Source organism: Pseudonocardia parietis (assembly GCF_017876315.1).
Taxonomy (GTDB): Bacteria; Actinomycetota; Actinomycetes; order Mycobacteriales; family Pseudonocardiaceae; genus Pseudonocardia; species Pseudonocardia parietis.
In genome coordinates, this window is record NZ_JAGINU010000001.1 from 2,558,032 (window position 1) to 2,614,910 (window position 56,879).

At 70.9% G+C, this 56,879-nt stretch carries 51 protein-coding genes, 1 tRNA gene, 1 pseudogene and 1 other annotated feature (2 of these 54 only partly in view); of the genes and pseudogenes, 30 read left to right on the top strand and 23 right to left on the bottom strand.

Annotated elements, in window-relative coordinates; genetic code table 11:
- The 3 genes from JOF36_RS12110 to JOF36_RS12120 all read left to right on the top strand — a co-directional run.
- A protein-coding gene (locus tag JOF36_RS12110) for an XdhC family protein (RefSeq protein ID WP_307862335.1) crosses the window boundary here: on the top strand, nucleotides 1-641 show its 3' portion. Its footprint begins 412 nt before the window's first position; the window shows 641 of its 1,053 coding nt (coding positions 413-1,053); its start codon lies beyond the left edge, outside the window; the stop codon is at nucleotides 639-641.
- An 89-nt stretch (nucleotides 642-730) separates the two neighbouring features.
- A complete protein-coding gene (locus JOF36_RS12115; RefSeq protein ID WP_210035438.1) occupies nucleotides 731-1,348 on the top strand; it encodes a YdcF family protein in 618 nt (205 codons plus the stop codon).
- Nucleotides 1,345-2,652, top strand: a complete 1,308-nt coding sequence (locus JOF36_RS12120; RefSeq protein WP_372447452.1) for a deoxyguanosinetriphosphate triphosphohydrolase — start codon at nucleotides 1,345-1,347, stop codon at nucleotides 2,650-2,652. Before JOF36_RS12115 ends, JOF36_RS12120 begins: the two co-directional genes overlap by 4 nt.
- 9 nt (nucleotides 2,653-2,661) lie before the next feature.
- Here JOF36_RS12120 and JOF36_RS12125 read toward each other — a convergent pair whose 3' ends face one another.
- Nucleotides 2,662-3,429 carry an HNH endonuclease family protein gene (locus tag JOF36_RS12125; protein ID WP_307862336.1) on the bottom strand — a complete coding sequence of 256 codons (768 nt, stop codon included), beginning with the start codon at nucleotides 3,427-3,429 and terminating at the stop codon, nucleotides 2,662-2,664.
- Between the two features lie 242 nt (nucleotides 3,430-3,671).
- Here JOF36_RS12125 and JOF36_RS12130 point away from each other — a divergent pair, with 242 nt between their 5' ends.
- From JOF36_RS12130 to JOF36_RS12155, 6 genes are all read left to right on the top strand, one after another.
- Nucleotides 3,672-4,259 carry a carboxymuconolactone decarboxylase family protein gene (locus JOF36_RS12130; RefSeq protein WP_210026839.1) on the top strand — a complete coding sequence of 196 codons (588 nt, stop codon included), beginning with the start codon at nucleotides 3,672-3,674 and terminating at the stop codon, nucleotides 4,257-4,259.
- Nucleotides 4,260-4,409: 150 nt separating this feature from the next.
- The gene (locus JOF36_RS12135) at nucleotides 4,410-4,634 is read left to right on the top strand and encodes a hypothetical protein (protein ID WP_210026840.1); all 225 of its coding nucleotides are present in this window, start codon (nucleotides 4,410-4,412) and stop codon (nucleotides 4,632-4,634) included.
- 64 nt (nucleotides 4,635-4,698) lie between these two features.
- Nucleotides 4,699-5,637, top strand: coding sequence for a DMT family transporter (locus JOF36_RS12140; protein ID WP_210026841.1), 939 nt, complete (start codon nucleotides 4,699-4,701; stop codon nucleotides 5,635-5,637).
- A 41-nt stretch (nucleotides 5,638-5,678) separates the two neighbouring features.
- Nucleotides 5,679-7,544: a DNA primase gene (gene dnaG, locus JOF36_RS12145; RefSeq protein WP_210026842.1), complete on the top strand. Its 1,866-nt coding sequence runs from the start codon at nucleotides 5,679-5,681 to the stop codon at nucleotides 7,542-7,544.
- Nucleotides 7,541-8,062, top strand: a complete 522-nt coding sequence (locus tag JOF36_RS12150) for a hypothetical protein (protein ID WP_210026843.1) — start codon at nucleotides 7,541-7,543, stop codon at nucleotides 8,060-8,062. The genes dnaG and JOF36_RS12150 overlap by 4 nt, the downstream gene beginning before the upstream one ends.
- A 21-nt stretch (nucleotides 8,063-8,083) precedes the next feature.
- Nucleotides 8,084-8,851 (top strand): trans-aconitate 2-methyltransferase, encoded by a 768-nt coding sequence (locus tag JOF36_RS12155; RefSeq protein ID WP_210035448.1) that lies wholly within the window; start codon nucleotides 8,084-8,086, stop codon nucleotides 8,849-8,851.
- A gap of 62 nt (nucleotides 8,852-8,913) precedes the next feature.
- Here the strand turns inward: JOF36_RS12155 and JOF36_RS12160 are convergent, their stop codons facing one another.
- Nucleotides 8,914-9,111, bottom strand: a complete 198-nt coding sequence (locus tag JOF36_RS12160) for a hypothetical protein (RefSeq protein WP_210026844.1) — start codon at nucleotides 9,109-9,111, stop codon at nucleotides 8,914-8,916.
- A gap of 172 nt (nucleotides 9,112-9,283) precedes the next feature.
- Between JOF36_RS12160 and JOF36_RS12165 the strand changes: the two genes are divergently transcribed.
- Nucleotides 9,284-9,355: transfer RNA gene (locus tag JOF36_RS12165), tRNA-Asn, on the top strand.
- A 253-nt stretch (nucleotides 9,356-9,608) separates the two neighbouring features.
- On the opposite strand, the gene JOF36_RS12170 is transcribed toward JOF36_RS12165, so the two are convergent.
- Complete coding sequence (locus tag JOF36_RS12170) at nucleotides 9,609-11,342, bottom strand: IS1634 family transposase (protein WP_245350801.1); 1,734 nt, start codon at nucleotides 11,340-11,342, stop codon at nucleotides 9,609-9,611.
- 190 nt (nucleotides 11,343-11,532) lie between these two features.
- Between JOF36_RS12170 and JOF36_RS12175 the strand changes: the two genes are divergently transcribed.
- From JOF36_RS12175 to JOF36_RS12195, 5 genes are all read left to right on the top strand, one after another.
- On the top strand, nucleotides 11,533-14,823 hold the full coding sequence (locus JOF36_RS12175) for an AAA family ATPase (protein WP_210026845.1): 3,291 nt from the start codon (nucleotides 11,533-11,535) through the stop codon (nucleotides 14,821-14,823).
- A 40-nt stretch (nucleotides 14,824-14,863) separates the two neighbouring features.
- A complete protein-coding gene (locus JOF36_RS12180) occupies nucleotides 14,864-15,334 on the top strand; it encodes a hypothetical protein (protein WP_210026847.1) in 471 nt (156 codons plus the stop codon).
- 123 nt (nucleotides 15,335-15,457) lie between these two features.
- Nucleotides 15,458-15,697, top strand: a complete 240-nt coding sequence (locus JOF36_RS12185; protein WP_210026849.1) for a hypothetical protein — start codon at nucleotides 15,458-15,460, stop codon at nucleotides 15,695-15,697.
- Between the two features lie 476 nt (nucleotides 15,698-16,173).
- Nucleotides 16,174-17,469, top strand: a complete 1,296-nt coding sequence (locus tag JOF36_RS12190; RefSeq protein ID WP_210026851.1) for an IS256 family transposase — start codon at nucleotides 16,174-16,176, stop codon at nucleotides 17,467-17,469.
- 159 nt (nucleotides 17,470-17,628) lie between these two features.
- Nucleotides 17,629-18,555, top strand: a complete 927-nt coding sequence (locus JOF36_RS12195) for an ABC transporter substrate-binding protein (RefSeq protein ID WP_307862337.1) — start codon at nucleotides 17,629-17,631, stop codon at nucleotides 18,553-18,555.
- A 229-nt stretch (nucleotides 18,556-18,784) separates the two neighbouring features.
- On the opposite strand, the gene JOF36_RS12200 is transcribed toward JOF36_RS12195, so the two are convergent.
- The 5 genes from JOF36_RS12200 to JOF36_RS12220 all read right to left on the bottom strand — a co-directional run bounded on the left by JOF36_RS12200 (nucleotide 18,785) and on the right by JOF36_RS12220 (nucleotide 21,908).
- Nucleotides 18,785-19,699 (bottom strand): F510_1955 family glycosylhydrolase, encoded by a 915-nt coding sequence (locus JOF36_RS12200; protein ID WP_210026855.1) that lies wholly within the window; start codon nucleotides 19,697-19,699, stop codon nucleotides 18,785-18,787.
- Nucleotides 19,699-19,839, bottom strand: a complete 141-nt coding sequence (locus tag JOF36_RS12205; RefSeq protein WP_210026857.1) for a hypothetical protein — start codon at nucleotides 19,837-19,839, stop codon at nucleotides 19,699-19,701. The genes JOF36_RS12200 and JOF36_RS12205 overlap by 1 nt, the downstream gene beginning before the upstream one ends.
- Nucleotides 19,840-20,132: 293 nt before the next feature.
- Nucleotides 20,133-20,768 carry a DUF305 domain-containing protein gene (locus JOF36_RS12210; protein ID WP_210026859.1) on the bottom strand — a complete coding sequence of 212 codons (636 nt, stop codon included), beginning with the start codon at nucleotides 20,766-20,768 and terminating at the stop codon, nucleotides 20,133-20,135.
- An 85-nt stretch (nucleotides 20,769-20,853) separates the two neighbouring features.
- Nucleotides 20,854-21,297, bottom strand: coding sequence for a DUF6153 family protein (locus JOF36_RS12215; RefSeq protein ID WP_210026861.1), 444 nt, complete (start codon nucleotides 21,295-21,297; stop codon nucleotides 20,854-20,856).
- A 53-nt stretch (nucleotides 21,298-21,350) separates the two neighbouring features.
- Nucleotides 21,351-21,908, bottom strand: coding sequence for a proton-conducting transporter transmembrane domain-containing protein (locus JOF36_RS12220; protein ID WP_245350802.1), 558 nt, complete (start codon nucleotides 21,906-21,908; stop codon nucleotides 21,351-21,353).
- 387 nt (nucleotides 21,909-22,295) lie between these two features.
- On the opposite strand from JOF36_RS12220, the gene JOF36_RS12225 reads away from it, so the two are divergent.
- Nucleotides 22,296-22,460, top strand: coding sequence for a hypothetical protein (locus tag JOF36_RS12225; protein WP_210026863.1), 165 nt, complete (start codon nucleotides 22,296-22,298; stop codon nucleotides 22,458-22,460).
- Between the two features lie 32 nt (nucleotides 22,461-22,492).
- Here JOF36_RS12225 and JOF36_RS40835 read toward each other — a convergent pair whose 3' ends face one another.
- Entirely contained in the window at nucleotides 22,493-23,845 is a 1,353-nt protein-coding gene (locus tag JOF36_RS40835; protein ID WP_307862338.1) for a LuxR C-terminal-related transcriptional regulator, read from the bottom strand.
- Nucleotides 23,846-23,947: 102 nt separating this feature from the next.
- On the opposite strand from JOF36_RS40835, the gene JOF36_RS40065 reads away from it, so the two are divergent.
- Nucleotides 23,948-24,358 (top strand): ANTAR domain-containing protein, encoded by a 411-nt coding sequence (locus tag JOF36_RS40065; protein ID WP_210026864.1) that lies wholly within the window; start codon nucleotides 23,948-23,950, stop codon nucleotides 24,356-24,358.
- An 831-nt stretch (nucleotides 24,359-25,189) separates the two neighbouring features.
- Here the strand turns inward: JOF36_RS40065 and JOF36_RS12240 are convergent.
- The 3 genes from JOF36_RS12240 to JOF36_RS12250 form a co-directional block, all read right to left on the bottom strand.
- Nucleotides 25,190-25,408 carry a hypothetical protein gene (locus JOF36_RS12240; RefSeq protein ID WP_210026866.1) on the bottom strand — a complete coding sequence of 73 codons (219 nt, stop codon included), beginning with the start codon at nucleotides 25,406-25,408 and terminating at the stop codon, nucleotides 25,190-25,192.
- Nucleotides 25,409-25,707: 299 nt separating this feature from the next.
- A complete protein-coding gene (locus JOF36_RS12245; RefSeq protein WP_210026868.1) occupies nucleotides 25,708-26,853 on the bottom strand; it encodes an MFS transporter in 1,146 nt (381 codons plus the stop codon).
- A 390-nt stretch (nucleotides 26,854-27,243) separates the two neighbouring features.
- On the bottom strand, nucleotides 27,244-28,338 hold the full coding sequence (locus JOF36_RS12250; protein ID WP_307862211.1) for an IS110 family RNA-guided transposase: 1,095 nt from the start codon (nucleotides 28,336-28,338) through the stop codon (nucleotides 27,244-27,246).
- Nucleotides 28,339-28,630: 292 nt separating this feature from the next.
- Between JOF36_RS12250 and JOF36_RS12255 the strand changes: the two genes are divergently transcribed.
- From JOF36_RS12255 to JOF36_RS12280, 6 genes and pseudogenes are all read left to right on the top strand, one after another.
- Nucleotides 28,631-29,797 carry an IS701 family transposase gene (locus JOF36_RS12255; protein ID WP_210026869.1) on the top strand — a complete coding sequence of 389 codons (1,167 nt, stop codon included), beginning with the start codon at nucleotides 28,631-28,633 and terminating at the stop codon, nucleotides 29,795-29,797.
- A 202-nt stretch (nucleotides 29,798-29,999) separates the two neighbouring features.
- Nucleotides 30,000-31,258, top strand: a protein-coding gene (locus tag JOF36_RS12260; protein WP_307862339.1) for an IS3 family transposase whose coding sequence is annotated in 2 segments (ribosomal slippage) — nucleotides 30,000-30,300 and nucleotides 30,300-31,258 — 1,260 coding nt in all. Because the reading frame shifts where the segments join, the coding sequence is not laid out codon by codon here.
- Nucleotides 30,284-30,415 (top strand) — a sequence feature (AL1L pseudoknot). Its footprint overlaps the gene before it by 132 nt.
- A 287-nt stretch (nucleotides 31,259-31,545) precedes the next feature.
- Nucleotides 31,546-31,827: an MDR/zinc-dependent alcohol dehydrogenase-like family protein gene (locus JOF36_RS38880; RefSeq protein WP_245350803.1), complete on the top strand. Its 282-nt coding sequence runs from the start codon at nucleotides 31,546-31,548 to the stop codon at nucleotides 31,825-31,827.
- Between the two features lie 57 nt (nucleotides 31,828-31,884).
- Nucleotides 31,885-32,762 (top strand): annotated as a pseudogene (locus JOF36_RS12270) (manganese catalase).
- Nucleotides 32,763-32,794: 32 nt separating this feature from the next.
- Nucleotides 32,795-33,031 (top strand): hypothetical protein, encoded by a 237-nt coding sequence (locus JOF36_RS12275; protein WP_210026871.1) that lies wholly within the window; start codon nucleotides 32,795-32,797, stop codon nucleotides 33,029-33,031.
- Between the two features lie 892 nt (nucleotides 33,032-33,923).
- Nucleotides 33,924-34,079 (top strand): STAS domain-containing protein, encoded by a 156-nt coding sequence (locus tag JOF36_RS12280; RefSeq protein WP_210026872.1) that lies wholly within the window; start codon nucleotides 33,924-33,926, stop codon nucleotides 34,077-34,079.
- A 597-nt stretch (nucleotides 34,080-34,676) separates the two neighbouring features.
- Here the strand turns inward: JOF36_RS12280 and thiC are convergent.
- Nucleotides 34,677-36,374 (bottom strand): phosphomethylpyrimidine synthase ThiC, encoded by a 1,698-nt coding sequence (gene thiC, locus JOF36_RS12285; protein ID WP_210026873.1) that lies wholly within the window; start codon nucleotides 36,372-36,374, stop codon nucleotides 34,677-34,679.
- A gap of 587 nt (nucleotides 36,375-36,961) precedes the next feature.
- Entirely contained in the window at nucleotides 36,962-37,528 is a 567-nt protein-coding gene (locus JOF36_RS12290) for a PadR family transcriptional regulator (RefSeq protein WP_210026875.1), read from the bottom strand.
- A gap of 538 nt (nucleotides 37,529-38,066) precedes the next feature.
- Here JOF36_RS12290 and JOF36_RS12295 point away from each other — a divergent pair.
- From JOF36_RS12295 to JOF36_RS12325, 7 genes are all read left to right on the top strand, one after another.
- Nucleotides 38,067-39,578, top strand: a complete 1,512-nt coding sequence (locus JOF36_RS12295; RefSeq protein WP_210026876.1) for a class I adenylate-forming enzyme family protein — start codon at nucleotides 38,067-38,069, stop codon at nucleotides 39,576-39,578.
- Nucleotides 39,571-41,982 carry a xanthine dehydrogenase family protein molybdopterin-binding subunit gene (locus JOF36_RS12300; protein ID WP_210026877.1) on the top strand — a complete coding sequence of 804 codons (2,412 nt, stop codon included), beginning with the start codon at nucleotides 39,571-39,573 and terminating at the stop codon, nucleotides 41,980-41,982. The genes JOF36_RS12295 and JOF36_RS12300 overlap by 8 nt, the downstream gene beginning before the upstream one ends.
- A 1-nt stretch (nucleotide 41,983) precedes the next feature.
- Nucleotides 41,984-42,763, top strand: coding sequence for an enoyl-CoA hydratase/isomerase family protein (locus JOF36_RS12305; protein WP_210026878.1), 780 nt, complete (start codon nucleotides 41,984-41,986; stop codon nucleotides 42,761-42,763).
- Nucleotides 42,763-43,629 carry an FAD binding domain-containing protein gene (locus tag JOF36_RS12310; RefSeq protein WP_210026879.1) on the top strand — a complete coding sequence of 289 codons (867 nt, stop codon included), beginning with the start codon at nucleotides 42,763-42,765 and terminating at the stop codon, nucleotides 43,627-43,629. Before JOF36_RS12305 ends, JOF36_RS12310 begins: the two co-directional genes overlap by 1 nt.
- Nucleotides 43,626-44,867 carry a xanthine dehydrogenase family Fe-S subunit gene (locus JOF36_RS12315; RefSeq protein WP_210026880.1) on the top strand — a complete coding sequence of 414 codons (1,242 nt, stop codon included), beginning with the start codon at nucleotides 43,626-43,628 and terminating at the stop codon, nucleotides 44,865-44,867. The genes JOF36_RS12310 and JOF36_RS12315 overlap by 4 nt, the downstream gene beginning before the upstream one ends.
- 46 nt (nucleotides 44,868-44,913) lie before the next feature.
- The gene (locus JOF36_RS12320) at nucleotides 44,914-46,224 is read left to right on the top strand and encodes a benzoate/H(+) symporter BenE family transporter (protein WP_210026881.1); all 1,311 of its coding nucleotides are present in this window, start codon (nucleotides 44,914-44,916) and stop codon (nucleotides 46,222-46,224) included.
- A gap of 630 nt (nucleotides 46,225-46,854) precedes the next feature.
- Nucleotides 46,855-47,550 carry a hypothetical protein gene (locus tag JOF36_RS12325; protein WP_210026882.1) on the top strand — a complete coding sequence of 232 codons (696 nt, stop codon included), beginning with the start codon at nucleotides 46,855-46,857 and terminating at the stop codon, nucleotides 47,548-47,550.
- A 595-nt stretch (nucleotides 47,551-48,145) separates the two neighbouring features.
- On the opposite strand, the gene JOF36_RS12330 is transcribed toward JOF36_RS12325, so the two are convergent.
- The 9 genes in view from JOF36_RS12330 to JOF36_RS12370 are tightly spaced (at most 43 nt apart) and all read right to left on the bottom strand, a layout consistent with a single transcriptional unit that may run on beyond the window.
- Nucleotides 48,146-48,958, bottom strand: a complete 813-nt coding sequence (locus JOF36_RS12330) for a maleate cis-trans isomerase family protein (RefSeq protein ID WP_210026883.1) — start codon at nucleotides 48,956-48,958, stop codon at nucleotides 48,146-48,148.
- The gene (locus JOF36_RS12335) at nucleotides 48,958-51,408 is read right to left on the bottom strand and encodes a xanthine dehydrogenase family protein molybdopterin-binding subunit (RefSeq protein ID WP_210026884.1); all 2,451 of its coding nucleotides are present in this window, start codon (nucleotides 51,406-51,408) and stop codon (nucleotides 48,958-48,960) included. The genes JOF36_RS12330 and JOF36_RS12335 overlap by 1 nt, the downstream gene beginning before the upstream one ends.
- Nucleotides 51,405-51,962 carry a (2Fe-2S)-binding protein gene (locus tag JOF36_RS12340; protein WP_307862341.1) on the bottom strand — a complete coding sequence of 186 codons (558 nt, stop codon included), beginning with the start codon at nucleotides 51,960-51,962 and terminating at the stop codon, nucleotides 51,405-51,407. Before JOF36_RS12340 ends, JOF36_RS12335 begins: the two co-directional genes overlap by 4 nt.
- Nucleotides 51,959-53,005 (bottom strand): 2,5-dihydroxypyridine 5,6-dioxygenase NicX family protein, encoded by a 1,047-nt coding sequence (locus tag JOF36_RS12345; protein ID WP_210026885.1) that lies wholly within the window; start codon nucleotides 53,003-53,005, stop codon nucleotides 51,959-51,961. Before JOF36_RS12345 ends, JOF36_RS12340 begins: the two co-directional genes overlap by 4 nt.
- A gap of 6 nt (nucleotides 53,006-53,011) precedes the next feature.
- Nucleotides 53,012-53,848 (bottom strand): alpha/beta fold hydrolase, encoded by an 837-nt coding sequence (locus tag JOF36_RS12350; protein WP_210026887.1) that lies wholly within the window; start codon nucleotides 53,846-53,848, stop codon nucleotides 53,012-53,014.
- Nucleotides 53,845-54,450 carry a hypothetical protein gene (locus JOF36_RS12355; protein ID WP_210026888.1) on the bottom strand — a complete coding sequence of 202 codons (606 nt, stop codon included), beginning with the start codon at nucleotides 54,448-54,450 and terminating at the stop codon, nucleotides 53,845-53,847. Before JOF36_RS12355 ends, JOF36_RS12350 begins: the two co-directional genes overlap by 4 nt.
- An 8-nt stretch (nucleotides 54,451-54,458) precedes the next feature.
- Nucleotides 54,459-55,094, bottom strand: coding sequence for an SRPBCC family protein (locus JOF36_RS12360; RefSeq protein WP_210026889.1), 636 nt, complete (start codon nucleotides 55,092-55,094; stop codon nucleotides 54,459-54,461).
- A 43-nt stretch (nucleotides 55,095-55,137) separates the two neighbouring features.
- On the bottom strand, nucleotides 55,138-55,998 hold the full coding sequence (locus JOF36_RS12365; protein WP_210026890.1) for an FAD binding domain-containing protein: 861 nt from the start codon (nucleotides 55,996-55,998) through the stop codon (nucleotides 55,138-55,140).
- Nucleotides 55,995-56,879: the 3' portion of a PEP/pyruvate-binding domain-containing protein gene (locus tag JOF36_RS12370; protein ID WP_210026891.1), read on the bottom strand. It continues 210 nt past the right edge of the window; the window shows 885 of its 1,095 coding nt (coding positions 211-1,095); the start codon falls outside the window, past its right edge — the gene reads right to left on this strand; the stop codon is at nucleotides 55,995-55,997. The genes JOF36_RS12365 and JOF36_RS12370 overlap by 4 nt, the downstream gene beginning before the upstream one ends.

Sequence of the window (56,879 nt, forward strand, 5' to 3'; positions counted from 1 at the left end):
CCGCGCTCCTGTCGACCGTGGACGGCGGTGCCGTGCTGGTGCTCACCGGCCCCGACCTGTCCGAGGAACACGGTGATCTCGGATCGGTCACCGCGGCCGGCGCCGCCGAGGCACGGGCCCTCCTCCGCCGCGGATCGACCACCACGGAGCGGGTCACCGCGGAGGGCGTCGACCTGCTGGTGGACGTCTGGGTGCCGGTGCCGTCGATGCTCGTCGTCGGGGAGGGCGCGCTCGGCGCGGCGCTGCACGCCCAGGCCGGGCTGCTCGGCTGGTCCGCACGCACCGTGACCACACTGGACGACGCCCGCGCGGCGGTCGCCGACTTCACCGACGCCGACGTGCTGGTCCTGCTCGACCACGCCCCGGCGTTCGACGCGCTCCTGCTCGACGGGATCGCGCACGGTCGCGGTTTCCTCGGCGCGCTCGGCTCACGCCGTACCCAGGCCGCGCGCCGGGAGCGGCTGCTCGGGGCCGGCACGACCGAGGAGCAGCTGGCCGGGATCCACGGCCCGGTCGGGCTCGACCTGGGCGCCCGGACCCCGGCCGAGACCGCGGTCTCGATCGTCGCCCAGGTGATCGCGCTGCGGGCCGGGCGCGCCGCGTCCGCGCTGGCCGGGTCCACCGGTCGGATCGGCGGATGAACGCGCCCTCGTCCCGCCGCGGGCTCGGGGGCCCCGGACCGCCCGTCGAGCCGCGCCGGGCATCGCGCCCCGGTCCGGTCCGCAGCGGCATGACCTGGGGTGCCCGGCTGCTGGTCGGCGCCCTGGTGATGCTGGTCGCCGTGGTCGGGGTGACCGCGCTCCGGGTGTGGCAGGTCGCCCGGGTCGACGACCAGCGGCCGGTGGACGCCGTCGTCGTGCTCGGGGCCGCGCAGTACAACGGTGAGCCGAGTGCGGTACTGGCGGCCCGGCTCAAGCACGCCGAGCAGCTCTGGCGCGACGGCATCGCCCCACGGATCGTCACGGTCGGCGGCGGGGCGACCGGCGACCGCTACACCGAGGCCGAGGCCAGCCGGGACTGGCTGGTCGAGCAGGGTGTGCCGAGTTCGGCGGTCGAGGCGGTTCCCGAGGGCGTCGACACCCTCGGCAGCCTGGAGGCGGTCGCCGGGACCGCGCGGGAACAGGGCTGGGAGTCGGCGCTGCTCGTCTCCGACCCCTGGCACAGCCTGCGGGCCCGCACCATGGCGCGCGACGCGGGACTGGAGGCGTGGACGTCACCGACCCGCAGCGGGCCGATCGTGCAGACCCGCGAGACGCAGCTGCGCTACATCTACCGGGAGACCGGGGCGCTGCTGTTCTACGCGCTGACCCACGCCTCGGTCGACACCGCGAGCAGTGGGCAGGGCTGAGTACCGTGTCCACCCTCGCGGCAACCGCCGACGCCGACCACCTCCCTGCCGACGCCGAGCGCCGGTACCCCGAACCGCCCAAGGGATCCGGGCTGGGGGAGCGCGGCCGGGTCGAGCGACGCAGCCCGTTCTCCCGGGACCGGGCCCGGGTGCTGCACTCCGCCGCGCTGCGCCGGCTGGCCGGGAAGACGCAGGTCGTGGGCCCCGGCGAGGGGGCGGAGGTGACCGGCATCCCGCGGACCCGGCTCACCCACTCGCTGGAGGTCGCGCAGATCGGCCGTGGGATCGCCGAGGAGCTGGGCCTGGACCCGGACGTCGTCGACGCGGCCGGGCTCGCCCACGACATCGGGCATCCGCCGTTCGGGCACAACGGTGAACGCGCGCTCGACGAGGCGGGCGCCGGGTGCGGCGGCTTCGAGGGCAACGCGCAGACGCTGCGCATCCTGACCCGGCTCGAACCGAAGTCCCGCTCCGGTGACGGCCGGGCCCCCGGCGGGCTCAACCTCACCCGGGCCACCCTGGACGCGTCCACCAAGTACCCGTGGCAGCGCCGCGGCACCGAGCGCAAGTTCGGCGCCTACGCCGACGACGCCCCCGCCCTCGAGTGGGCGCGTCTCGGCGCCCGGCCGGGACTGCGCAGCATGGAGGCGCAGGTCATGGACTGGGCCGACGACGTCGCCTACTCGGTGCACGACGTCGAGGACGCGGTGCTGGCCGGCCGGATGGATCTCGCCGTGCTCTCGTCGCGGACCGAGCGGGAGGCGCTCGCGACGGAGGCCGCGCAGCGGTTCGGCGCGGATGCCGGGGCCTGCGCCGAGGCCGCGGCCCGGCTCGGCGCGCTGCCGGTGGTCCGCGCGCTGTGGGGGTTCGACGTCCGCACCGCCGCAGGCGACGACCTGGTCGCGATGAAGCGGATGACCTCCGAGCTGGTCGGCCGGTTCGCCCTCGCCGCCACCGACGCGACCCTGGACACCTACGGCGACGCCCCGCTCGCCCGGCACCGCGCGGGCCTCGTCGTGCCGCGCCCCGCTGAGGCCGAGGTGGTGCTGCTCAAGGCGCTCGCCACCCGCTACGTGATGAGCGATCCGCAACGGCTGGCGATGCAGGCCCGCCAGCGTGAGCTGCTGCACGAGCTGGTCGCGGCCCTGGCAGACAGGGGTCCGGCCGCGCTCGACCCGTCCCGGGGCGAGGACTGGACCGCCGCCCCCGACGACCGGGCCCGGCTGCGGGTCGTGATCGACCAGGTCGCGCTGCTCACCGACCAGCAGGCGATCTCCTGGCACGCGGAGCTCGGCCGGAGCTGAGCACCCCGGTCAACGCAGGGTGATGGCGGGCTTCGCGGCGTCGGTGTCGGTCGGGACCGCCCGGTCCGGGCAGCCGCGCAGCACACGGTCGATCGCGTCCCGCTCGGCGCCGGTCACCCAGAGCCGGTACTTGGCCTTCACCGCGACCTGGCGGGCCACGTAGGCACACCGGTATCCGGAGTCCGGCGGCAGCCAGGTGGCGGCGTCGCCTGCGCCCTTGCGGCTGTTCGTCGGGCCGTCGACGGCGATCAGGTTCAGCGGGTCGTTGCCGATCTTCTCGCGGGTCGCCTCATCGAGCTGCTGCGCACCCTTCTGCCAGGCGTCGGACAGTGCGACGACGTGGTCGATCTGCACCCGCTCGCTGGTTCCCCGGCCGCGGGTGAAGGAGATCGTCGTCGCGGTGTAGGTGTCGCGCAGGCTCCCGGTGAGCACGACGCAGTCGTGCGTGCCCGCCTTGAACGTCTCGCGGTCCATGTCCCGGGCGAGGACCTGGTTGCGCTGGTCGCAGCCGTCGCGGTCGATGTCGGCCCAGCGGCGGCCGAACTCCTCACGGGCGTAGCCGGTCTTCGGGGCGCGGCCCTTGACCTGCAACCCGGCCAGCGCCGCGGAGGCGCTCCCGGCGGCACCCGTCGACGCCGGAGCGACCACCCCGGCGTCCAGCACCCCGGCGTCTATCGCCGAGTCCAGCAGGGCCGGCAACGACCCCGAGGTTCCGCACCCGGCCAGCACCAGTACCGCCGCCAGCACCGCGGCGACCTTCACACGACGAACTCGCACTCGATCATGTTCCTGGACGCGGACGCCGATCCCCGGCGGACACGCCGCGTGTTCGTCACTCAGGGTGAAGGCCCTTGCCGAACCCGGTCCCGGGTGCTCGGTGGCGCGGCACACCGGTTCGACGCACCGGTCCGCGCGCGGGAACATCGAGAGAGTGACCGACGTCACGCCGTGCGCTGTCACGGACGGCGCGCCCGAGCTGTCTTGTCCGTGACACCCGTTCACGACATCAGGAGGACACCGTGCCCCGCATCCCCGCCGTCCCCGACGCCGACGCCGGCGTCCTCGGCCGCCTCGCCTACCGCATCGCCCGTCGCCGGTTCGGCTCGGTTCCGGACCCCTTCGCCGTGGCCCGTCACCACCGGAAGGTCTTCTGGGCCGCGGCGGTGAGCGAGCTGGCCTGGGAGCGCGCCGCGACGCTGCTCCCGGCGAGCGTCCGCGAGATCGCGGTCTACCGCACCGCGACCGTCGTCGGCTGCTCGTGGTGCGTGGACTTCGGCACCATGCTGGCGCGGCACTCCGGTCTGGACGTCGACCGGCTCGCGCACATCGACGACCACGCCACCAGCCCGCACTTCACCCGGGCCGAGCGGCTCGCGATCGCCTACGCCGACGCGATGACCGCGCAGCCGATGACCGTCACCGACGACCAGGTCGCGGAACTGGAGCGCGAGTTCGGCCGGGCCGGCCTGGTCGAGCTCACCCAGATGATCGCGGTGGAGAACATGCGGGCACGCGCGAACCACGCGCTCGGCATCACCGACCAGGGGTTCGACGCGGCCTGCGCGATCCCGCAGGGGAGCGCCCCGGTCCGGCCCGGCACCGCGTGATCCGGCACCGCGTGATCCGGCACCGCATGACGTCCGGCACCGCGTGATCCGGCACCGCGTGGTCCGGCACCGCATGACGTCCGGCACCGCGCGTGGATCACCCGGTGCCGGGCGGTGTGCCGACGCGGGGATCCGGGCACCCGACGGGTGATGGAGTTTCTGCGTGTCATGTTCCGGGGTGCGTTCGTGGCCATCGCCGGGGCCGCGGCGCTGGGTGTGGTCCTCGGCGCGGCGCTGCTGGTCGACTGGATCGGCCGCACCCACGACGTCGTCTGGGTGGTCGTCGCGCTGCTCGCGCTGCCGCTGATCGGCGCGGCCATGACGCTGCGGGACCAGGTATCCCGCGGGAGGCGGGGCCGGGCGGGTAGCTGCTGACTCGACGAGGAGGTACGGGCCACGTCCGGTTGCCGGTTCCGCGGGCAGCGGGGTGAAGTGGGGTGTGCCCCTCTCGCGTTGGCTGGTGCCGGTACTGGCCGTGCTGTTCGTCCCGCTGTGGGCGTCCGGCTTCATCGCAGGCAAGATCGCCACCGGCTACCTGGACGTGCCCGCGGTGCTGGTGTGGCGGTTCGCGATCGCACTGGCCGTGATGCTGGTCGCCGCGGCCGTGCTGCGCCCGGCGCGACCCGAGGGCCGGGCGTGGCTGCATCTCGCGGTCACCGCGCTGCTGCTGCAGATCGGGCAGTTCAGCTTCGTCTACACCGGACTCGCCTCGGGTGTCCCGGCCGGGTTGTCGAGCCTGATCCTCGGGATGGCCCCGCTGCTGGTCGGGCTGCTCACACCGTTGCTGCTCGCGACCCGGCTCGGCATCGCACCCGTCGCCGGCCTGCTGATCGGGGCCGGTGGCGTCTACGTCGTGCGCGCGGGCGACCTCGGCGGCGGGCTCGGCTGGGCCGTCGTCCTGCCCGTGCTCGGCATGTTGTCGCTGACGGCCGGCACGCTCTACCAGAAGCGGTTCAACGACCGCACGCCCGTCGTGACGAGCGTGGTCGTCCAGATGGCCACCTCGCTGGTCGCCACCCTGGTGGCCTGGCCGTTCCTCGGGGCGGACTGGCTGCCGTCCGGGACGGGCGGCTGGCTCGCCGTCGGCTGGCTGGGGATCGTCAACTCGGCGGGCGCGTTCGTGCTGATGTTCCTGCTGTTGCGGTGGCGCTCGACGGTGTTCGTGTCGTCGCTGCTCAACCTGGTCCCGGCGACGACGGCGCTGTGCGCGGTCCCGGTTCTCGGCGAGCCGCTGACGCCGCAGGCGCTGCTCGGCCTGGCGATCGCGCTGGTCGGCATGTTCGTCGGGCTCGGCCGGCTGCCCGGCCGCCGTCGCCCGCTCGCCGACCCCGACGACGATGCCGCTGACGCGCCGGGCGTACCGGCCACGCCCCGCTGACCTGCGGGCAGACCGTCGGGCCCGGCACCTAGACTGGCGGCGTGGCAGGACGGATCCGGGACACCGACATCACCGAGGTCCGCAACCGCACGCGGATCGAGGAGATCGTCGAGGAGTACGTCGCGCTCCGCCGCGCCGGGGCCGGCTCGCTCAAGGGGCTGTGCCCGTTCCACGACGAGAAGACGCCGTCGTTCAACGTCCGCCCCTCGCACGGCACCTTCCACTGCTTCGGCTGCGGCGAGCACGGCAGCGTCATCGACTTCGTCATGAAGATGGACGTCCTCGGCTTCCCCGAGGCCGTCGAGCGGCTCGCCGAGCGCTGTGGTGTCCGGCTGACCTACGAGGGCGGCGGCTCCTCGGTACAGCGCGACCGCGGCACCCGCACCCGGCTCCTGGAGATCAACAAGAAGGCGGCGGAGTTCTACGCCGAGCAGCTGCGCACCCCGGCCGGGCGGGCCGCGGTCCAGTTCCTCGCCGAGCGCGGGTTCGACACCGCCGCCGCCGAGAAGTTCGGCTGCGGCTACGCGCCGGCCGGCTGGGAGACCGTCACCAAGCACCTGCTGGGGCAGGGCTTCCAGCTCGACGAGCTGATCAAGGCCGGGATCTCGAAGGAGGGCAGGCGGGGTGCGATCGACCGGTTCCACCGCCGGTTGCTGTGGCCGATCCGCGACCTGGGCGGCGACGTCGTCGGGTTCGGTGCGCGCCGCCTGTTCGACGACGACGGCATCGAGGCCAAGTACCTCAACACCTCCGACACCCCGGTCTACCGCAAGACGCACGTGCTCTTCGGCCTCGACCAGGCCAAGCGGGAGATCGCGAAGTCGCGGCAGGTCGTCGTCGTCGAGGGGTACACCGACGTGATGGCGATGCACCTGGCCGGGGTGCCGACCGCCGTCGCGTCCTGTGGGACGGCGTTCGGTTCCGAGCACATCTCGGTGATCCGCCGGCTGATCGGTGACGACTCGTTCGACCGCGGCGAGGTGATCTACACCTTCGACGGCGACGCGGCCGGTCAGAAGGCCGCCATGAAGGCCTTCGAGGGGGACCAGAGCTTCGCCGCGCAGACCTTCGTCGCCGTCGCGCCGGACGGCCAGGACCCGTGCGAGCTGCGCCACACCCACGGCGACACCGCGGTGAAGGATCTCGTCGCCCGCCGCGAGCCGCTGTTCGAGTTCGCGATCCGCACCGAGCTGCGCGAGCACGACCTGACCTCCGCCGAGGGCCGGGTCGCCGCGCTGCAGCGGACGGTGCCGCTGGTCGCCCGGATCAAGCGTGAGGACCTGCGCGACGAGTACGCCCGCCGGCTCGCCGGCTGGGTCGGCTGGGACGACATCGCCGTCGTCGTGCGGCGGGTGCGGGAGACCGCGGGCGGGCCGGTCGAGGGCAAGTCCCGGCGACGCGCGGCGCTGCCTGCACCGAAGCCCGGGGACACGCAGCTGCACCTGCAGCGGGAGGCGCTGAAGGCGGCCCTGCAGATCCCGGGCGTCGTGGGGCCGGGGTTCGACGAGCTCCCCGAGGCCGGGTTCACACACCCGCAGTTCGCCGCCGTGCAGCGGGCGATCATGGGGGCCGGCGGGGTCTGCGGCGGGCTGGAGGGCCCGGAGTGGCTCGACGCCGTCGTCGCCGAGGTGGCGACCGACGACGTGAAACGCCTGGTCAGCGAGCTGGCGGTGGAGGGACTGGAGCTCCCGAAGCGGAACACCGACGAGCTGCGCTACGTCAACGGCGTCCTCGCCGGGGTGCGGCTCGGCCTGGTCGAGCGCGAGATCGCCGATCTCAAGTCGCAGCTGCAGCGCACCAACATGGTCACCGACCCCGAGGAGTACAACGACCTCTTCGGCGTCCTCGTCCCGCTGGAGCAGTACAAGATCCAGCTGCGCGAGCAGGCCTCCGGGGTCGCCTCGTGACCGGGCTGTGGGCGCGGCTGTTCGGCCGTGACCCGGTGCCCGACCACGTCGCCGAGAACCTGGAGCCGTCCGAGGCCGTCGTCGCGACCGCCACCGTGTCCGGCGGCGGGACGCTGGTCGTCACGTCGTGGGGGGTGTGGCCGCCCTCGGGAGCAAGGATCGGCTGGCACGAGATCGGCAAGGCGACCTGGGACGGGACCTCGCTGGCGGTCACACCCACGGTCGCCGAGCAGATCGCACCCGGTATCGAACTGCTCACCGACGTCCGGCCGCACCGCTTCCGGCCGGCCGACCCCCGCACGCTCCCGCAGGCCGTGCAGGACCGGGTGACCCAGTCGATCAGGACGCGGAACCGGCGCGAGCTTCCCGGGGGAGGAGCCTGGGTACTCCAGCGCAAGGTGCCGGGCCGCGACGGGCTCGTCGTCCAGGTCCGCCCCGATCCCGGCACCGACCCGGCCGCCGTACGACGGCTGGCCGAGGGCATCGCCGACCGGCTTCCCGGAGGCGGCACCGACTGAGGGAGCGTGGGCGTGGCGAGCGTGACCAGCTGGGACCCGGAGCTGTACCGGGAGTTCGACGACCACCGTTCCCGCCCGTTCCTCGACCTGGTGGCGCGCATCGGCGCGCCGGATCCCGCGCTGCCACGCGTGGTGGACGCCGGGTGCGGCCCGGGCCACCTCACCGGCCTGCTGGCGCGGCGCTGGCCGGCGGCGACGATCGAGGCGTTCGACTCGTCACCGGAGATGGTCGGAGCGGCACGCGATGCGGGGGTGCCCGCCGACCGGATCGACGTCCGGGACTGGACGCCGCCGCGCGACACCGGCGTGATCGTCACGAATGCGGTGCTGCACTGGGTGCCCGAGCATCCGGACGTGCTCCGCCGCTGGATGGCCTCGCTCGCTCCCGGTGCGTGGCTCGCGATGCAGGTGCCTGCGAACTTCGCGGCGCCCTCGCACGTCCTGACCCGCGAGGTGGCCACGCAGCCGCGGTGGCGGGACCGCATCCTGCTGCGCGGTGCGGAGACCGTGCTGGACCCGCTCGGCTACGCGGACCTGCTGGCCACCGGCGGTGCCGAGGTGGAGGCCTGGGAGACGACCTACCTGCAGCGGCTCGACGGCGACGACCCGGTGCTGCGCTGGATCTCCGGTACCGCCCTGCGCCCGGTCCGCGACGCCCTTGACGACGACGCCTACGCCGCCTTCCTCGAGGAGCTGGCCCCGCGGCTGCGCGCGGCCTACCCGCCGAATGCCGACGGCAGCACCTGGTTCCCGTTCCGCCGGGTCTTCGCGGTGGCCCGGAAACCCTGAGCCGCACGTCACCCGTCGGGCCGGAACCGTGTGCGAGGTCCGGAGCCGTGTGCGAGGTGGTGTCAGGCGCCGTTGCCGCGCTCGCCACGCACCTTGCCGATGACGTTCTCCACGCCGGCCTGCGCGACGCCCGCCGCACCCTGTACGGCGGGATGGTCCGCGGTCCGGTGGTAGGCGCGCACCAGCTGCTCGTACCGCTCGTGCCCGGCCCGGGTGCCGAGGACGTACCCAACGGCGACGCCCACGAGGAACCTGACCATTTCCTCACCTCCTGCTGCGACCGTACCCGGGTGGCCCGGACGTCGTTCCGGCACCCGGCACGCGGTGCGACCTGCAGGAACAGCGTCCGAACGGGGGGTGTGAGGGCGCCGTGGGAGGTGTTGTAGAGTTTCTCGTGTCGCCGGGACGAGCGGTTCGGGCGGTGAGAAGCGGTCCTCCGTAGCTCAATGGCAGAGCACCCGACTGTTAATCGGGCGGTTACTGGTTCGAGTCCAGTCGGAGGAGCACATCACCCAGGTCAGAGGCTCAGATCGTAGCTTCGACCAAGATCGGCCCCCAGGAAACCCCCACTAATGGGTTCCGGAGGTCGACGTGTTTCCGAAGATTTCCAGTACGTCTTTGGCGCCGGTCGAGGCGACCTTGCCCTGCGTTCCGCAGCCGAGGTGAGCGTCTAGTACGCGGATTGCGGTCTTGACCTGCGGAAATGAGAGCGAGGACGCGCAGCGCGTGTGTTACTAGGCGGCGGCGTTGTGCCTGGTCAGCGACCTGCGGGGGTGATCTCGATGATCTTCTTGGGGAGGGAGAGGTCGAGTCGGGCGTAGAGGTCGGTCTGGGGCTTGGTGGGGTCGGTGCGCTGGCGGAATGTCCCGGTGGGGCCGGTGAAGGTGACGGCGTGGAGTCGGTCGAGGTCGCGGCGGATGTGGTGCCAGGTCTGGCCGGTGGTGGTCTCGGCGATGCGGATGAGCAGTAGCGCGAGCCAGCAGAGCATGACGTGGGCGCGGATGCGTTCTTCGAGGCGGTGATAGACCGGGCGCAGGTCGAGGATCTGTTTCATGTCACGCCAGCCGCGTTCGACTTCGAGGAGTTGCTTGTAGCCCAGCGCGATATCGGTGGCGCTCAGGTGTGGGTCCGAGCAGCGCAGCAGGTACTTGCCGTCCAGGTTGGCCTCGGTCTTGATCTTCGCCTTGTCGATGCGCAGCAGCCCGCCGGGGGTGAGGCGCAGGTAGCGGTTCAGGCCGGGCTTGGTCGAGATCTTCCCGCGCAGCTCGCCGCGTTTCATCGTCGGGAGCTTGTCGGATCCGGCGATGAGCTCGTCGAGTTGGGCGACGAGCTGATCGCGGATGTGGGCGTCGCGCTCGGCGGCCTCGGGGTTGTGGCAGATCACGAACCGCTCGGTGTCGGAGACCTTCACCTCCTTGACCCGCATGTTCTCGCCGATGGTGGTGTAGCGGCCCTGCCGCGACAGGGCGGTCTTGATCTCCGGGCTGTCCGAGCGGAGCTTCTCGCCGATGATGTAGGTGTGCTCGCCGCGACGTAGGTAGCGGCGGTTGGCTTGTGAGGAGAAGCCGCGGTCGGCGACCCACACGATCTTGGACAGGGTCCAGTCCCGCATGTCGTCGCGGACCTGGCGGATCAGCTTCGAGTCGGCGGTGTTGCCCGGCCAGCACCACACCCGCACCGGGATCCCCTCGCGGGTCACCGCCATCCCGATCACGATCTGGGGCAGGTCGTCGCGGGAGTCCTTCGACTTGCCGTAAGTCCGGAACCCGGCCGCGCTCTGCTCGTCGTCGGTGCCGTCCTGACCGTCCTGACCGTCCTTGCCGTCCCGGCCGGCCACGACCTGCCCGTGTTCGTCGCGGTCCACCGGTGTGTCGGGATCCTCCAGCTCGAAGTAGGTGGAGGTGGTATCGAAGAACAGCAGGTCGACCTCGAGGTTGAGCAGGTTCGCGACCTGGGCAAACACCTCGCGCTCCAGGTGTTCGCGCACGTCGTGGAGCCAGTCCATCGCCCGGTAGCAGACATCGTCGGAGGTCTCGGGCAGGCCGTCGATGTGCACATCGTTCGAGATCCAGTCCGCGGCGGCCAGCTTCGACGACGGCGCCAGGGCCCGATTGGCGACCAGCCCGAACAGCACCCGCTCGAACGGCGCGCTGCCCCGCCGCTTGGCCAGCAACCTGTTGAGCACCGTGTCGATGCCCAGCCGGCGCCACAGCCCGTCGAGGACATCGGTGCCGCCCAGCGGGCGCGAGCCGAGCAAGCTCAGATCTGAGCCGGCGGTGGCCTTGAGCGCCGCTGCCGGGTCGAGCAGCCGTGACAGCGACACGATCAGCCGCTCGATCGCCGCGGTGTCGACCTGATCGGTCCGCCCGAAGCTGTAGAGGATCTTGGTGCGAGAGGTGCGGGCAGCAGGGTCCCAGTCGTTGTGGACCAGCTGCAGGTAGGACACCCGGGTCCCGTTGCGGTTCTGCCGCTTCACCTCCCGCAAGAACATGTCCCAGACACTATCGACATCCACCCACGTCAATCAACCTAAACTGGGCGATTCGTGTACTAGGCGTTCTCGCGGTCGAACGCTAGGCGCGAACCGCTGACCTGCCCACACCGCCCAGACGTGTCCCAGAATCCACCATCAGCTGCGGAACGCAGGGATCTGGGCCGGCAACAATGCTGCCCTCGCGTACTTGCAGGACAAGGCTGGCTACGTCCGCGTCGGGCACCACGGCGGTAGCGCCGGACGGTGGGCGGATGCGCACGCGTTCACGGTGGGGTCGTTCTTCCAGCACGATTCCCGCGACCGGGACCCGCAGCTACACATCCACAACGCGATCCTCAACCGGATCCAAGGCCCCGACGGGCTCTGGCGCACCCTGGACTCGCGGGCGATCCACCGCTGGCGCGCCGGCGCCGGCGCGGTCGGCGAGCGCACCACCGAGGAGCGGCTCGCACACACGATCGGCACGCTGGTCGCGACGCGGCCGGACGGCAAATCGCGCGAGGTCGTCGGGGTCTCGGCCGAGGCGATGTCGCTGATTTCCACCCGTCGCCACGCGGTGACCGCGAAGCAGGCCGAGTTGATCGAGGCGTTCGAGACCCGCTACGGCCGCGCCCCGAACGGGGTCGAGCGCGACCGGCTCGCCCAGCAGGCCACCCTCGCCACCCGGGCGGCGAAGTCGCACGACGGGGAAACCCGCGAGCAGATGCTCGACCGGGTCAACTCCCGGTTGCGCGCCGACATCGCCGGCGGCCTCGGACAGATCGCCGACACCGCGCTGGCCGCCCGCCGTGACGGGGTGGAGCCGATGGCGTTCAACCCCCAAGTCGTGATCGAGATAGCGCTGGAGGACGTGAAAGCCCGCAAGTCCGGCTGGACCCGATCGGACCTGACCCGGGCGATCAACGCCGCGCTGCCGGACTACCTCGGCGCCCCGGACGGTGACCAGATCACCGAGCTGCTGGATCAGCTCACCGACCGGGCCTTGAAGCATGCCGTCGCGATCGAGTCCGAGCGCCCCGCGACCGAGCTGCTGCCGGCCGGGCTGCGGCTGGCCAACGGCGAGTCCGCCTACATCGCCCCGGGCGGCCGGGTCTACTCCACCCCGGACCAGGTCCGCTCCGAGCGGATCCTGCTCGCCGCCACCACCGCCCGCGACGGCGCCGCGCTGAGCCCTCAAGCTGCCGACCGGTTCCTCGACCGCCTGCGTGCTGGCGGGATCGAGCTGGGGGCGGACCAGGCCGCCGCCGTGCGCGGGATCCTGGCCTCCGGTGCCCGGGTCGAGACGCTCGTCGGCCCGGCCGGGACCGGTAAGTCCTATGTCGTCGGCACCCTCGCCCAAGCCTGGACCGATCCCGCGCTACGCCACAACCCTGGGCCGGGTCGGGTGTTCGGGCTCGCGACCAGTCAGGCCGCCACCGACGTCCTGAGCGCCGAGGGTCTGACTGCCCGCAATGTCGCCGCCTGGCTCGGTACCCAGCAACGCCTGCACACCGCCGCCGCCGAACAACCACGCCGACCCGAGGACGAGGCCTGGCGGCTGCGCGAGGGCGACCTGGTCGTGGTCGATGAGTCCGCGATGACCGACACCGCCGCCTTGTCGGCGGTCCACCAGCACGCCGAGCGGGCCGGGGCGAAGCTGCTGTTGGTGGGCGATCACCGCCAGCTCGCCGCTGTCGGCGCCGGCGGCGGGATGGAACTGCTCGCCGCGGCAGGGTCGAGCTACGAGCTCACCGACGCCCGCCGCTTCACCCAGCCCTGGGAACGCGACGCCTCCCTGCGGCTGCGCGCCGGCGACGAGTCCGTGCTGCGCGACTACCACCGGCAGGGCCGGATCCTCGACGCCGGCACCCGCGACACCGCGCAGGACTCCGCCGCCCGGGCGTGGGTCGCCGACACCCTCGCCGGTTGTCGCTCGCTGTTGTTGGTCGACACGAACGAGCAGGCTGCCCAGGTTTGCGCGCAGATCCGCACCGAGCTCGTTCGCCTCGGCCGGGTCGAGGAGCGCGGCGTGCTGCTCGGGTTGCAGGGCACCTACGCCGGGGTCGGGGATCTGGTCCAGGCCCGGCACAACGCTTGGCACCTCAACGGTTATGAGGGCAACCGGCGCGCGGTCCGCAACCGCGACGACTTCCGCGTCACCGCGCTACGCCCCGACGGCGCGCTCGAGGTGACCACCGACCTCACCGGCCTCGGTGGAGACACCGGCGTGGGGGAGCGGTTCGTGTTGCCCGGGTCCTACGTTGCCGAGCATGTCGCGCTTGGTTACGCCGGGACCGTCCACACTGCGCAGGGCGCGACCGTGGACACCACCCATTCGGTGGTCACGCAGACGACGAACCCGAACGCGCTGTATGTCGGTATGTCGCGTGGTCGCGCCGCGAACACCGCCCACGTTGCTACCCGCAGCGCGCCCGAGGACCCGGCCGACGGCAGCACTCGGCGCCACGAGCTGCACCGCGATCCTGTCGCCGTGCTCGCCGGCATCCTCGACACCCACGACCACGCCACCCCGAAGTCCGCGCTGGCGATCGCGACCGAGTCCGCTGACCAGGCCGGCAGCGCCCGCACCGCGGCCGAGCTGTTCGCCGACGCCGCCCAGCTCGCCGCCACCGAACGCACCGCCCGCTGCCTCGACCGCCTCGTCGCCGACGGCGCCCTCACGGACCAGCAGCGCGCCCGCATCGCCGCCGAAGACGGCACCGGCTCGCTGACCCGCGTCCTGCGCCGCGCCGAGATCGCCGGACAAGATCCGGACCGCGTTCTCGCTGACGCCGTCGAGCGGGGACGGCTGACCGGGTCGCGGAACCTGAGCAACGTCGTCTATTCCCGGATCCGCGACACGCACCGGTTCGACCCGGGCGGTGACACCTGGGCCGACTGGACACCGCGCACCGACAACCCGGAATGGAACGACTACCTGGCAGGCCTCGCCCGCGCCGCCGAACAGAGCACCCGGGAACTCGGCGATGCCGCCGCAGCCGACCCGGCGACGTGGGCGACGAACGCGTTCGGCCTCGTCCCTGCCGACGCCGTCGACCGCGCCGTGTGGTCGCTCAAGGTCGGCAGAGTCGCCGCGGTCCGGGAACTGACCGGCCACGAAACCTCCGACGACGCCCTCGGCGCCGCGCCGAGCCCGGGTCAGGTCGAAGCCTTCGCCGCCTACCGTGCCGCGTGGCGAGAACTGGGGCGCCCCGACATCGATCGCGAGCACCTGGAACTGTCTAACGGCCAGCTCCGGATGCGCGTGCGTGCCTACGACCGCGAACTCGCCGCAGCACCCCGCTACGTCGCCAACGAACTCGCCGGCACCCGGCAGGCAGCCGCCGCGCAAACACACGACGCCGTCCTCCGACGGGCCGAAGCCGACGCCGCCACCGACCCCGGACGGCAGGCACAGCTCGCCACCGAAGCCGACCAGCTCGACGACCTGGCGACCGCCTTTGCGAACACGGGCAGAGCAACTCCAGGAGGTCGATGACGCCCGAGCGAGCTGGCTCGCCCACACGGCCGGCACCCGCGTGCAGGCCGAACTGTCCAAGGCCGAACTACGCGCCCGCGACGCCGACGACGACCCGGATGACCGGGTCACCGCCGACGAGTGGCGCGCTGCCCACGAGGAAGCGGTCGCCGACGACGACCAGCACCGCGAGATCACCGAGGACGACATTCACTACGATGTCGCCGAGACCGATACCGTCGACCCCACCGGGGACGCGGCGTGGGCCGACATCCGCGAGCAGGCCGAAGCTCAACCGCGTCAGACTCGAGAGGACATCGTCGCCGTGCCCTCCGCCGAGGACACCGCCGACCACGTCCGGTATGCGGGCCGAGTGCTCGACGAGATCAACTACCGCCAGGCCGGTGATGCCCAGCACGAAGCGGAAGAGCGGGCCGCCGAGCTTGCCAGGTGGTACGGCGACGACGTCGCGGAGCAATCCACCGGCGACGTCCACGAGGACGACGACTACGAGCGGGTCGACCGGCTGTGACCATCAGCGGCGCCAGCGACATGCAGGGGAGCAGGGCCCTGGCGCCGCCATGCCCATCGCAATGTCGCCTGAATACCCTCGCACCACCCTGGCCGATCAGCAGCCAACCGAGGATCACGAGTCTTGAGTAGCTCGGCCGCCTGGAACTCGCGCTCGATCAGCTCCTCGTTGGCCGCCGCAGCCGACAACGTGATCGGTGAGGGTGCCGCCTCCGCCACTCCCCGGGGAGAGACGTACGCGGCACCGGCCAGCCACCGAGAGGTCAGCGCGACGGCACCGGCATACCAGTCGGTGCTGTCCTTCTCGGCGTGCTTCCTGCTCTGCCGTTCGGCGGACGCCCAGACCGCCGCGAACTCCGCGTGAGAAACCCGCAGGTTCCCGACCGGAATCCTGGCGATCTGTTCCTCCGTCACCACATGAACAGAGTGACAGCTGCCGCCGACAGACCCACGATGCGCTGTTCGGCCCGACAGGTCCAGTCGCTGCCGCCGCCGTGCTCCACGGGACAGGTGCTGGGAACGGCCACCCGGCCGGTCGGTTATCACATGGTCGGCCGAGTCCTCCCCGAGGCCAACAGGCTACTCAGCGTAGCGCCGAGGTCTTCCCTCGCCGGCCGTGCCGAAGCCCGCGACCGAGCCGAGAGGGCCATCGTCGCGGCCGCGCGCCAACACCAGGCCCCGGCCGCCCGGTCGGCCGAAGGAGGTGCTCTGGCAACAGATGAGCGCAGGCAGAGCAATGCTTGAAATCTGTGGATCACGTGGAGGGGTCGTACCCTCCCGGTGATCTCTCAGCCCTCAAGCAAGATCGGCGCGGCAACGCCGGTCGGGAAGGTACGACCCGTGCTCAGCGTAGTCCCCGAGGAGCCCAACCACGGCGATGACCACACCACCGGCGCCGCGACGGCGCCGACGTCAGTGATCGACCAGATCGTGCGCGACGGCGCCCGCCGGATGCTGGCCGAGGCCCTGCAGGCCGAGGTAGATGCCTACTGCGCCCAGTTCGTCGACGAGCGCGACGAGCGCGGCCACCGGCTGGTGGTGCGCAACGGCCATCACCAGCCTCGGGAGGTCTTGACCAGCGCCGGGGCGGTCGAGGTGACCGCGCCGCGGGTCAACGACCGCCGCGTCGACCCCGACATCGGCGAGCGGGCGCGGTTCTCCTCGGCGATCCTGCCGCCCTGGTGCCGCAAGACCCCGAAGATCAACGAGGTGCTGCCGCTGCTGTACCTGCACGGCCTCTCGAGCGGGGACTTCGGGCCTGCCCTGGAGCAGTTCCTGGGCTCGGGGGCGGGGCTGTCCGCGTCGGTGATCACCAAGACCACCGAGGCCTGGCGGGCCGAGCAACGGGCCTTCGCCGATCGGGACCTGTCCGGAGTGGACTACGTCTACCCGTGGGCCGACGGGATCCACGTCAACATCCGCCTCGCCGAGCACAAGCTGTGCCTGCTGGTCATGATCGGCGTGCGCGCTGATGGCCGCAAGGAACTCATCGCCCTTACCGATGGCTACCGGGAATCGACCGAGTCTTGGGCGGACCTGCTGCGCGACTGCGCCCGACGCGGCATGCGCGCCCCCGTGCTCGCGGTTGGCGACGGCGCGCTCGGGTTCTGGGGCGCGCTGCGCGAGGTATTTCCGCAGGCCAGAGCGCAGCGCTGCTGGTTTCACAAGATCGCCAACATCCTCGGTGCGCTCCCGAAGTCCGCCCATCCCGGGGCCAAGAAGGCCCTGGCCGAGATCTGGAACGCCGAGGACCGCCACCACGCTCTCGAGGCCGCTCGCGCGTTCGAGGCCACCTACGGTGCGAAGTTCGGTAAGGCGGTCGCGAAGCTCACCGACGATCTCGACGAGCTACTCGCGTTCTACGACTACCCGGCCGAACACTGGATTCACCTGCGCACGACCAACCCGATCGAGTCGACCTTCGCCACCGTCAGACACCGGACCAAGATCACCCGCGGACCCGGCTCACGCGCGGCCGGGCTGGCGATGGCGTTCAAGCTCATCGAGGCCGCCCAGCACCGGTGGCGCGCCGTGAACGCCCCACACCTGGTCGCCCTCGTCCGCGCCGGCGCGACGTTCGAGGCCGGCAAACTCGTCGAACGACCCAACGACCACCCTCAACCCGAAGCAGCCTAAAAGATCTTCATCCACAGGTCTTGACTATTGCTCCGCAGGCATGGATGCGCGCCCTCCGGGTCGCAACGTCCTGTCAAGGTTCTTTCGGGTATGGCGGCCCCTTCTTTGGTCCTGTATTGGTTAGCCTTCGCTTATCCGGGTCTCGTCAAGGAGTCAGCAGTGTCCAACGCCGGGCGGCAACTGGCCGCGATCATCGCCCTCGTGGGGCTGCTCGTTGCGGGCTGTGGGGGAGCCGGCGGCGACGCCGAGGGCCCTACGCGAAGCGTGCAGCACGCCATGGGTGTCTCCGAGGTTCCGATGAACCCGGAGCGCGTTGTCGTCCTCGACACCGGTGAGCTCGACTCGGTCCTCGCACTGGGGATCAAGCCGGTCGGGGCCGTGCGTGCGGACGAAGTGGCGGGGCCCCAGGCCTATCTCGGGCAGCAGGCTCAGGGGATCGAGCCGGTGGGCACCATCGAGTCGCCGAACCTCGAGGCGATCGTCGCGCTGAAACCCGACGTCATCCTGTCCAACAGCGTGCGGCATGAGGACATCTACGCGCAGCTGAACGAGATCGCCCCCACGGTCTTCGCCGGCTCGGTCGGCGAGTCGTGGAAGGAGAACCTCCGGCTGGCCGGCACGGCGCTGGGGAGGTCGGACCAGGCCGAGCGCATCCTCGCCGACTACGAGAACAAGGCGAAGCAGGTCGGCACGGCGTTCGGCGACCCGGCGCAGGTCGAGGTGAGCATGGTGCGGTTCATGGCGAACGGCATCCGCCTCTACGGTGAGGGCTCCTTCATCGGGACGATTCTGAGCGACGTCGGCTTCGCCCGACCGCCGATCGCGCGCACCGACGAGACGTTCGTCCAGATCGGACCGGAGCAGGTCTCGTCCGCCGACGGCGACCTGCTGTTCTACGCCGGTTACGGCAATGACGGCCTCGATGAGCAGGCGAAGCTGGCCGCCGGCCCGTTGTGGCAACGGCTCGGTGCGGTCTCGCGCGGCGACGCCCACCCGGTCAGCGATGACCTGTGGTATCTCGGGATCGGGCCGATCGCAGCGAACCAGGTCCTCGACGAGCTCCCGCGCTACGTGCCGCAGCCCTGATTCCCGGTCGACGCCGGGCCCGGGCGTCCGTCAACTGACGACGGCGAACCCGGGCCCGGCCAACGCCTCGGGGAGATGACGCTGTCGCACCACCGCCACGGTCGTCCGTCTAATCCCGGCGATCCGAGCGAGGGCCGAGCTGCCTGCCGCCGTCCGGCGACGGTGACCACCTCCGAGGAGGCGGTAAACGACCACATCCCGTGGCGTCTCGCCGATCGGTGACCGCCGCTCAGGCGAGTCGCTGCAGCGTGGCGCCACCGTCGGTGGAGTGCTCGACGCCACCGTTGGTCACGATCGTCAGTCGGCCTCCGGGCTCGGCGGTGATCGCTTGCGGTGGGCTCTCGGTGCCGCCGCGGCGCTGCCAGGTTGCGCCCTGGTCGGTGCTGGCGTGCAGAGTTCCGTCCGGTCCGATCCCGTACAGGGTGCCGTCGTCGGCCCATGCCAGGTAGGTCAGCAGCGGGCTGTCGGCGACGATGGTGAAGGTGGCACCACCGTCACGGCTGGCGATGACTCCGTTCTCGGTGGTGGCCAGGAGCCGGGTGCCGTCCCCGGGGGCCAAAGCGACGTCGAGGGCGGCCAGCGGGGCGCGTTCCTGCCAGGTTCGTCCGCTGTCGCTGCTGGTCATCAGCAGTCCGCGGGTGGCGTCGAGGCCGACGACGCTCGTGCCGTCGACGTCGAGAGCGTGGAAGTCGACCTGGCCGTGCAGGCTGACCGGCTTCCACGTCGCACCGCCGTCGGTGCTGCGGACCAGGCCGAGCGGGTTCGGCGTGCTGGTGTCCTGGGGGGCGGGGTGGCCGCTGGCCAGATACGCCGCCGGCCCGGCGACGGTGAAGCCCATCAGATCCGGCCCGCCGGTCTGTGGCGAGTCCTGGCGCGGGGCGAGTGTCCCCTCGGGGGTGAGGCCGAACAGACCGTGGTGGCCTGCGATGACGATGCCGCCGTCGGCGGGGTCGACCCCGACCCCGTGGATGTGACCGACCTGGCCGAACAGGCCGGCAGCGGTGGGGGAAGTGGCCGGCTGAGCTGGTCCGCCGCAGCCCGCCAGCAGTACGGCGATGCCTGCGGCGAGCAGGGCGTAGGCGGGGCGGGATCGAGTTCCGCAGCGGTGGGGGTTCGTGCGGCGTGTGGGACGTCTGTCGATCATCAGCAGTGGTGGCTCTTCTCTTCAGCCGGGTCGTGCTCCGGCAGCGCGGTGAGCTCGGCGGGCCGAGCCTTGAGCAGGATGTGGGGACCGTCGTGGCTGCGCGGTGGTTGGTGAGTCCGGTCCGGCGGCTCGGCGGTCATCGACCGTCGTCACATGCCGTCGGCGGTCGTAGGGGGGTGTGCGGGCAGGCAGCGCTCGCATCGCGCATCCGAGCAGGCAGCGCAGAACCGCCCGGCCGGGCTCGGATGTGGCGGCCGCGATCACGGCGGACAGCGGACCTCGGGCCACAGGTCGACTCGCGTTCTTCGCCATCGGACAGCCTCATTCGTCGATACGGGAGGGGGGTATGCTGGACACCGTATATACCCCCCGCCCGTATCGGCCCGAGGTGAGGGCGACCTGCTGGCGCCGGCTCACCCCGGCCGGGGGACTGTCAGCCGAGGAGCTCGCGCATCTCGGTGATCTCGGTTTCCTGGGTGTCGACGATCTGTCGGGCCAGTGCCTTCGCCTCCGGGTTGGTCCCGTTGGCGAGTTCGGTCTGGGCCATCTGCACCGCACCGTCGTGGTGGGCGATCATCATGTCGAGGAACATGCGGTCGAAGTCGGCGCCGTTGGCCTGCTCGATCCGGTTCATCTGGTCGGGCGTCACCATTCCGGCCATGCCGCCGTGGTCCATGCCGCGCATCGACCCGTGGTCCATCCCGGGCATGGCGCCCGGTGCGGGTGCGCCCCAGGCGGTGAGGAAGGCCTGCATCTTGGCGATCTCGGGGCCTTGGGCCTGCTCGATCTCGGTGGCGAGCCGGCGGATGTCGTCACTGCCGGCGCGGTCGGTGGCCGGCTTCGACATCTCCACGGCCTGCTGGTGGTGCGGGATCATGCCCTGGGCGAAGGCGATGTCGGCCTGGTTGTGCTCGGCCGAGATCGTCGGGCCGGGTGCGGCGGCGCTGGTCGGGGCGGGCACCGGGTTTGCGGGCGCGGCGCTGCCGACAGGTTCCCCACCGCCGCAGGCGGTCAGGACGAGGGCAGCAGTCAGTGCTGTGGCCGCGGCGGCCACGTTGATGATCTTCATGTGTGGTTCTGGCTCTCCGTGTCGGAACGGGTGATCGGGCCGGGTGATCGGGCCGGGTCCGACGCTCTGTCGCGCCGGGGGCCGATCAGGTCCGCATCACGCAGAGCTGAGCGAGTCTTCGAGGGACCGGCGGTGGTCGCTGGGCCGGCATGTCGCGGGCCCGCTGCCGGGCCGGGGTGACCGAGACCGGGAGCATCAGGCGCCCGAGGAGCAGCCACGCCGCGACCAGCGCGAGCCCGACGGCGGCCAGCACCGCCAGGCACAGGTGCAGCAGGTGGGTGTCGTGCTCGCCGTGGTCGGCCGACATCGGGTGATGGGTGGCCGCGGCCGGCACCGGTGCAGATGGCGCGGTCGCGGCGTCGGCTCGGTGGTCGGTGGGTCCGGCCACGGATGCCGCGATCGCAACCTGATGTCCGGTATCCGTGGCGGGGGCGGTAGCCGGGACGACGAGCGCGTGCATCCCGACGAGTCCGAACAGGACAGACCCGATCAGCAGCACCAGCTGCAGTCCGTGTCGCCTGTTGCCCATGTCGACCATGATACCGGCGTGGCTGCGCCGCCCGTGCAGGCCGTGCGCGCCGTTCATGTCGATGTATCGACCACGGCCAGGACCACACCTGCACCCACGCCGAGCAGCAACGACACCGCAACGGTGCCGGACGGGGCCCACCGCGCCCACGGTGCGCGACCGGGTCCCCGATCGCTCGTGGCCGACGGGGCCGGCGGTGCCGTGGTCGTCGTCGGGGGGAAGGCGGGTGCGATGACGCGCCGGTAGTAGAACAGCGAGGCGACGGTGTTGAGCACGGCGAGCGCGACCAGCCAGGCCAGGCCACCGTCGACGGCCGCGGTGAACACGGCGAGCTTGCCGAACAACACCGCGGTCGGGGGGCCGACCAGCCGGAGCAGCGCGACGACGAGGGCGATCGCGAGCAACGGGCCGCGGCGCGCCAGTCCGCGGTGCCCGTCGATGCTGCGCTGGGCGGTGGCGGCGACCACGGCGAAGGCGGCCACGTTGGTGACGGCGTAGCCGGCGAAGTAGAACCCCACCGACGCCTGCGCGTAGTACTGGTGCAGCTGCCCGGTCTGCGGGTGCCGGGCGACCCGGCCGAGCGCGCGAGCGCCGTCGGCGATCCCAGTCAAGGCGCGGGCGCCGCCGCGTTCGCCGTGCGCGGTGACCAGTGTGGCCAGCTTGGCGGTGGCGCGGGCCGCGCCGGCGGGGATGCGATGGTGGTGACCACGGCGAACCCCATCGCCATCGCGGTCACCACCGCCACCACGATCACCTGACCGTCGGAGGCCCGTGCGAGACCCTGCACCGGCGGCCGGCCCAAAGCGTCGGCGCCGGTGCCGGACCGTTGCTGCACTGGTCCCGGGCCGGGGGCGGCCCGATAGTGCCGCGGTTCTGCCGGGACCGGTGGTCTGCGGGGCGCCGCGTGCCGGCTGCCGGTCGTCGGCGCCGCGGTCACCGTCGGGGCGCCCGCGTTGGCCGGGCTACCACCGTTCGGGTTGTGGGTCGGGAAGGACGCCGTGCAGGCCGCGACAACGTCGATCTCGCCGGTGTTGTATGTGGCCGGACTGGTCGCGGGGTGGACCGCGGCGTTCTACGCCGGACGGGCGCTGTGGTTGGTCTGGCGCCCCGCCGCCGGTCCGGTCACCGGCGCCCGGCCGAGCCGCCTGGCAGCCCGGCCGTGACGAGTGTGCCGGCCGGTGAGGTCGACGACATGTCACGGTGCTTCAGCTGGCGAGCCGCCGGTGTGGAGGGGGCTGTAGTCAGGTTCGGGGCGGTGGTGTCGGGAGTAGAGGGCGACGGCTTCGAGCTGGGAGTGGACGCCGAGTTTGGTGAGTACGCCGCGGATCTGGGTGCGCACGGTGGCCACGGACACGGTGTAGTGCGTGGCGATGGCCTGGGCTCGCCGTCCGGCAGCCAGTAGGTCGAGGATCTCGTGTTCGCGGTCGGTGAGGGCGGAAAAAGCGGCGTGCAGGTGGTGGTGCTCGTGCTGGTGGCGGTGGTGGTGGTCGATCAGGTCGCGGCGCTGGGCCTCGGGGTGGACCGGGCGGCCGGTGAGGGCGTCGCGGAGAGCAGCCAGCAGGGTAGTCAGCGGCGCGGTCTTGGGGATGGCGCCGGCGGCGCCGGCGGCCAGGGCGGCGCCGACCCGCTCGGTGGGGGTGTTGTCGGCCAGCGCCAGCACCTGCCAGCCGGATGCCCGCAGCGGCTGCACCAGCGCGACTGCGTCGATCCGGTGGCCGGCGGGGTCGCGGCCGAGTTCGAGGTCGAGCAGCACCAAGCCGCTTGTGATCAGTCGGGTGGCGGCGAGAAGTTCCTTGGTCGAGCGGATCGGGTGAGTGCGCGCGTCGTGGCCGGCGACGCGCAGGCTGCCGGCCAGCGAGGAGGCCACCAGCTGGTGGTCGTCGATGACCCAGATCGTCGCGGCTGGTGCTGGGGCGCGGGGTGTCCCGGTTCGGCCGGGCCCCGACGGGTGGTCGACGACGCGACTCAGGTCGGCTGCCTGGGCGTGGGCGGGACCTGGGTGTCGGGTCGGAGGCGAGGCTGGAGCAATGGCGGGGAGGTTGGGGCCCGAGGTCGCGGTCATGAGGCCGGCTTGGCTGCTGCCGGCACGCTGGCGGCGCGGCGCCCGTTCTCCGGTGCCACCGCACGCGTCGTCGCCGGGCGCGCGCTGAGAGCCCGCTGCCCACGGGTGGCGTTCGGGGTTGGTGACCGGGTGGCCGCCGTCGTCAGGGGCGGTTCCGGGGCCAGGGCTGGGGATGGGGATGAGGGCGTGGGTGGCTGCCTCAAGGGTGGGGAAGGTGTCGAACTCGGCGAGGAGCTGGCGGGCGTGCAGGGGAAGCAGGTGCAGGCGGGCACCGTAGCCGGACAGGGACACGGTGATCGAGCGCCGAGCCGCGGTGTAGGGGGCGTGGCGCAGCGATGCCAGCCCACCGCGCTCGAAACTGGTCACCGCATCAAGGTCGATCACCATCTGGGCGGTGTCGGCGTAGCCGGCGGCGACCAGCTCGAGCTGGGCATCGAGCAAACGCAGCACCCGCGCCGCAGCTGTCGGGTCGAGTCGCCCGGCCACGCGGAACCCGCAGCCGCGGGTGCGGCGCCTCCACAATGACGTGCACGGTATCGACGGTGTTCGTGACGCCGCCGGTGGTTCGGGTGGTCTCGGTGACGGTTGATGCTTGTGGTGGTGTCGGCGTCATTGCCGGGGTCCGGGACACGGACGGCCCCCTTCTGCGCCGGGGCCGCCCGCTCAGCGAGCCCGGGGCATCGAGATGACAGGAGTCGATGCCCGCCGGGGTCTGGAGCGGTCCTTTGTAGGTACACAACCGGCTGCGGCCCGTCGACCGCCATTCGGCCCCAGACCGGCTCCGTATTGCGCCACCCCCACCCGTCCGACCAGGCCACCCTGATCGATCAGTTGCACACCGCGGTGAGCAGCCGAGTGATCATCGAACAGGCCAACGGGATGCTCTCCGAACGGTTCGGCCTCGCCCCGGACCTTGCGTTCCGGCTGCTGCGCCACTACGCCCGCGACCACAACCGCCGGCTCACCGAGCTGGCCGGTGCCGTGGTAGCGGCCGCATAGACCTGCCCCGGCCCGAGCCCCACACCTGCTGCTCCGGGGGGTCTTCATCGGCTCCACAGGATTGTCGATTTGCGGGGTGGCCGGGACCATCGGCGTGGGACGGTGAAGGTCACGCCGCCGTCGCCGGGGGGAGCAACGGTCGGCCACAAGGTCGGGGGCCGTCTCAGGTGACGGCTCCCGGCCGTGGTCTGCGTCGGGTGAGGGTGCCGTCCCTCGGCCGTCAACCCCCCGAGCACGGGAGGGCGCATGGACGCACAGGCGGGGTGGCTGCAGGTGCGGACCGGTGAGCTGCCGAGGCGTTCGGCGGGTGCGCCGACACGTTGGTGGCCGGGTTCGATTTCGTGGAGTTCCTGCTGCGGCTGCGTGATCGCTGTGTGCGGCCTGCGGGGTCGTCAGCAGCGCGACGATGGAGACGGCTTCGCCACAGTGCGGGCAGGCTCTGGTGGCGACCGCCACTCGACTCCGTGAACCCCGGGGCAGCCCACCCAGCCGCGGGTCAGCCCGCCGAGCCTGCGGGTCACGCGGTCGAGGGCCTCGACCAGGTGCGGGAAGTCCTCGGACTCCGGCCAGTACCGCCCGCCAGCAGCCCGAGTGCGCCAGCGACCCGACCAGCAGGTGCGCGCGCCCCGAGACTCCACGACGCCGGCGGATCAGGGAGCTTGACCCTAGTCCCACTGGGTCTCCTCACCCGGCGGATGCATGATCACCGTGTTGGCCGCCGCTGAGCGTGCAGACGACGGCGTCATTGAGGGTGCAGACGTCGGGGACGTGATCAGGCCCCGTCGGCGGGGTGCCGGACGGGGCCTGGTCGTCGAGGTGGCGCGGTGGTCGTCAGGGCGCCGCCTCGGCGACCGCGGCTCGGGTGGAGGACTCGTCGACGATGGCCTTGTCCGCGGCGAACGCGGCGACGAGGGCCTGGAGCGCGAGGTTGTTCACCGCGCGGGGATAACCGCGGCTGGTCTGGTGGATCAGCGCGGCGGCGTCGTCGGAGAACAGGGTGTCGGACCGGCCACGCGAAGGCGAACATGCCGCGCAGCCGCTGCACGGCATCGGGGCCGCCCCAGTAGTGGAACGCCGCGACCGATGACCTCGCCGTCGCCCTCGGTGGCGGACGCGGCGTCGTAGCCCTCGATGAACTCGTGGCGGAGCTCGAGCTTTATCAGAATCCGACTCGTTGAGCTCAAGGCGCCGCCTCCGGTAGCGTGGAGCCGGCCACGCCGGCTTCGCTCCCTACCACCTCCGGCCCGGTCGCGGCCGCCGGTGCCGACTACCCGGCCCCAGCCGTCTGGACGGTGTGCCATCTCTCCAGGGCGGATCCAACGGCCGCGGTCCCAAGATGACGCGCTCGATCAGTTCTGGTGGTCCCCGCCGGATTCGGCTTCCTCGCGACCGCGCTGCGTGTCACGGAGTACCTGGCGTCGCTCGCGCTCACGGTAGCTGTAGGCGGCCTCACGGATCGAGTCCTCGCTTTCGAAGCCTGATCCGACGGCGCCGGCCACGGTGGCCGCTGCCGTCACCAGCAATATGACAATCGCGTAGGCGCCTACACCAAGGTTCGGCCCGACGTACTGCCCGAACACCTCCGGGGTGAGCACGACCACCGCCGCAAGCAGGTTGATCGCGTACAGCGCCACATACATACAGCCGACGCCGATGACCAGGGTCAGCACCGTAGAGGCGTTGAAGAGCAGAGCCTGCTCACGCTCCTGGGCTGGCCGACCCGTGGTGTCTTCCCACAGGTGATGATAGACGATCAGCCAGCCGACCATGATCATTACCGAGCCGAGCACGGCAGCCACGAGCTGCACGGCGGTCATGGTGGCAGCGAGCTGCCACACGGTAGTGCTGATCAAGTAGAAGGCGCTGAAGGCGAAGGCGCCGACCAGCGGTCCGGTCAGCCCGTACACAAGCCGCCAGGGTCGGTTGTCACGGACCATGCCGATGAGCAGCCGGACGCCGCCCCGCGAGGCCAACACCCGCGCGTCGACGCCGTCCTGATTTGGGGTGATCCGCCGGAACTGGTGAGCTAGGGACGCTGGCCGACGCTTGCGATGTTCTTCGGAGTGATCGCTCGGTGCGCCCCGGCCCCGCAGATCGGCGATGAGCTGTGCCACCACACCGCGAACCCGCCGTCGCAACGCCATCGCGCCGAACGCGGGCAGTGAGAGGACGACCACCCGGCGGCTGTTACTCAGATCGGCCACGATGGGCTGCTTGCCATCCCGAAGCGGCAGGTCTGTGAGGCAGACTGCCACGTCCCAGCCGTGTTCCTGCATACGCGCGCTAGCGACATCCATCATCGCGGTGTGCCGGCTGTCGCTGGAAGGCAGCTGATCCCGGTGCACGTCAACCTGCCAACGGTCGGGCACCAATTGTTCGGACAGCACACCCGGCAGGTCTTCGGCAAGCTGATACGCCACCTCGATCGGGGCCGGCGACGGGTCGGCGATCACACCCACCACCAAGGGCCGCGGCTCGCTGGGTTGCTCGGCCATTGTCGATTCCTCTCGCAGCTCGGACTGAATCGTCCTGGACGGTGGAGAGGCTCTGATCTGATATGTAGGCCGGTTTGTCAAGTGGGCAGGGTGAGGCGGTGTCCGCGACCGTCGTCGTGGACACCGCCTCGGTTGCCGGACGGGTGTGGTGGTGGCGAGCGTGTCGGTGTCGACGCGTCGTCAGTCTGATATGCGCGGGTTGGTTACCGCAGGACGGTCTGTTCGGCTCGAGCGGTCCGCGGGTCTAGAGATCGAGCGTGGCCCCACCTCCGCTCCCCGGCGACGGGTTGGGGGAGTGGGCTGCTCATAGGTCAGTCGCGGGTCTGCTCGCAGGCGCTGCCGTCACCACCAGTGGGCTCATCCGGACATCTGTGGTCCTCGCCGGGGTGGTTACTCGTCGAGGACGGCCAGCGACCAGGACCAGCCGGCGAGCTCGCGGGCGATCGCGGTGTTGGCGACCACGGCGCGCTTTTGGCGGGTGTCGAAGCCGGCCCAGCGGGAGTGCAGGCGCCGGTTCGCCCGTTGGGCGCGATCCCGCGCGGCCGGGCTCGCCTGGTCCTGACGGCGACGCAGTCCGACCCCGGCCCGCAGCGGCTTACGGTGGTGCCAGGCGGCCTCGATCAGCAGGCGGCGGGCGTGTCCGTTGCCTGTCTTGGTGATCGCGCCCTGCGACCGCGACGCCCCGGAGGAGGACTCGGTGGGCACCAGGCCGAGGTAGGCGCCGATCGAACGCCCGGTCAGCCGGTGCCAGTCCCCGATCTCGACGGCGAGCCCGAACGCGGTCAACGTCGAGACCCCGCGCAGGCAGCCCAGCCGGGTTACCACCGGGGTGAACTCGCTACTCGCGGCCATCTCGGTGATCGCGGCGTCCAGGCGCTCGCGCCGCGTCAGCGTGGCCAGCAGGGTGTCGTAGGCGATGTCGAAGGCCAGCCCCAGACCCGGCGCGGTGAACACCTCATCCCGGCGGCGCTCGCGCAGCCACTGATCGTGGATCCCGGTCCAGGGCTTACCGCCGTAGTAGACGATCCCCTGGCGCAGCAACAACTTCGAGAGTCGGTGCCGGGCCGACATCAGGTCCCCGCGCACGTCCTCCCGCGCCCTCACCAGGTCCCGCGCAGCTTCCTGTTCCACGCTCGGCACGGCGACCGCGACGATCTCGTCGAGGTGCAGCAACCGGGCCAGATGCCGGGCATCACGCTGATCGGTCTTGACCCGGTCCCCGGACGGGCGTTGCAGCTTCGACGGCGCCGCGACCTGGCATTCGATCCCCGCCGCGGCCAGGGACCGGGCCAGCCCGAACCCGGTCGGCCCGGCCTCGTAGGTGACCGCCACCGGGCCTGGCAGCGACCGCACCCACGCGGCCACATCACCGTGATCCGGGGTCAACCGACGCTCGAACAGCTCCCCGGTCCGCCCGTCGAGCCCACACGCCACGACCGAGCGCGCGTGCACGTCCAACCCGACACTCGTACGATTCGCACTCACTGGGGCCTCCCACATCTGTGGCTCTACCGCCAGGACCCACTCCTGTCGGCAACCCACGTTCACATGCGGGAGGCCTCAGCCCAGGCCTCCATACCGTCTAGCAAGGAGACTGGACCAGTGCCTGCACCTCGGAAGTTCGATGCGGAGACGCGTGAGCGCGCCGTGCGCCTGTACACGGGCCGTCTGCGTGATTGAATCGTCCTGGACGGTGGAGAGGCTCTGATCTAGTACTGCAACGGCACTCCGGCGTGTCGTGAGAGGCTGATGTCTGTCCGGCGGTGATGATCACCGCGTGGTTGATGTTGCTGGGTGGGTCGCGTCGTTGGATGCGGTGGTGGAGCTGATCGCCGGACGGTTCCGGCGGGTCGAGCCGCGCCGCCGGGTCGGGGCGTATCTGCGCGGGCTGCTCGCGGGGTTGGAGCGTAAGAACGGTTGGACGTTGGCCGAGCACGCCGGCGCGGGGTCGCCGGACGGGATGCAGCGGCTACTGCGGACCGCGGACTGGGATGTCGACGGGGTGCGTGATGACCTGCGTGGATACGTGCTGGATCAGCTCGGGGACTCGTCCGGGGTGTGGATCGCCGACGACACCGGGTTCATCAAGAAGGGCGTGCGCTCGGCCGGGGTGCAGCGCCAGTACACCGGCACCAGCGGGAAGATCGACAACTGTCAGCTCGGGGTGTTCCTCGCCTACGGCAGCTCGCGGGGTCGGGCGCTGGTCGACCGCGAGCTGTACCTACCGACCTCGTGGACCGAGGACGCCGATCGGTGCGCGGCGGTCGGGGTGCCCGCCGAGGTGGGGTTCGCGACCAAGCCGCAGCTCGCCCTGGCCATGCTCGCTCGCGCGCACGACGCCGGGGTCCTTCACGGCTGGGTCACCGCCGACGAGGCGTTCGGGCAGAACCGGACCTTCCGCTCCTGGCTGGCCGCCCGCGCGGTGCCGTTCGTGCTCGCCACCCGCAGCGACGACAAGCTGACCTGCCCCGACGGGCGCCGCCACCAGGCCAAGCACCTCGCCGCACTCGCTGGTGCCGGGGCGTGGGAGCGACGCTCGGCCGGTCCGGGTGCGCACGGCGAACGGCTCTACGACTGGACCGTCCTCGCGCTGCACGTCACCGCGAAGGCCGACGGACTCCCCGCCGGGTGGGGCCACTGGCTGCTGGTCCGCCGCCAGATCGACCCGGAACCGGGCAAGGACCCTGAGCTGGCGTTCTACCGCTGCGCTGGCCCCGCGGCGACGCCGGTGCCCGAGCTGATCCGGGTCGCCGCGGCCCGGTGGGCGATCGAGGAGTGCTTCCAGACCGCGAAGAACGAGGCCGGGCTCGATCACTACCAGGTTCGCGGGTACCGGGCCTGGTACGCCCACGTCACCCTCGCGATGCTCGCCGCCGCCTACCTCGCCGCCACCCGCGCCCAGGAGGCCAAAAAGGGGGACCCGGACTCGGTCACGACGGGCTGATCCCGTTGAGCAGCAACGAGATCCGCCGCCTGCTCGCCAACCTCGTCCTCGCCCCCGTCGTCTGCGTGAGCAGCGCGATCAGCTGGTCGAACTGGCGCCGACGCCGCCAACACCAGGCACGCGAGTGTCACTACCGCCGTCGAGGCCACCGACCGCCGTGAGCACGAACTGCCGTTGCAGTACTAGCAAGGAGACTGGACCAGTGCCTGCACCTCGGAAGTTCGATGCGGAGACGCGTGAGCGCGCCGTGCGCCTGTACACGGGCCGTCTGCGTGATCACGGTGAGTCCAAGCTGGCTGCGCGCCGGCACGTAGGTGAGTTGCTGGGAATCAACCCGGCGACGATCCGGAATTGGGTCGAGGCAGAGTATGACCCGTCGGTGACAGCGGGGCCGACGGTTGCCGATCCCGATCCTGAAGAACTGCGGCGGTTGCGGCAGGAGAATGCAGAGCTGCGGCGGGCGAACGAGATTCTGAAGACGGCGAGCGCGTTTTTCGCCCAAGCGGAACTCGACCGCAAACTTCGCTGATCTGCGAGTACGTTGACGGTCATCGTGACCGTTTCGGAGTCGAGTCGATTTGTGCCCTGCTGAGCGAGTACGGGATGCAGATCGCTCCGAGTACCTACTACAAGTGGCGAGTGTGTCCAGTGCGGCCGGCTGAGCTCGAGGAAGCGTATTTGGTGAACGCGATTGTCGATCTGTTCCGGAAGAACAAGCGGGTGTACGGAGTGCGGAAGTTGTGGCGCGCGGCCCGTCGTGCCGGCTTGGATGTGGGGCGGGATCAGGTCGGCCGACTGATGCGGATCGCGGGCATCCAAGGGGTGCGGCGCGGGTCGCACCGGGTGGTGACCACGACTCGTGACCTGCGGGCGCCGCGGCATCCTGACCTGGTCGGCCGTGGCTGGAGTGCGCCGACGCGCCCGGATGCGATTTGGGTAGCGGATTTCACATATGTGTGGACTGCGGCCGGGTTCTGCTATGTGTCGTTCGTGACTGACGTGTATTCGCGTCGGATTCTCGGGTGGAAGGTGTCGACTGCGAAGACGACGCCACTGGTGCAGGGCGCGCTCGGGCAAGCGTTGGCGACGCGACGTCGCGAGTCGGCCAACTTCACAGCTGACGGGTTGATTCATCATTCGGATGCGGGATCGCAATATACTGCCCTGGCGTTTACCGAGGAACTTCGCGAGGCGGGTATCGCAGGCTCGATCGGGACGGTCGGAGATGCGCTCGACAACGCGTTGATGGAGTCGACGATTGGTCTGTATAAGACCGAGTTGGTCGGACCGTACGCGGTCGACCGGAACTGGGACGGACTGCGCGAACTCGAGCGAGAGACGGCCGAGTGGGTTCGATGGTATAACCAGGAGCGAATCCACTCATCCATCGACTATGATTCGCCTATCGAGCGTGAAATGTTGTATGCTGACACGGTCGCCCAACGGGGCGAGGCGGCCTGAACCTCAGCCTCTCGCGAACCCAGGACGGTTCAGCTACCCGAACGCCTGGCGATGACCGCGACCCACCGCGACCCACCGCGACCCACATCGGCGCCGAGACCCTCGACTACAGCCGCACCGACGTCGGCGCCGAACTACGCGAGCGCACCGGCGGCCGCGGACCCGACGTATGCATCGAGGCCGTCGGCCAGGAAGCGCACACCCACGGCCCGGAATACCTCTACGACCAGGTCAAACAACAGCTACGCCTGGAGAACGACCGCCCCCTCGCGATCCGCGAGGCAATCATGGCCTGCCGCAAGGGCGGATCGGTGTTCTCCCTCGGGGTGTTCGCCGGACTGGTCGACAAGTTCCCGCTCGGCGCGCTGATGAACAAAGGCCTGACCCTGCGCGGCGCCCAGCAGCACGGGCAGCGCTACCTCCCGATGCTGCTCGACCGCATGTCCCGGGGCGAGATCACCACCAGCCACCTCGCCACCCACGTCATGTCGTTGGACGAGGGCCCCCGCGGCTACGACATCTTCAAGAGAAAGCAGGACGGCTGCGGCCGCTCGGTCTTCCAACCCTGAGACCTCCCGACCCCGACGGCGTCCGCCGCCGGGCCCTCCATCGGCGCGAGGAGAATCGTGTACACCCACACCCAGCGGCTGCAGTACCAGGCCGCCCCCGATCGGTCCGACCCGGTCTATGCGGCCAAGCTCCAGGAACTCATCGGCGGTCAGTACGGCGAGATCACGGTGATGATGCAGTACCTGTTCCAGGGGTGGAACTGCCGACTGCCCGGCAAGTACAAGGACATGCTCCACGACATCGGCACCGAGGAGATCGGCCACGTCGAGATGCTGGCGACCATGGTCGCCAGACTGATGGAAGGCGCCCCGCTGGACAGTCCCGGCCACGACGAGGTGTCCGACCCCACGGTGGCCGCGGTCATCGGCGGGATGGACGTCCAGTCCGCGATCGTGGCCGGCGCCGGCGGGCGGGCGGTCGATTCCCGCGGCAACCTGTGGAACTCCGGGTTCATCACCTCCAGCGGCAACCTGATGGCCGACTTCCACTCGAACGCCAACGCCGAGATGCAGGGCCGACTCCAGGCCGCGCGGCTGTACAACATGACCGACGACCCCGGCGTACGCGAGATGCTCGCCTTCCTGATCGCCCGCGATCACATGCACCAGAACCAGTGGCTGGCCGCGATCGAGCAGCTCAAGACCGACGGCATCGAGGACCTACCCGTTCCGGGAGCGTTCCCGCTCGAACGTGAGACCGCTGAGGTCGGCTACCAGTTCATCACCTTCTCCGACGGGGAAGCCTCCACCCAAGGCCGCTGGGCCGGTGGCGCCGCCCCGACGGCACCGGGGAACTCAGCGCCGTGCCCGGGCCCCATCCGGTCGACGGTGTGCCCGGTCCACCGCGCAGCGACCCTCGACTGTTCGCCACCACCACCCCCGACCTGGAGCTTCCCGGCTCCCGCGTGGGCGCCGACGCGGAAACCGAACGCTAGCTGCAGTACGCCGCGCAGTGAGGTGATCACCCATGACCGTCAGCGAGACCACCACGCCCACAGTGGTCGTCGGCCTGCTCGCTGACCCCGATCTGCCCGCCGAGTTCTCCGAAGACCTCGCCCGGGAGTTGCCCGACATGCTCGGTCGGGAGACTGGCGGGCGGGCCCGGTGGCAGGTCGACACCGTCACCCACGCCCTGGTACTCGACCAGCACGGCACGTTGCCCTCGGTGCAGATCGGACAACGGGCCATGATCGATCAGGGCTGAGACCTGGTCATCCTGATCACCGAGCTGCCCCGACGCGCCGGCACCCAACCGATCATCTCCGACTACGGAGCCGACACCGGTGGCTGGTGTCGCTGCCCGCGCTGGGTGGCCTGGGGCTGCGCCGCCAGGCCCGCAAGGTGCTGATGCACCTTCTCACCGAGCACCTGATCGCCAAGCCCCTCGGCGAGGGGGCGGCCACGGCCGAGCCGGCCAACGCGACCACCGGCCGCTCGGGCTCGGCGCCCCGGTCGAGCACATCAGCTCCGGCGACGAGGGCATCGACATACACCTCGCACTCAACGGCGCCCACGGCCGGCTGCGTCTGCTCATTGGCATGGTCCGAGCCAACCGGCCGTGGCGGCTGGTGCCCAACCTCTCGCTCGCCATCGCCGGCGCGGCCGCGGGCGCCGCGTTCGGAGTCTTCTACTCCAACATCTGACAGCTCGCCGACGCGTTCAGCACCGGGCGGCTACTGCTGGTCAACGTCCTCGCGCTCCTGGCGATGATTGCCTGGTTGATCATCGACAACGGCCTGTGGGAACGACCCTCCAGCAACCGGCTGCGCGCAGAAGCGGTGCTCTACAACGCGGCCACCGCGCTGACCATCACGGTCGGTGTGCCCTACATGTACCTGCTGCTCTATGCCGTCACCCTCGCCTCGGCCGTGGTCGTCATCCCACCCACCTTGCTCGAATCCACCCTCGGACACCCCTCCGGTCCCGGTGAGTACGCGATCATCACCTGGCTGTCCGCCTCGATGCACCATCGCCGGCGCCCTCGGTTCCGGGCTGTCCAGCGAGGACGCCGTCCGCCAAGCCGCCTACAGCCGACGCGAACAAGAACGACGCGCCCACCTCGCGTCCGAAGACCCGGAAACCGACAGGGGCGAGCCATGACAGCACCGCAGCCGGGGCTGTCGCTGCGTGTATACCGAGCCTCACCGCGCTGCCGGGTCCGACTGCGCGGTGACCTCGACATGGCGACCGCACCCGCGCTGCGCACGCTGCTCGATCAGCTACGCGCGGCCGGAGTACTTTCCTCGCCCTGAACCTGGCCGAGCTCGAGTTCCTGGGCGCAGCCGGCGTGCACACGTCCACCCAGGCCGACCGACAGTTGGGACTGCCCAGACTTCGCCGCGGCACCAGGCGCCCATTCGCTCCACGGCGGTGGCCACCGAGCCGTCGTCCTCGGCCAGGCGCGCTCCCTGGTACGGGTTCCGGTACACGATCCGACCGTCGAAGCTGATGTGGTCCAGGTCGAAGCCCTCGAGGTTCAGATCGATCCCGGTCTGGCGCCGCACCAGGTGCGACTCGACCGCGGTGACCGGGTCGGCCAGGCGGACGACCCGGTCGTCCACCAGCTCCCCTTGGCTGCCGCGCACCACGATCCGGTTGCTGCGCAGTGGGTTGAACCACTGGTTGTCGGTGAAGTCGTACAGGCCCGACCCACCCTCTCCGACGTCGATCGTCGCCAGCGTCGTCGCGGCCGGCGCTGGCTCGGCGCCGCCCGTCCAGCCTCCCGGGACAGCGGGTCGGCCATCGGCGTGGTGAGAGCGGCACCTCAAACCCGTGCCCCGTATACCGATCCGCGTGTGGGGACGCAGCGGAGACGCTGAGCGTCGCAGCGGGTATGTCTGCGGTGATCGTCAATGGGGCCTGTCTTCAGACTCAGGGGGTGCGTGGCCGGGTGTGTGTTGGTCGGTGATCGTGAGGTAGACGCGCCCGCCATGATCGATGAACTCGGTGGACTTCTCGTCCATGCCCGCTTCGATGGCCTCGACGCTGGTCAGGCCGTGGGCTTCGGCGTAGTCCCGGACGTCCTGTGTGATCTTCATGGAACAGAACTTGGGCCCGCACATGGAGCAGAAGTGCGCCGTCTTGGCGGGCTCGGCGGGCAGCGTCTCGTCGTGGAAGGCGAGCGCGGTGTCCGGGTCGAGGGAGAGATGGAACTGGTCGAGCCAGCGGAACTCGAAGCGTGCCTGGCTCAGCGCGTCGTCCCGGGATTGGACACGGGGGTGCTCCTTGGCCAGGTCCGCGGCGTGGGCGGCGATCTTGTAGGTGATGACGCCGGTCTTGACGTCGTCTCGGTTGGGCAGCCCCAGGTGCTCCTTCGGGGTGACGTAGCAGAGCATCGCGGTGCCGGCCTTGGCGATCGTCGCCGCGCCGATCGCGGAGGTGATGTGGTCGTAGCCCGGCGCGATGTCGGTGGCCAGCGGGCCGAGCGTGTAGAACGGCGCCTCGTCGCACCACTGCTCCTCCAGCTGCACGTTCTCGGCGATCTTGTGCATCGGGATGTGGCCGGGGCCCTCGATCATCACCTGCACGTCGTGGGCGCGGGCGATCTGGGTGAGCTCGCCGAGGGTCCGTAGCTCCGCGAGCTGGGCGTCGTCGTTGGCGTCGTTGATCGATCCCGGCCGCAGCCCGTCACCGAGGGAGAACGTGACGTCGTAGGTTCGCAGGATGTCGCACAGCTCCTCGAAGTGCGTGTAGAGGAACGACTCCTGGTGATTGGCCAGGCACCACGCCGCCATGATCGACCCGCCCCGGGAGACGATCCCGGTCAGCCGTTTAGCGGACAGCGGCACGTAGCGCAGCAGCACGCCGGCGTGGACGGTCATGTAGTCGACGCCTTGGTCGCACTGCTCGATCACGGTGTCGCGGTAGATCTCCCAGGACAGCTTCGCCGGGTCGCCGTCGACCTTCTCCAGCGCCTGGTAGATCGGCACCGTCCCGATCGGCACCGGGGAGTTGCGAACGATCCACTCACGCGTGTTGTGAATGTCGCGGCCAGTGGAGAGGTCCATCACATTGTCGGCGCCCCAGCGGGTTGCCCACACCATCTTGTCCACCTCCTCCTCGATGGAGGAGCTCACGGCGGAGTTTCCGATATTGGCGTTGATCTTCACCAGGAACTTCTTGCCGATGATCATCGGCTCGGCCTCGGGGTGGTTGCGGTTGGCCGGGATCACCGCCCGGCCGCGCGCCACCTCCGAGCGCACCAGCTCGACGTCGACGCCCTCGCGGATCGCGATGTAGCGCATCTCGCGGGTGACGATGCCGGCCCGGGCGTACGCGAGCTGGGTTACCGCGCCGTTCACCGGCTCGCGCTCGGCGACCCACGACGCCCGCAGTGCGGGCAGGCCCGCGCGCAGATCGATCGTGGCCGAGTCGTCGGTGTACGGGCCGGAGGTGTCGTAGACGTCGTGGTGCTCGCCGTTGCTGAGTTCGACCCGGCGTACCGGTACCCGCAGGTCGTCGGGGCCCTCGATGTACACCTTGCGCGAGCCCCGGATCGGGCCCGTCGTGACCTGGGGTTCGACCGTACGATCGTGCAGAGCCGTCATGGCTGTTCCTCCCTACGCCGGCATTACCCGGACAGGTTCAGCGGTCGGCGGCGCCGATCTCTCGGTGCACGAGAGAAAAGCCGCCCTCTCAGCCCGCTCACGCGCGAGCTCCCGTGGCTATGAAGATGTCGCCGAGAAGGGGTCCTCGACGTTCCTGCAGAACCCTAGCCACTGCACCCTGACACACACCACCCACTCGGCGCACGAGTGTGGCCGGCATCGGCGCTGACGTCCTTGCCAGATAGCCGCTGCGCTGGGCCCGATTGGCTCCCGCGTCCGCCCTGTCGCACCCAGAAACGGTTCACTACTGTCCACGGCGGAGGCGCGCCGCCGGCCGCGCTTTGACCAGACGCACACCCGTCCCGGCTGCGATCCCGCGGACGCCGCGCCGGCGTGGGCCGTCCTCGCGGGTGGCAGGGGGCAACTCGGCGATCAGCGCCCCGGCCACTGACGTTGCAGTGCGGCTTGACCGCGCCGATCCTCTGCCGGGGGAGGAGTGGTCGCCGGGACGGCGACCGTCGGGCCTCCTGTGGTGGAATCTGGCTGCCCTCCGAGTGCTCCCGGTCATACGGGCCGGAGCCCCGGGGTCAGCCGCGAGGGTCGCGTTCGGTCCGTTCGCGACGGAGCCGGTCGAGGTCGTCACCGGCGAGCGCGGTCCAGAACCTCAGTGCAGCGTGCTCCATCTCCAGGCCCAGCTCGAGAGTGATCATGCGCGGCTCGGCCCATTCTTCGCGGCCGTGCCGGGCGACCATGTCCTCGTAGTCGGCGATCCGTTCCTCGTGTTGGCGGATCTGCTCCTGGGCGAGCTTCCCAACGTCGTCCGGGGAGCCGGCCTCGTTGAAGAACAGTTTCAGCTCGGCGACGTCGCGCATCTCGAAGTGCTCGGGTGTGGGCGCTGCGAGCCACTCGCGCAGCGCGGACCGCCCCTCGCTCGTAAGGGAGTACGTCTTGCGTCGCCTTCCGCGATCTTCTGTGTCCAGGGCGAGCAGTCCGGCCTGGGCGAGCCGTTCCGGCTCGGAGTACAGCTGTGCGTGCGGGAAGTGCCAGAAGTAGCCGACGGATCGGCTCACCGCCCGCTTGAGGTCGTACGGCGTCGAGGGCCCGCGCAACGCGATCATGCCCATGACCAGATACGACGTCGTGGACAGTCGCATCTGCTCTCCCCCCCCGTGGTGGTCGGTGCTCCGCATACTCTAAACCCGGGGCGCCACTGGGCAGGAAACGCGGCTGTACGGCCACCTCGCACCAAGCAGGGCTCATCGAGCGGCGGTGTGTGTCAAGGACCCCGGAGTCGACTTCCACGCCGAACCCGGCCCGGCGGGCGGCCGCACCCGCCCATCGGCGTCCAGTGTGTACGGGCTGGAGACCATCGGCCGGGCACACCTGGGCGCACCTGCCTGAGGAGTGCGCCCGCCCCGCAGCGGGTGGTCAGTAGCTCGCGGCGTAGCACATTTGACCCTCTTTTTCCCGATGTCCTTATTTCATTCCCGGTGTGCCCGGAGGTGCGTGGGCCAGGTGGTCGACAAGAACGGCATCGCATATCGACTCGATTGCAGTGCGGGCGTTGTCCCCCGTGCGACCCGTCTCCCGGGGGGCGCACCGGGTCGGCGGTCGGTTCGGCGAGATCTCGGACTTGCTCACCATACCGTATGAACCGTATGGTCTGAAACAGACGAATGACGAGGAGGTCCGATGGACCTGGTGACGACACTGCGGTGGGCGGTCGAGCGCCACCCCGGCCGGCCTGCGGTCAGGGGAACCGGCAGGTGCCTCTCATACCGGGAGTGGGACGCGCGGACCGACCGCCTGGCTGGGGCCCTGCGCAGCTTGGGCGTGGCGCCGGGGGATCGCGTGGGCCTGGTGATGCACGGGGGTGAGCAGCTTGCGAGCCTGCACCTGGCCGTGCAGAAGCTTCGTGCGGTCTCGGTGCCGCTCTCGACCCGGTTCGGGGTCGAGGAGCTCGGGTACTGCCTGGGTGATGCCGACGTTCGCTTGGTGATCGCTGACCCTGCGCACGCTGAGCGTGTCGCTGCTGCCGGCAGGAGCGAGCTGCTGCGCGACGTGGCAGCTGTGGACGAGCTGGCGGCCCGTCTGGACGACCCGGTCTGTGTGGTCCCGGACGGCGCGGATCTCAGCGTCATGCTGTACACCTCTGGCACCACTGGTAAGCCGAAGGGCGTCCCGCGCACGCACTGTGCCGAGCACCACTCCGCCGTGGCGCACGTGATGCAGACCCGGCAGCGGCAGGGCGTCGCGACCCTCGGTGTGATGCCGCTGTTCCATACGATGGGCCTGCGCACCCTGCTCGCCTCCATCGTCGTCGGCGGCACATGGGTGGGACAGTCCGCGTTCGACTCGGACGAGTCGATGCAGCTAATCCTCGACGAGAACATCGGCTCCCTGTACCTGGTGCCGACCATCTACTGGTCGCTGCTGCGCACCGGCCGGCTCGGCGAGGCCCGGGCGCTCGACAACCTGGCCTATGCCGGTGCCGCCATGACCCCGTCGCTCGCCGAGAAGTTGGTCGAGCAGGTCGCACCGGCCTCGTTCGTCAACCATTTCGGCTCGACCGAGATCTACACCTTCACCATCGGGCCCGACGTCGCCGCCAAGCCCGGCTGCGCAGGTCGCGCGGGGCTGTTCTCCCGGGTGCGGCTGATCGCCCCCGACGTCGGCGCCCCGGTCGACGAGGAGGTCGCGCGCGGGACGCAGGGGCAGGTGATCGTCTCGATGGCTTCGCCCGAGGCGTTCGGCGGTTACTGGCAGCGGCCGGACGCGAACACCAAGGCCATCCGGGATGGCTGGTATCACACCGGTGACCTGGCCATCGCCGACGAGGACGGCGACCTGTGGGTCTCCGGTCGCACCGATGACATGATCAACTCTGGTGGCGAGAACATCTACCCGGACGAGGTCGAGGCAGTCCTGGCCCGCTGCCCCGGGATCGACGACGTCTGCGTGGTCGGGCTCCCCGACGAGCGCTGGGGACACGCGGTGACCGCGTTCGTGGTCCCCGTCCGCGGCGCCGACCCGCTGGCCACGGCCGATCAGGCCCTGGCCTACGCGCGCCAACACCTGCCCTCGCTGAAGCGGCCGAAGCGGGTGATCGCCGTGGACTCGGTCCCGCGGTCCGGGGTCGGCAAGACGCTGCGTCGCACGCTCGTGGCCGGCGAGTACAGACCGAAGGGAGAATCGCGTGCCTGACGATGCCCAGAACTGGGTCCCCAGCAGGGACGAGGACGCCGCGCTGGTCACCGGCCGCGGCGCGTTCCTCGACGATCTCGACCCGCTCCCCGGCACGCTGGTCGCCGCCGTCGTGCGATCCACCCGCCCGCACGCCCGGCTGCGGTCGGTCGATCTGTCCCGGGCCCGTGCCCACCCGGGGGTGGCGGCGGTGATCGGCCCGGAGGAGGTGCGCGCCGCACTGCGGCCGTTCCCGCTGTCGACCGGGGCGGTCATGCCGTACCTGCCGACCGGCGTGGACAAGGTGCGCTTCGTCGGTGAGCCGATCGCCGTCGTCGTGGCCTCGGATCGGTACGTCGCCGAGGACGCCGCCGAGCTGGTCGCCGTGGAGTACGACCAGCTCGGCGCAGTCACCGAGGCGCGTGCGGCGTTGGAGCCGGACGCACCGCTGCTGCACGATGATGCCGGGTCCAATGTCGCCACCGACCGCACCTTCTCGTTCGGCCCGGTGGAGGAACGGTTCCGCGATGCCGCGCACGTGGTGACCGGCAGGTACGACTTCCCGCGCTACTCGTCGGTGCCGATGGAGTGCTATTCGGTCATCGCGCACTGGACCGAGGGCAACGACGGCCCGTCGGTCGAGTCCTGGGCGAACTTCCATGGACCGTTCTCGATGGTGCCGGTCATGGCCGGCGCGCTCGGGGTACCGACGTCGCGGGTGCGGTTGCACGTACCTGCCGACATCGGTGGCAGTTTCGGGATCAAGGCGGGCATCTACCCCTATGTGGTTCTGATGGCGCTCGCCTCGAAGCACGCCGGTACCCCGGTCCGGTGGGCCGAGGACCGCGTCGAGCACCTGATGGCGAGTTCCACCGGCGCGGACCGGGCGATGACCTTCTCCGCCGCCGTCGACGCCGACGGCACCGTGACGGCCCTGCGTACCGATCTGATCGACAACGTTGGCGCCTACCTGCGCCCGCCGGAGCCCTCCACCCTCTACCGCTGCTACGGCAATATCACCGGGCCCTACCGCATCGATGCGGTCGAGATCCGGGCTCGTGCCGTGGTCACGAACACGATGCCGACCGGACTGAACCGGGGCTTCGGCGGCCAGCAGCTCTACTTCGGACTGGAGCGGCTGATGGACGCGGTCGCCTCGGCGACCGGTCTGGACGTCATCGAGGTGCGTCGACGGAACCTGGTGTCCTCGTTCCCGCACGAGACGGCGACCGGTGGCGTGTACGACTCCGGTGACTACGCCGCGGCGCTCGACCTCGCGGTGAAGAACGCCGACCTGGTCGAGCTGGAGCGCCGGCGCGCGGCCGCCCGGGCCGAGGGCGCCTTCTACGGCATCGGTACCGCACTGGTCGTCGACCCGTCCGGCACCAACATCGGCTACGTCGGCCTGGCCACCCCCGCCGAGGACCGCAAGCCGGGCCGGGACAAGTCCGGCTCGACCGAACACGTCCGGATGTCGGTGGACCTGCAGGGAATCGTGACCGTGCTCCTGGGGTCGGTCCCGCAGGGCCAGGGGCACGCCACGGTGGCGCGGAAGGTCGCGGCGCAGCGGCTCGGGCTGCCACTCGCGCAGGTCCGGGCGGTCGTCGACATGGACACCGCGACGACGCCGTGGACGGTTACGTCCGGTTCGTACTCCTCGCGCTTCGCGCCGCTCGTCACGAGCGCGGTCGTCGCCGCGGCGGACACCATCGCCGCCACCGTGAAGGCGGCCGGGGCGACCCTGCTGGAACAGGCCGACCCCGCCGAGCTCACCCTCGCCGAGGGGAAGGTCGTCCACCCGGACGGCCGCTCGGTCGCCTTCCGGCACGCGGCGGGTGTCGTCCATTGGGATCCGGCGTCGCTGCCCGACGGCGTCCCGGCCCGCCTTTACGCCGAGGCCGAGTTCTCCCCGCGAGAGACCCGGGCCGCCACCGCGGACGACCGGATCAACTCCTCGCTCTGCTACGGCTTCGTGGCCGAGATCGTCGCTGTGCGCGTCGACCCGGAGACGCTCGAGATCGCCATCGACCGGGTCTCCTCGGTGCACGATGCCGGCACCGTGCTCGACCAGACCTTGCTCGACGGCCAGGTGTACGGCGCCCTCCTACACGGTCTCGGCGGCGCCGCCTACGAGGAGTTCACGCACGCCGACTCCGGTCAGCCGACGGCGGCGACGTTCCTCGACTACCTGTGCCCGACCAGTGCCGAGGCCGGATTCGACCTGCGTACCGACCATGTGGTGACCCCGTCACCGCTGACCCCGCTCGGCGCCAAGGGCTGCGGAGAGGGATCGTCCATGAGCTTTCCGGTGGCCTACGCCAACGCCGTCGCCGACGCGCTGGCGCCCCACGGGATCGACATCACCCGCCTGCCGCTGCACGGCGAGGTACTCCACCAACTGCTCACCGAGAAGGAGAACTCCTGACATGGCACTCACCGGCGGCGACGTCGTCCTGGAGCGCGAGCACGACGGGCGGGTCGCCTACCTGACCCTGTCCCACGGGAAGTACACGGTCGTCACGATGGAGATGCGCCGGCTGGTCGCCGAGCGATTCGCCGAGATCGACCGGGATCCGCAGATCCGGGTCGTGGTGGTCCGTTCGGACGGTGAGCACTTCACCTCCGGCGGCGACATCGCCGGGTTCATGGAGGTCGATCCGATCGATCTCACCGACCTCGGACACGACGTCACCGCGCCGGCGCGCAGCGCCAAGCCGGTGATCGCCGCGATCGACGGCTACTGCTTCGGCGTCGGGCTCGAGATGGTGCTGTCCTGCGACATCCGCCTCGGCACCCCGCGTACCCAGCTCGCGCTGCCCGAGATGAACCTCGGCATGATCCCCGGCTCCGGCGGCACCCAGCGCCTGGCCCGGCTGATCGGACTGTCCCGGGCGAAGTTCCACATCATGACCGCGACGCGGATCAAAGCCGAGCAGGCGTTAGACTGGGGGCTGCTGGCCGGCTTGTCCGACGACCGCGACGCGCTGTACGCGAACGTCGACGCTCTGGCGCAGAAGATGGCCGGCTTCTCCCCGGCCGCGCTGCGCACGGCCAAGGAGGTGCTCGACCGCGGAGTCGACGGGCCCCTCTACACCGGCATCGAGCTGGAGCGGAAGGCGTACTCCATGCTGCGGGCGACCGAGGACTTCGCCGAGGGCGTCAAGGCGTTCGGGGAGAAGCGCGCACCCAGCTTCACGGGCCGCTGATGAAGGCCGCACCGTTCGCCTACGTTCGCCCCGGCCGGCTCGACGACGTGCTCGGCGAGCTGGCCGGCGGGGACGGCAAAGTACTGGCCGGTGGTCAGTCGCTGGTGCCGGTCCTTGCGATGCGGCTGGGCCGTCCCGGCACCCTGGTCGACATCACAGCCGTGCCCGAGCTGGCATCGGCCACATCGGACAGGGACGGCTACCGGGTCGGCGCGGCGTTGCGGCAGCGCGCGGTCGAGCATGACCGGGCGGCCCGCGCGGTCCCGCTGATCGGAATGGCCATGCCGTTCGTCGGGCACCGGGAGCTGCGTAGCCGCGGCACGGTGTGCGGCAGCCTCGCGCACGCCGACCCGGCCGCCGAGCTACCCGCCATCGCGTGTTGCCTCGAGGCGACGGTCGAGCTGGCCGGTCCTGCCGGACGACGGAGGATGCCGGCCGAGGAGTTCGTGACCGGTGCGATGAGCACCGCGGCCGGCCCGGAGGACGTCGTCGTCTCGGTGACGTTCCCCCTCGCCCGTCCCGGCGAGGGGTTCGGGTTCGCCGAGCTCGCCCGGCGGCACGGCGACTTCGCGCTCGCCGGCGTCGTCACCCGGGTTCGGGTCGGCGGCGACGGCGGAGTGACCGATGCCCGGCTGACCGGGTTCGGGATCTCCGACCGGGCCGTGACCCGGGATGTCACGTCGCTGCTGATCGAGCACGAGGGCGATCTGCGCCCGGCCACCGCGGCGCTCGCCGACGCCGTCGTCGATACCGGAGGGGACACGCACGGTTCCACCGGCTATCGACGCCGGCTGTTCGGCGTGCTCGCCGCCCGCGAGCTGTCCCGCGCGCTGCACCGCGCCCGAGACCGGAAAGAGGGTTCATGACCACAGTCGAGCCGAAGCGGACGGGTCCCGCGGAGCCACGGGCCCGGGTGGCCGCCGACGAAACCGCCGGGATCACGATGACGGTGAACGGCACCGAGACCACGGTCACCGTGCCGCCCCGCGCGCACCTCGGTGACGTGCTGCGTGAGCAGCTCGGTCTCACCGGCACCCACCTCGGCTGCGAGCACGGCGTCTGCGGCATGTGCACCGTCCTCGTCGACGGCGAAGCAGCCCGAGCCTGCCTGATGTTCGCGGTGCAGTGCGAGGGCTCGGAGATCGTGACCGTCGAGGGCCTGGGCACGCCCGACGACCAGCACCCGCTGCAGCGGGCGTTCTCCGCACATCACGGCCTGCAGTGCGGATTCTGCACCCCGGGGATGCTCATGAGCAGCTACGACCTGCTCGCGAACACCCCGGACGTCGTGAGCGACGAGCTCCCCGAGCACATGTCCGGCGTGCTCTGCCGGTGCACCGGTTACCGCGGCATCCTCGCAGCCGTCGACGACGTGCGGCAGACCTACCCGGACGGTATCCCCGAGCCACGGGCGTGCGGCGCGCACACGCTGGTCGGGCGGGCCTCGGCGGGCGGGACCGGAACCGCCGTGGCCGAGGCGGACGTCCCGGAGGCGGCGCTTCCGCAGGAGGTGCGGCTCCCGTCCGGGCCGCCGTCGGCGGTCGTCGACGTGACCAGCCGGCTCCACTCGCCTGTCGAACGGGTCTGGGCGGTGCTCGACGACTTCGACCTGCTCGCTCGCTGTCTGCCCGGGGCCCGGCTCACCGAGGTGCTCGACGGTGACCGGTACCGCGGGCGCGCCGTCGTCGCGCTCGGCCCGGTGAAGCTGTCCTTCGACGGCCTCGCGCAGGTCGTCGAGCGCGACCCGCGGGAGCACCGGCTGCGATTCCACGCCCAGGGCGCCGACGCCGGCGGCAGCGCCACCCAGGCCGACGTCGTGCTGGGTGCCCAGCCCGAGCCGGGCGGCGGCACGGTTCTGACCGCACACGCCGACGTCCATCTCACCGGCCGGGTCGCGCAGTTCGGCCGGGCGTTGGCCGGGGACGTGTCACGCCGCATGTTCGAGCAGTTCGCGGCCAGCCTCGACGAGGCCGCGGAGACCGGCTCGGTCACCGAACCCGGCCGGGGTGCGCAGCTCCGCCTGGTGCTGGGGACCGTCCGGGACACCGTCCGCGCGCTCACCCGCCGTGGTCTCGCCGGCGCCCGCACCCTGTGGCGCCGGTAGCCGACCGGCTCCCCAGTCCGGTAAGTGATCGCGAGGAGGCGACACGATGACCGCACCCACCGAGGAGCCCGCAGAGGGCTCCACCCCCATCGAACCCATCGCGGGCCCGGAACCGCGGCCGCCCCGCCGGATCGAGCCGGGCCCCGGGATCCGGTCAGGGCTGCGCGACCTGCCCCGACGGCTGAACCCCGCGACGATCGGCGCCGGGGTGGTCGCGGCCGTGTTCGGCTGCACCGGCCCTGCGCTGATCGTGATCGACGGCGCCGCCGCGAACGGCCTGGCCGGAGGGGTGATCTCGTCGTGGATCTTCGGGATCTACGTGTTCGGGGGTTTGATCTCGTTGACCCTCGCGCTGCGCTACCGGATCCCGGTGGTCGGCGCGTACTCGATCCCGGGTGCGGTCCTGGTGGTCGGGGCGCTGGCGACGTTCCCGTTCTCCGCCGTCGTCGGGGCGTTCCTCGTCGCGGGACTCATCGTGCTCGTGCTCGGGCTGTCCGGACTGATCGGCACGGTGGCCCGGTGGCTGCCGCAACCGATCGTGATGGCGATGATCGCCGGGGCACTGATCCGGTTCGGTACCGGAGTGGTGACGGCGGCCGAGTCCGCGCCGTGGATCGTCGGGGCCGCGGTGGCCGGGTTCCTGCTGCTGTCGAGGTTCGTCCCGGCGGTGCCCGGAGCGCTGGGCGCACTGCTGGCAGGGTTGGTCGCCGCCGCGGTGACGGGTGGGTTCGCCGCGCAGGCGACCGCCGTGGACGGCTGGACGGCGCCGGTTCTCGTGGCCCCGACATTCGACGTCGGCGCGATCCTGGCCGTCGGGATCCCGCTGGCGGTTCTCGTGATCGCCGCGGAGAACGCCCAGGCCTACGGCGTGCTGCTCAGCCAGGGCTACCGGCCACCGATCAACGCGATGACGATCGCCAGCGGCGTCGGCGGGCTGCTGGCTCCGTTGACGGGCGGCCACAACGCCAACGTCGCCGGCCCCATGACGGCGATCTGCTCGGGCCCGCAGGCCGGACCGGACCCCGACGCCCGGTACGCCGCGAGCGTCGTGAACGGAATGCTGTTCGTCGCGTTCGGTGTGCTCGCCGGGTTCGCCGTCACCGCGGTCACGGCGCTGCCGACCGAGCTGGTGTCGGTCGTCGCGGGGCTCGCGATGATCGGTGTGCTGGTCTCGTCGTTCCGTGGCGCGTTCGGCGACGGTCGCTTCCGGATCGGCGCGCTGACGGCGCTCGTCGTGGCGATGAGCGGGGTTGCGCCCTTGGGGATCTCCAGCCCGTTCTGGGCGCTCGTCGCCGGTGTCGCGATCTCGGCGATCCTCGAACCGGGCGACTTTCGGGTCCGGGCCGAGGTCAGGTGAGCGTACGACGAGCTGTGATCGTCGCTCCGACGAGTCGCTGCAGCCGACATCCTCGATCGGTTCGCCGACCTGAATCGCTTCGTCGCCTGGCAGTGTGGCTCGCCGGCAGAGGGCCGCGACCTCCGGTACGTGGACCGCATGAAGGTCCGCGAGGCGGTCCAGCGCGAGATTCAGGGGTGGGCCGGCGAAGCCGAAGATCGCCTCGGGCGCCAGCACGGCCGGCTGCTCGAGGCTGATGTCGCCGCCGGCGCCCGACACGTTGGTCAGTCGCGTGCCCTGCGACCGGTCGGTGTCGCCTCAAGAATCGGGTCGACACCCATGAACGAAGCCATCCCGTCTTGGAGCCCTCCTCAGTAGCAGGGCCGGCTCTGGCCCTCGTGGCCTCCGGCGCGGGGATGGGGTTGATGCCGCTTTCCGGGACTAGATGTGCTGTCCGGGCACGTTGGTGACAGTCCGGCACGCCGGTCCGATGATCTTGAGACGAGCGAGGGCCTCCGAGGTCGGTGTGGATCACCACGAAACACGCCGAAGCCCGAGGAGGCCCTCTGGTGATCCACCGTAACGCCCCGCTGACCCCTACCGGCCGAGAGAACTCCGGACGACGACACTGGGCAACATCGCTGCCGCCGAGTGGCCGTGCTGGGCAGGGCATTCCGGCGGACCTGGCCTGACCAGGACGGCACCGACCCGCGCATCCTCGCGACGCGGGGCCGCCTGCGACTGCTGATCGGAATGGTCCGGGACAACCGGCCGTGGCGGCTGGTGTCGGGTCTGCGGGGGGACTCGTCGGCGCGTTCGCGTTCAGCGCATTTCTATTTGATCAACACCACGCTGTGGCAACTCGCGATTACCATGTCGGTGTGGCGGCGGGTCGCCGCGGTGCTTGCCTCGATCACCGTGATGCTCACCTGGCTCGTCGTCTACCACCACCTGTGGGAACGGACAAGGAATCGGCCGCCGCAGGAACGCGAGCAATCGGTCCTGTTCAACGCTTCGACCGTACTGACCCTCGCCATCGGGCTGGTGTGCGGCTACGTAGCGCTCTTCGTCCTGAACCTGATCGCCGCGTTCATCATCTTCACATCCGAAGTGTTCGGCCAGTACGCCGGACCTGAGCACGGACTCGGGGACTACCTCACCGTCGTCCTGTTGGCGACCGCCGCCGCAACCGTCGCGGGCGCCATCGGCTCGGGCTTCGAGAGCGAAGAGTCGGTCCGCGAGGCTACGTACAGCTACCGCGAACGCGAGCGCCGCGAAGCCCTGTGCCGTTCACGAGCAGCCGAGACGGACGAGGAGACGTTGGACGACACGACGCCCGACGCGTGATCGACCTTTGCGAGGAGACGGACCAGGGCCCGCGACGGCCCAGAGGCGGCCCAAGGCGCAGAATCAGCGCCCTGACCTGCAGGTCCCGATGAATCCGGCTTACACACCAACTCGCCCGCCCCGCACCCTCCGGCCTCGGCCGATCGGTCCGGTAGTGCTGCTGACCTGCGGAATTACGTCGCAACGATTCTCGGGTGTTCTTGCTTCTGCCCGACCTCTGACGGTCTGAGCCGGCCTGAGTCGTGTGCTTGGTGCTTGGTGCTTGCTATGAGAACGTGTTGTCCGGGCCGGTCCGCCCTGCGCGATCGATCCCGAAGAAGGAACGCCGAGCCGGCTCCAGGTCACCGACGTGCGCGGCGGCAACCGCGCGTTGAGCGAAGTAGAAGGCGCGCCACGTCGTCACCGGCGAGCGAGTAGAGGATCCGGGTACCGCCGCGGCGGGTTTGCAGAATCCGAGGTCGCCCGGAGACCACAATCGGGTCGACGTAGTCGAGTAGGCCGGGCGGGTGCCGGCGGTGCTGTCGGCCCGGCTACGGTCCGGCCGATAGCATCCCCAAATACCCTCACCGTGCACCCCCGCGCCTGGTCGTCGAAGTCACGGCATCCGCGTCCCGGCGCCGGCGGCCGGACCCGATGCGAGCAGTCGCCCGGCTCCCGCGATAGCGGGCGTGTGACCGAGGCGGGTCAGTACCTCGTAGGCCGTTGCCGTTGCTGCAGTGATGACCGGCAGTCCGAGTTCGTCCTCCACCCGTTGCACCGCGGGCAACGACGGCATCTGGACGCAGGCGGACAGGACGATCGCGTCGGCGTCGTCCTGTCGCAGGGCCCGGGCGATCTCGGGCAGCTGCTCGGGATCGAGTCGGCCGACCGCGAGATTGTCGGGTACCTCGAGGGCGACGGCGTCGAGGACCTCGATTCCCTCGCCCTCGATGTACTCCTTCACCATGCGGGTCAATGGCGCCATGTACGGGGTGACGATCGCAACCCGCGACCAGCCGAAGGCGCGGAGCGTGCGAACGAGCGCACCCGCGCTGCTGACCACCTCGGCGGGATGGCCGTTCTGCCGTGCTGCGTCGGCGATGACCTGTTCAGACTCTTTGTGGGCGCCGGGGCCTTGCGCCATGACCGCGACCAGGCAGGCGTAGGCGATCACGTCGACGGCGGCGTCGGACACCGCAGTAGCGCACTCGCCGGCGCGGCGCACCATGGCCTGGAGCTCGTCGGGGGTGACCTGCTTCATCGCGGCCCGGCCGGAGTGGAAGGTGTATCGCTGACCGGTGGCCTCGGTCTGCCGGCGGAACAGCTCTGGGAGCTCGGTCTCCATCGTGGTGTTGGAGCTGGGCACGATCAGCCCGATGCGCGACAGCGCCGCGGGAGCGGTCGACGTGCCGGTGGGGTGGTCGGTCATCAGTACTCGATTCCTCCGTCGGGAAGGCCCGAGGGCGTTGGTGTGAGCTCGGTGCCGCGGGACGTCGTCTGGCCGGCGAGCGCGTTCCAGACCGCCTCGGGCGTGATCGGCAAGGCGCTGAGTTCGACCCCGAAGTCGGCGAGGGCATCGCAGACCGCATTGGCGACGGCTGCTCCGGGTGGGATGGTCCCCACCTCACCGACGCCGCGGACGCCGAAGGGCGTGACCGGTGAGGGCACCGTGGTGTGGCGGAGCTCCACCCGGGGAAGATCGGCGGCGGTCGGGACGAAGTAGTCCATCATGGATCCATTGACGAGCTGACCGCTGTCGGCGTCGTAGCGCAGCTCCTCGGTCAGCGCTGCTCCGAATCCCTGAGCCAGCCCACCGCGGACCTGGCCGTCGACGACCGTGGGATTCACGATCGTCCCACCGTCGTGGACCATGACGAACCGCTCGATGTCGAACTCGCCGGTCTGCGAGTCCACGGCGACCTGCGCCGCGGCGGTACCGAACGAGTAGGCCGCGTCCGACGGCTCGAAGTGCGCGGTCGCCTCCAGCCCGGGCTCCTCCTCAGGAGGCATCCCCTGGCCGGTGATCGCGGTCGTGTAGACCGTCGCCAGCGGGACCGCTCGGGAGTGGTCGGTCCGGACCCGGACCGCGGAGCCGATGATCTCGACGTCGTCGACCGACGCGTCGAGGCGCCAGGCCGCGATCCGTCGTGTCTTGGCGGCGAGCTGCTCGGCCGCCGCCCGCAAAGCGCCCGAGGCGGCGATCATGGTCCGGGAGGCGAAGGCACCGGTGTTGAGGGGCGACGTGGCGGTGTCCCCGGCGTGGACTCGAATCGCGTCGTAGTCGGTGCCGAACACATCGGCTACGACCTGCGCGAAGGCGGTCTCGCCGCTCTGCCCCATCGTGGACACACCGGTGTAGACGTCGATCCCACCGGACCGGTTGGCGCGCAGCGTGACGCTCTCGTGGGCGCCGAACATCGAGCCCCGGCGAGCGAGGAACCGCGCGCTCGCATACCCGGTGCGCTCCACGAACGACGAGAACCCGATTCCGACGAGCCGGCCGTCCGCCCGCGGTGCCCGGCCGCGAGCGCGGTGCCCGGCCCAGTCCACGGCGTCTGCCGCCATGCGCAGGCACCGCTCGTAGTCGCCGCTGTCGTAGACCGCACCCGTCGGATTGCGCCAGGGCATGTCCTGCGAGGTCACCATGTTACGGGCCCGAAGCTCGACCGGATCGAGGTTCAGACGGCGCGCGAGCTGGTCCATCAACCGCTCGTAGGCGAAGTTCACCTCTGGCTGGCCGTACCCGCGGTACGCTCCGATTGGCGTCTTGTTCGTCAGCGTCACGCGGCGTTCGGTGTAGCCGTCGTCGACCTTGTAGGGGCCGTTGAACACGACGCTGGAGAGCTGGGCGGAGCCGAAGGGTGAGTTCCAGCCGCCGATGTCGGTGGCGTAGACGTTCGTCATCGCGAGGATGCGGCCGGTCGCGTCCGCGGCGATGCGGTAGTCGTGCACGGATTCGCGGGCGTGCGTGCTCCCGCGGAAGTGTTCGCCACGGTCCTCGGACCATTTCACCGGTCGGCGGAGTGCGATGGCGTGCAGGCAGGCCAGGACGTCCTCTGGGAAGACGCCCAGCTTCAGCCCGAATCCGCCGCCGACGTCCGACGCGACGGCACGGATCTCGCTCTCGCCGAGCCGGAGGATTTCGGCGAGCTCCTTGCGGATCAGATGGGGGACCTGCGACGAGCAGTGGACGGTGAGCTCACGAGCCCCGGGACGCCACTCGGCGACCACTCCCCGGGTCTCCATCGGGAGCGCGGTCACCCGGTTGATCCGGAAGCGGCCCTCCACGACGACGTCGGCCTGGGCGAACCGGGAGTCCGGGTCGCCGCTGCCGTCGGAGTTGGCGGCCAGGAGATTGGAGTCCAGGACCGAGGGATGCAGCACCGGCGCGTCGGGTTCGAGAGCGGCCAGGACGTCCACGACGTGCGGCAGGGGTTCGTAGGTGATGTCGAGGAGTTCGAGCGCGTCCTCGGCGACGTGCCGGCTGTTCGCGACGACGCTGACGACCGGTTGCCCCTCGTGTGTGGCGACGTCCTGGGCGAGCGCGTAGTACGGCAACCTCGGCGCGCCCGGTACCGGGCGGAGGACGGTCAGCGGCTCGGTGCACCGCCGGACGTCCGTCGGCGTCAGGACGTGCTCGACGCCGGCGAGCGCCGCCGCGGCGCTCGTGTCGACGTGCGCGACCCGTGCGTGCGGGTAGGGGCAGCGGGCCACGGCCATGTACAGCACCCGTGCCGGCTCGACGTCGTCGGTGAAGCGGCCGTCACCGCGGAGCAGGCGGTCGTCCTCCTTGCGGAGCTGCGAGGTGCCGATGATTCGGCGTCGACCGCCCGTGTCGCCACGCTCGGCGCCGATTGAGGGTTCTTCCAGAATGGTCATGTCAGCCCTGGGTCGCAGTGGTCTCGGTGGCCGGCCGGGAGGGGATCCGCCGGGCTGCCCTGCGGGTTCTCCATGAACCAGCGCTCGATGGCAGCCACGACGTTGTCGTAGCCGGTGCACCGGCACAGGACTCCGGCGATCTCCTCGCGAATCCCGTCCGGACCCGGCCGGCAGCTCTGGTGTGCGAGCGCGGTCGCGGTCATCAGGAAGCCCGGGGAGCAGAAGCCGCACTGCAGAGCGTGTTCCTCTTTGAAGGCCTGCTGCAGGGTGTTGAGCTCGTCCCCCTCCGCGAGCGATTCGACGGTCCGGACGTCGCGGCCGTCGACCTGGCACGCCAGCATCAGGCACGACTTGACTGCCTCACCGTCGACGATCACGGTGCACATCCCGCAGGCGCCCTGCTCGCAGCCGATGTGTGTCCCGGTGAGACCGAGGTGCAGACGCAGGAAGTCAGCGAGGTGCAGCCGCGCGGGGACGTTCGCCCGCACGACGCGTCCGTTGACCGTGGTAACCGTCTCGACGAGCAGCTCTTCGGGTGCCTCGAGGCCGCTCACCGTCGGTTCACCGGGCGCATCTCGGGCACGGTCAGCTCGCCGGCGTCGACGATCAGCTCGTCGTCGAGATACAGCGAGTTGCCGCGCATCGGGATGTCGAAGTGGCACGCGGTGTCGTTCGGGCCACCGAGCTCGTTGTTCGGGCCGATCGAGAACATCACGTTGCCGTAGAAGGAACGAAGCTCCATACCCATCCCGCCACCGAACTGGGTCAGCCCGTGCCAGTGCGCCCGCTCGTCCAGACCCCACCCGACATGCGACATCCCGTAGCCACGCGGGTCGTCGAAGCTCTTGATGTAGGAGGCGAGCAGATCCGCATCCAGGCCCGAGGAACCCTTCCCGCCGCGGATGTCGCGGATGAACCCGGCCTCGATGGTGATCTCCACCGGGGTCTGCACATAGGTGTTGAACGGCAACAGGACGTCCCCGGGGGCGAGGACGATCTTCCCGTCGACGCCGTCGTCGGAACCACCGGTGAACACGAACGCCGCCGGCCAGTGGTCCCACCGGCCCGGGGTGTCGGTGTAGCCGTACTCCGACAGGGTCGGGTACATGCCCAGCTGGTAGGTCACATCCGTGCCGTGCGGGCTGGTGATCCGCATCGTGGAGGCCTTGGCCAGCAGCTCCGCCCCGGTCTCCACCCGCTCCCGCAGCTCGGTCGTGGGCATCAACCGCGCCAGCAGCTCCGGCGGCTCCACCGCGGTCAGGATCCGCGTGCCGGCGTCCTGGATCGCGAACTGCTCCGGGGAGAACAGCAGGAACGTGCAGTCCACCACCATGTCCGCGGCCTTGAGCGCATCCACCGCGAGGGGGATCCGGCCCAGCCCGGAGTCCCCGACCGCCCACGCCCCACCCGCGCTCGCCGGCGACGGCAACCGCATGTGATACCCCGTCGCGCCCAGCTTCTGGATCGCCCACAGGAACGCATCCGCGTACTCGCCGCGCTCCCCACCCCGGGTCAGCACCACCACCGTCTCGCCCTCGTGCACCCCGGACAGCGTCAGCTGCTGCAGGCAGATGTCGTTGAACAGGTTCTGGTCCATGGCTGGTTACTCCTTGGGTTCGAGGTAGGACAACAGATGCGGGCGAAGGGCGTCGAGGAAGCCGGCCAGGTCGTCCCACGGCACCATGTGCCCGGTATCGGCGACGCTCAGCATCGGGATGTCCGGGCGGGCCCGGTGTAGCTCGTCGGCCGTGTCGGCCGGCACGACCGGGCTGTCGGCCCCGCGCATGAGGAGCACCTCCCCGCGCAGAGCGGTCCAGTAGTCGACGAAGTCCTCGGTCTCGAAGCCTTCGTGGGTCTCGACAACGGCGGTCTCGTCGCAGGTGGCGAGGAAGCGGGCGCGCAGCTCCAGCTCGCGCTGCGGCCATCGCGGGTAGAACGCGCGCACGCCGTCGGCGTCGGTTCCGGCCTGGGCCTGCCGGAGCTGGTCGAGGAACGCCTGCCGCGTCGTGGGATAGGGACGGCGGCCGGGTCCGGAGGTCGGCGGATCGACCAGCACCAGAGGCCCGTGGTCGTCGGGGGCGTGGCGGACCGCGTAGGCCGCGGCGATCCGGGCACCCATCGAGTGACCCACGATCACTGGATTATGCAGGTCGAGCGCCTCCACGAGCCCGGCGACGTCGGCGGCGTAGTCGACCAGGCGGTGACATCCCGACGGGGCCCGGTCGCTCTCCCCGCGTCCTCGCACGTCCGGCACCGTCACCCGGTAACCCGGTTCGGCCAGCCGGACGGCGAGGAAGTCCGCACAGGCCGCCGGAGTCGTGATGCCTGGGAGGAGGAGCAGCGGACGATCGCCTTCCCGCCCGTAGCGCAGCACCCGGTGCCGGAGGCCGTTCGCCCACACCGTGCTGCTCGCTCCCGCGAGTTCGGCCGATGCGGTCATCGTTGCGGTACCTCCGTCTCCGACTCCGTCGGGAGCTGGTCGAGGGCCCACGCCAGGAGCGGGGCCGCGTACTGGGCGGCAGCGGGGGTTCGCACGCGGTCGGTCATGTAGCGCAGCTTGCGCTCGGCCTGCGACCGCGAGCAGACGCCGGAGCGGACCCAGTCGCGCGTCAGGCCCGCGAGGGTCTCGAGGAACGACAACGAGTCCGCCGCCTGGACCTCGTCGGCGCCGTCGATGCCGCCGACCTCGTGCAGCCCGACCAGACGCCGGATCTCGGCCCGGTCGACGGTGGCGGCCACCGGGCCCAGGTTCCCGAGCCACACCGTGACGACCTCGGCCGATCGCAGCATGTGCGGGAAGAGGTAGTCCGGGTCGTCCCATCGCCCGTCGGCGTGCCGGAGGACCGGCCCACCCGGGAACATCCGCTCGATGTCGTGGGTCAGCGCCGCGATCCGCATCTCGGCCGTCGCCGCGGACGCGAGGTGCACGAGCCAGTCCCGCGCCCGCACCAGGTGCTCGGCCTGGTCGTACGCTGCGATCCACTCGGTGGCGAGCGCCTCGACCTCGCCGTGTGCCTCCACGCGCGGTGCCGTCCAGGGCATCGATGTGCTCATCGCGCGCGCCGATTCTGCCAGACGGCGACCGCGCCGAGGGCCGCCGATACGGCACTCAACACCACGGAAGCGACCGTCCAGTGGTCGGGCCCGCGGCGAGTGGGAAGCGCCGGTGCGGTCGAGGTGGAGGCACGGTCGGTGAAGACCGCTGTGCCGATCGAGGGGCGCGAAGTCGGCGCCGGGACGCCGCCGAGAGCGCTCTCGAGGTTCCGGGAGAACGTGGTGGTGACCTTCCCCACCTGCTTGGCGACGACCTTCTGTCCCACGCTGCCCAAGGCGCCCGCGAGGACCACATCGCCGTCGACCGAGACGGTCGTCCGGTCCGGCCCTGCGGCCTCGACCTGCACGGTGACGGTGGCTCGGACGTTGCCCATGGCCCCACGGACGGACTTTCCGGTCGCGGTGAAGGCGATGAGCTTCTCCGGCACCCGCTCGACGATCTTCACCGCCGCTGCGAAGGTGGCCGACATGGGGCCGACGCTCTGAGTGATCCGGACGTCGATGTCGTCGGGCCCGGTCAGCACCAGGTCCTCGACGCCGGGCACACAGCCGGCCACCTTCTCGGGGTGCTCGAAGAACGCCCACACCGAGGTCAGCGGCTGCGCGACCTCGAATTCCTCACGGAGTTGCATGATCTCTCTTCCACCCGCGGACGCCGCCGCGGGCACGTCGGGGTCACGGGCGCGGGGCCCGCAGGTCGTTCAGCGCGCGGCGGAGGTGGACCGGCAGCAGGTGGCGCCGGTAGGCCGCGGACGCACGCACATCGGAGGGCGGATCGATGACCTCCGCAGCGGCCGCGGCCGCCGCGTCGAGGTCGGCGTCGGTCAGGCGCGAGCCCTCGAGTCCGTTCGCCGCCGCGGTGGCGAGCACGGGGCTGTCCGCCACGCCGCCGAGGGCGATGCGGACATGGCGCCAGATGCCGTCGGCGTCCCGGTCGCCCGTGACCACCACACTGACGACCGCGAAGTCGTTGTGCTTGCGGCAGTACTGGCGGAACGCGACGTGCTGCGGGCGCCCCGGGAAGTCGACCGCGACGAGCAGCTCGTCCGGTTCGAGCACTGTGGCGTACGAGCCCGTGTACAGCTCCGCGACGGGGATACGGCGCACGCCGTCCGGCCCGACCACGACGACGGTCGCGTCGAGCACGAGGCAGGCCAGGGGCATCTCGCCGGTCGGGTCGCCGTGCACAAGGGATCCGCCGATGGTGCCCCGGTTGCGGACCTGCCGGTCGCCGATGTGGGTCACGATCCGCGAGAGCAGCGGCAGCCGCTCGGTCACGAGTGGCGAGCGCTCGAGGGTCGAGTACCGGACCAGTGCGCCGATCTCGGTGCGCTCACCGTGGACGCGCAGGTCGTCGAGCTCGTCGATCTCGTTGATGTCGACGAGCGCGTCGGGCCGCCAGAGCCGCATGTTGAGCATGGGGACCAGGCTCTGGCCACCGGCGAGCACGCGGGCGCCGCCGGCGTGCTCGCGCAGGTGTGTGACGGCCTCGGTGACGGTGTTCGGCCGGTGGTAGGCGAAGCGCGCGGGTTTCACGACGGACGCTTCGCCGCGGCGACACCCGTGCCGGAGAACCTGGCCAACACGTGCCCGACCGCTGACTTCGGCGCCGCCACGAGTTGCTCGGCCCGGCGCTGCGCCCAGACCGTCTCCGGGCGCACCTGCAGGACGAACACCTCGCCGGCCTCGGAGACCGCCCACTCGATGTCCTGTGGGGCGCCGCGGTGGTGCTCGATCCGCTTGGCCAGCTTGGCCAGTGCGTCGATCTCCTCGTCGGTCAGGCAGGGTCGCTGGTGCCGGTCCTCGGGCACGGGGACGAGACCGACCACGCCCGTGGCGGGATCGACGCCGTACGCGGACTCCTGCGGTGTCAGCTCGCGTCGGACGACCTCGAAGGTCACCTTGTCGACGACGAAGCGGCTCGGCGTGACGCCGCCGCCGACCACCCCCTCGCCCAGGCCCCAGCACCCCTCGACGACGACTTTCGAGCGGTCGCCGGTCACCGGGTCCAGGGTGAACATGACGCCGGCGGAGCGCGCCTCCACCATCCGCTGCACGCCGACGCAAATGCCGTGGTCGGCGAGCACCGCGTCCGCGGTGGCCTCCGGCTTGTAGGTCAGCACGGCCGGGCCGAACATGCCCGCCCAGCACCGGCGGACGTGTGTCAGGACGTCGTCGACGCCACGGATCCACAGGAAGGTGTCGTACTGCCCGGCGAAGCTGGCCCCGGCCAGGTCCTCGGACTCCCCGCTCGACCGGACGGCGACCGGCAGGTCGGCGCTCCCGGTCTCCTGCTCGAGTCGGGCGTAGGAGGAGCGGATGGCGTCCTCGAGGGCCGGCGGCACGGCCGCGCCCTCGATCTCAGCCGAGAACTCCGCGCTCAGCTGTTGGACGCGGGCCAGGTCGGCATCGCGCGC

Excerpts from the sequence above, each read along its gene's own strand:
- JOF36_RS12305 (WP_210026878.1), top strand. The coding sequence starts at position 41,984 with ATGGCACTCACCGGCGGCGACGTCGTCCTGGAGCGCGAGCACGACGGG.
- JOF36_RS12160 (WP_210026844.1), bottom strand. The coding sequence starts at position 9,111 with ATGGTCAGGTTCCTCGTGGGCGTCGCCGTTGGGTACGTCCTCGGCACC.
- JOF36_RS12245 (WP_210026868.1), bottom strand. The coding sequence starts at position 26,853 with ATGGCCGAGCAACCCAGCGAGCCGCGGCCCTTGGTGGTGGGTGTGATC.
- JOF36_RS12115 (WP_210035438.1), top strand. The coding sequence starts at position 731 with ATGACCTGGGGTGCCCGGCTGCTGGTCGGCGCCCTGGTGATGCTGGTC.
- JOF36_RS12200 (WP_210026855.1), bottom strand. The coding sequence starts at position 19,699 with ATGATCGACAGACGTCCCACACGCCGCACGAACCCCCACCGCTGCGGA.
- JOF36_RS12315 (WP_210026880.1), top strand. The coding sequence starts at position 43,626 with ATGACCACAGTCGAGCCGAAGCGGACGGGTCCCGCGGAGCCACGGGCC.
- JOF36_RS38880 (WP_245350803.1), top strand. The coding sequence starts at position 31,546 with ATGGCCTGCCGCAAGGGCGGATCGGTGTTCTCCCTCGGGGTGTTCGCC.
- JOF36_RS12135 (WP_210026840.1), top strand. The coding sequence starts at position 4,410 with ATGGAGTTTCTGCGTGTCATGTTCCGGGGTGCGTTCGTGGCCATCGCC.
- JOF36_RS12350 (WP_210026887.1), bottom strand. The coding sequence starts at position 53,848 with ATGACCGCATCGGCCGAACTCGCGGGAGCGAGCAGCACGGTGTGGGCG.
- JOF36_RS12295 (WP_210026876.1), top strand. The coding sequence starts at position 38,067 with ATGGACCTGGTGACGACACTGCGGTGGGCGGTCGAGCGCCACCCCGGC.
- JOF36_RS12280 (WP_210026872.1), top strand. The coding sequence starts at position 33,924 with ATGACAGCACCGCAGCCGGGGCTGTCGCTGCGTGTATACCGAGCCTCA.
- JOF36_RS12360 (WP_210026889.1), bottom strand. The coding sequence starts at position 55,094 with ATGCAACTCCGTGAGGAATTCGAGGTCGCGCAGCCGCTGACCTCGGTG.
- JOF36_RS12210 (WP_210026859.1), bottom strand. The coding sequence starts at position 20,768 with ATGAAGATCATCAACGTGGCCGCCGCGGCCACAGCACTGACTGCTGCC.
- thiC (WP_210026873.1), bottom strand. The coding sequence starts at position 36,374 with ATGACGGCTCTGCACGATCGTACGGTCGAACCCCAGGTCACGACGGGC.
- JOF36_RS12310 (WP_210026879.1), top strand. The coding sequence starts at position 42,763 with ATGAAGGCCGCACCGTTCGCCTACGTTCGCCCCGGCCGGCTCGACGAC.
- JOF36_RS12290 (WP_210026875.1), bottom strand. The coding sequence starts at position 37,528 with ATGCGACTGTCCACGACGTCGTATCTGGTCATGGGCATGATCGCGTTG.
- JOF36_RS12330 (WP_210026883.1), bottom strand. The coding sequence starts at position 48,958 with ATGACCGACCACCCCACCGGCACGTCGACCGCTCCCGCGGCGCTGTCG.
- JOF36_RS12320 (WP_210026881.1), top strand. The coding sequence starts at position 44,914 with ATGACCGCACCCACCGAGGAGCCCGCAGAGGGCTCCACCCCCATCGAA.
- JOF36_RS12335 (WP_210026884.1), bottom strand. The coding sequence starts at position 51,408 with ATGACCATTCTGGAAGAACCCTCAATCGGCGCCGAGCGTGGCGACACG.
- JOF36_RS12345 (WP_210026885.1), bottom strand. The coding sequence starts at position 53,005 with ATGGACCAGAACCTGTTCAACGACATCTGCCTGCAGCAGCTGACGCTG.
- JOF36_RS12275 (WP_210026871.1), top strand. The coding sequence starts at position 32,795 with ATGACCGTCAGCGAGACCACCACGCCCACAGTGGTCGTCGGCCTGCTC.
- JOF36_RS40065 (WP_210026864.1), top strand. The coding sequence starts at position 23,948 with ATGCTTGTGGTGGTGTCGGCGTCATTGCCGGGGTCCGGGACACGGACG.
- JOF36_RS12170 (WP_245350801.1), bottom strand. The coding sequence starts at position 11,342 with ATGTTCTTGCGGGAGGTGAAGCGGCAGAACCGCAACGGGACCCGGGTG.
- JOF36_RS12205 (WP_210026857.1), bottom strand. The coding sequence starts at position 19,839 with ATGACCGCCGAGCCGCCGGACCGGACTCACCAACCACCGCGCAGCCAC.
- JOF36_RS12355 (WP_210026888.1), bottom strand. The coding sequence starts at position 54,450 with ATGCCCTGGACGGCACCGCGCGTGGAGGCACACGGCGAGGTCGAGGCG.
- JOF36_RS12215 (WP_210026861.1), bottom strand. The coding sequence starts at position 21,297 with ATGGGCAACAGGCGACACGGACTGCAGCTGGTGCTGCTGATCGGGTCT.
- JOF36_RS12240 (WP_210026866.1), bottom strand. The coding sequence starts at position 25,408 with ATGCCGTGCAGCGGCTGCGCGGCATGTTCGCCTTCGCGTGGCCGGTCC.